The sequence below is a fragment of the Arthrobacter alpinus genome (assembly GCF_001445575.1).
Lineage (GTDB): Bacteria > Actinomycetota > Actinomycetes > Actinomycetales > Micrococcaceae > Specibacter > Specibacter alpinus_C.
Genome location: NZ_CP013200.1, coordinates 1,210,447 through 1,268,117, shown reverse-complemented (window position 1 = coordinate 1,268,117; position 57,671 = coordinate 1,210,447). Strand labels below are relative to the sequence as shown.

Here is a 57,671-nt window from a genome sequence, read left to right as displayed (position 1 = left end):
TGCCGGACAGCAGCCACCCAAATAGTGCCAGCGAGAGCGCCACCATGATGGCCACCTGCAAGATGAATTGCGGGACACCTTGAACGGCCACAACTCCCGCCGCGCCCATGAAGAATACGGCAGCGGTCTGCACAGCCATATAGAGCGATTCGAAGCCCAAAATGGAGGGTGTGATGATGCGGTTATTGGTAGCCGTCTGGAAACTGACGGTTGCCAGCGCCTGACAAATGGCCACAATAAGCATGACGCCAACGCTGGTGGCACGTAGTTCGGCAATGAGCCAGAATCCGGAGGATCCCACGGGCATCGGGTTGTCCCAGGCGAGCAGGCCGGCTCCAAAACCCAGTGCCAGAACAATCAGCAGGCTCAGGACAATCCAGTACCGGCGGCTGACACCTTTGGTGGGTAGGGGACCTGAGCTGCGGACCCGTGAGCTGATTTTCGGGGTCTTGCGGGCAACAGCGTTGGGTGCGGTATCAAGCATTTCGACGCTGCCTTAAGAGAAGTCCAATGAATACCACGGCGCCCACAATGCCCAGGATCAGCGAAACCGGCACCTCGAAGGGCATGATGATGGTGCGTCCAATTAAGTCGCAGACGGTCACAATCGCGATGCCGAGCAGGCATACCCATGGAAGGTTGCTGCGCAGGTCATCGCCTCGGAACATGGAGACAATGTTCGGAACAATCAACCCCAGGAACGGGAGATTGCCCACCACCACGGTAACTACGCCGGTGGCCACGGCGATCAGTGCTGTTCCGAGCAGCATGATCTGGTTGTAGTTCAAGCCCACGTTGGTGGCGACATCCTCGCCGAGACCGGCCACGGTAAACCTGTCGGCCACAATGAAGATCACCACAGCCACAATTGCCACGATCCACAACACCTCGTACTGCCCGCGCAGGACGGCGGTGAAGCTACCGGCAAACCAGATACCCAGGCTCTGCAGCATGTCGGTTTGCAGGGCGATAAACGTGGATATTGCCCCAACAACCGAGCCGAGCATGATGCCTACAATGGGCACTGTCAGCGATGCTTTCAGGGAGACCCGGCGCAGGAACAAAAAGAAGATCATGGTGCCAATGAAGGCGGCCGCAATGGCGCCTGACATTTTCGCCAGGATGCTGGCCGTGGGGAAGATGATCATGACCACCAGCAAGCCCAGCCCCGCCCATTCGGTTGTTCCGGTGGTACTGGGTGAAACAAAGCGGTTTTGAGTCAGCAACTGCATGACCAGCCCGGACATTGCCATGGCCGCACCAGCCAGCACCAGCCCTATGGTGCGTGGGATGCGGGTGATGGCAAACATTTCGCCGCCATCCTTGCCACCGAAGATGTCATACACACCGGTAAACAGGGAAATCACCAGCAGCAGGGCCACGATGGCAATGCCGATGATGAGTTTAGGGTCAAAGAGTTTGCCCTTGGAGGGGGCTCTGGTGGTTAAGGCCGTCATTCGTCCAGCCGTCCCTTTCAGATTGCTCACGGAAATCTACGCACTGCAAAATACGCAGTCAATTCACTTCAGAAAAAACACCACAGTGGCGGATCTGGCCAAAAGGGCCGGATCCGCCACCATAGGAGAAGAGCAGACGTTACTTGCCTTCGAAGGCGTCAGCAATGGAGTTGAAGAACTCCGTGTAGGTCTGGATGCCTTCGTTGGTGTAGGAATCGTTGGGCATGAAGACCACATTGCCCTGCTTGGAGGCGGTGACATTCTTCAGCGCCGCTGACTTGGTCAGCAGTTCCTTACCGGCAACGTACTTGGGGTCATCTGCACTGGTGGCAGCGTCGCGGTCCATGGCGATGATCCAGTCCGGGTTGGAGTCGGCAATGGCTTCAACAGAGATGTCATCGCCTTGGTGATCGGTGCTGGCATCCTTGACTTCCAGAGCCGGTGTCAGGCCCAGGATGTCAAAGACCGGGCCCAAGCTGCGGCCGTTTCCGGGGGCGGCGTAGTTAATGTTGCCACCTGAGGTGATCAGCGCCATGACGGTGGAGCCCTTGGGGTAGGCCTTCTTGGCACGGGCGATTGCCGCATCAAGGTCATTGTTGAGCTTCTTGGCTTCAGCCTGCTTGCCGAATACCTCGCCCAATACCGTGGTCTGGCGCTTCAATTCAGCGTCGTAGGACTCGCCATCGCGGGGGTCCAGTTCAAGAACCGTGGCCTTGGGTGCGAACTTGACCAGGTCATCGTGGAACTGGGCGTAGCGCTGGCCGTTGACAATCAGGTCAGGCTCCACAGCCACAACGGCTTCGAGATTCGGTTCACGGTGGCTGCCCAAGTCGATGATTGAGGTATCGGTCTTGTAGGCGCTGGTTTTCGGCATTAACGTCACTGCGCCAGCGGTGAGCTTCACACCCCAGTCGGAGAGGGTTTCAAAGGTGCGGTTGTCAGTGGCAACCACTGACTTCAGTGGGAGGTTGATGGTCTGTGAACCATTGTTGTCCTCGACCGTGACGGACGTGGGAGCGGCAGTGCTCTCCTCGCTGGCGCCTGACGGGGCCTCGGCGCCACAGGCAGTGAGTGCCAGCACGGCGGCAGTGGCGGCAAGCGTCAGTAGGTGCTTCTTCAGCATCTTAGTTCTCCAAGGGTAGATAAGCTTAGGCAATCCTTATAAGCAGTCCCCCCAAGCTATTGCATCTGAAAATAATTGCGCAAATTATTCCTGCCGTATTTACCGTGACTCTTATCACAGCACGTATTCCGGTTAGGCTTGCGTCATGTCCCTAGACGCAATTTCCCCGCTCCTGACCCTTGACGGCTGGGAACTTTTGTCATCCCTGGGCCCTTACAGCGAGGCAGACTCTCTCAAACTTAACGAAACTCTTCGTAAAGCTGGCCACTCCCCCGAGCTGGTCGTAGCCGCATTGACCCAGTCCCGGCTACGAGCCAAGGCCGAAGCCAAGTTTGGCGAGTTCGCGCATCAAATGCTGTTCACCCAGGCTGGGCTTGAACAAGCCACTCGATTGAGCATCGCTGCGCTGCACGCTCAAAGATTTACGACGGCGGGCATCACCGATGTGGCCGATCTTGGCTGCGGTCTCGGTGCGGATTCGTTGGCCATGGCGAGCCTGGATATCAATGTCACGGCTGTGGAAATGGATGAGATTACCGCCGCGTGCACCACTGTGAACCTGATGCCGTTCCCGCATGCAAAGGTGCTGTGCGCCAAGGCAGAAGACGTGGACCTTGAGGGAATTACGGGTGTGTGGCTGGATCCTGCCCGTCGCACCACCAGCACATCTGGGACTACCCGGCTCTTTGACCCCGAGGCTTTCTCACCACCGCTCTCCTTTGTGGAGTCACTCGCAGATCAGGGATTGGCCGTGGGCGTGAAGATGGGCCCAGGCATCCCCCATGAAGCTGTTCCGGACACCGCAGAAGCTCAGTGGATCTCCATCAATGGCGATGTGGTGGAGGCCGGTCTGTACTTCAACCAGCTAGCCCGGCCGGGCATTCGACGCTCCGCTCTGGTCATTGGCAAGCATGGAAGCTCAGAGCTGACCAGCACCGAAAAGTACCAGCCGCAGGAGCAGGACGCCCAGATCGGCCCCGTCGGTGGGTACCTGTACGAGCCCGACGGCGCCGTGATCCGTGCGGGTCTCGTGGCGGATTTGGCCAGGGTCATGGACGCCCATCTGCTCGATGAACACATTGCCTACCTGTCCTCCGATGAACCGATCGATACCCCGTTTGCCCGCAGCTACAAGGTCCTGGAGGTCAAGCCGTTCAACGTCAAGGCCCTCAAGGCTTGGGTTAAGGCCAACCGAATCGGCGTGCTGGACATCAAAAAACGCGGTGTTTCCACCACACCGGAAGAGCTCCGGCGCCAACTCCTCACCGGCTCCGGCAAGGGCCCCAACAAGGCAACTCTGGTACTGACCCGCATTGGTGAGGATCGGGTCGCCATTGTGGTGGAGCCCCACACCCCCTAACCACCCCCTCGACGCTTCCTCACCTTTCGGGGCTTTCCGGCAGACGCGTCCTCACGTTTCGGGGCTTTCCGGCAGACGCGTCCTCACGTTTCGGGGCATTCCGGCCGACGCGTCCTCACATCCTGTGCTTCGAGCCGTCCGGCTGACGCTCTCTCAGACAGTGGGCAGACGGTGGCTGTGGATAACTTCTGCAGACATCGAATTTTTGGGACACCATTTAACCATGGAGACCAACGACGAACTCCCCGTCCCCGGCAGCCCGTTCACGCTTTCTAAGGCCAGGGACCTCGGACTCGCGCCCGAGCAGCTAAGAGGCCGATCCTTTGCCCATGTCAGCCGTGGCTTGTACCGCCCGGCGCAGTGGGACTTCGACCTGCTCGAAGCTGCCCAGGCCCTTAGTGCCGCCACTCCGGGCGCCTGGATTTCGCATTCCACGGCTGCCCGGCTGCAGGGGCTCATCCTGCCTCCGTGGTTGTCCGATTCGGACGAGCTGCATTTGAGCAAGCCCCAGTTTCTGCCATCTGCAAGGAGGAAGGGCATCCACGGTCACGCCACAGTTGCCTTTCCGGATGAGGTGGAAACCGACAGGCAGCTGCGCATCAGCACCCGTGCCCGGACCTGGCTTGATCTGGCACGCATCCTGCCATTGCCAGAGTTGGTGTGCATCGGCGATCAACTGATCCGGGTGCCACGGCCTCAATTTGAAGAGCGGAGCGAACCGTACGCCACACGGGGATCCCTCCGGCGCATGGTCTTAAGGCATGGAAATTTGCAGGGCATTGTTTGTGCCCGGGAGGCTCTGGAGTTGATGAGGGTGGGCGCCGATTCCGGCCCGGAGACTCTCATGCGGCTGGCCATGGTCGACGCCGGACTGCCGGAGCCGGAGCTGCAAGTGAAACTTTGGGACACCCGAACAAGCCCTTCTGCCGATGCCGGGTACCGCGACAAGAAGATCGCCCTGCAGTACGACGGAGGGCATCATTTGGACGAGATACAACGCCAAAGCGATGTCCGCCGCGACAAGGCGTTCAGGTCAGCCGGTTGGCAGGTGCTAATTTTCACCGACGAAGACTTGGCAGATGGGTTCGACCAAGCCGTCAGAAACATCAAGCAAGCACTGCGGCAGGCATGGACAGCCCCATCGATTGCCTCGGGATTCGCCTCCGGAGGGTGACAGCGCCGCAGAAGCCACCAGCCAAAAGTGGCGGCTGAGGAAGCGTCAGCCTCCAAACCCCGAAAGCTGAGGAAGCGTCAGCCTCCAAACCCCGAAAGCTGAGGAAGCGTCAGCCTCCAGACCCCGAAAGCTGAGGAAGCGTCGGGGTCAGGAGCGGGAGAACTCGGACGCTTCGCGGACCAGTTCCGGGCTGGGGCGCACACCGGTGTACAGCACAAACTGCTCCTCCGCCTGAATGGCGATGACCTCGGCGCCGGTGATCACGTGCTTTCCTGCTGCCCGGGCGGCCTTGATCAATGGGGTTTCGGCGGGAAGCGCCACGACGTCGAACACCACCTGCGCGGCGTTCACCAGTGAGTCACTGAAGGACTGCACCAATTCGTCGGCGCCTGACATGCCCAACGGGGTGACGTTGATGAGCATGCCGGCATCGCTCGCATCGCTCACCTCGGCCAGCCACGAGAATCCATAAAGCGCGGCAAGTGCCCGGCCCCGCTCTTCGTTGCGAGCCACAATCGTGACGTGCGCAAATCCGGCGTCGTGCATGGCAGCGGCAACAGCCTTGGCCATACCACCGGAACCGCGCAACAAAACAGTGGTCGCGGGATCAATGGCGTTGGTGGCCAGCAGCCGGGCGATGGCGAGGTAGTCGGTATTGTAGGCGGTGAGCACGCCGTCGGTGTTCACGATGGTGTTGACGGAATCAATGGCGGTGGCGGAGGCATCCATGACATCGATGAGCGCAATGACGTCCTCTTTGTATGGCATGGAGACGGCGGCGCCACGAATGCCCAGGCCCCTGATGCCAGCGACGGCCTGTGCGAGGTCCACCGGGGCGAAGGCCTTGTAGACGAAGTTCAGTCCGAGGGCGTCGTAGAGATAATTATGAAAGCGCGTCCCAATATTGCTGGGGCGGGCCGCGAGGGAAATGCATAAGGTCATGTCTTTGTTCAGGATCGGCATGCATCCATTGTGCCGCAGATCCTGAACTACAATCAGATTGCAGCTGGTGCCGTACCGCGTTGCAGCCATAGTCCCAGCATTGCCAAGGAGGCATCGTACGTGAAGATTGATTTCGCCAAATCTGAGCAATCTACACTGGGTTTGGAGTGGGAAATTGCGCTCGTTGACTCCGAAACTGGGGATCTAGCAGCGCGCGCCAATGATGTTTTCGCCAACATTGAGGCCGCTGATCCTGACATCTGGGTCGATGGTGAGCACCCCCAAATCAAGGGCGAGATGCTGCAGAACACTGTGGAGTTGGTCACTGGCGTCAACCACACGGTTTCTGAAGGCCTGGAAGATTTACGCCGGAGCTTGTACACACTGCGTGAGGCAACAACTCCGCTGGGGCTGGACTTACTCAGCGCCGGAACGCACCCTTTCAGCGACCCCTTCGCCCAAGCCGTGACGGACAAAGAACGTTACGCCAAGCTGGTGGATCGAACCCAGTGGTGGGGCTCTCAGATGCTCATCTACGGCGTGCATGTCCACGTGGGCCTGGACCATGTTTCCAAGGCCATGCCGGTGCTGGATGGGTTGGTTAATCACTTCCCACATTTTCAGGCGCTTTCGGCGTCCTCCCCTTATTGGAATGGTCAGGACACCGGCTACGCCTCCCAACGGGCTCTGATGTTTCAGCAGCTACCCACCGCTGGCTTGCCGTTCCAATTCCCCGATTGGGCCGCGTACGAATCGTATGTACAGGACATGTTCACCACCGGTGTCATCGACGCGCACAATGAAATCCGCTGGGACATTCGCCCCGTGGCTGGCCTGGGCACCATTGAAATGCGTATCTGCGACGGCATGTCCACGCTGGCGGAAATCGGCGCCGTTGCTGCCCTGACTCAGTGTTTGGTCCAAGACTTTTCTGACACCCTTGACGACGGCGGCACCATCCCCACCATGCCGCCGTGGCACATCCAGGAAAACAAGTGGCGCGCGGCCAGATACGGCATGGACGCCATCATCATCCTCGATGCCGCAGGCAAGGAACAACTCGTCACCGAGCACTTGGTGGAACTGTTGAACAAGCTGGAACCCGTAGCCGCCAAGCTAGGCTGTGCCGACGAACTCGCAAGTGTGGAGAACATCATTGCCACGGGCGCTAGCTACCAGCGCCAGCGCCGAGTCGCTGCCGCCCACCAGGGTGAGCTGCGCGCCGTCGTGCGTGAACTCGTGGCAGAGATGGCCAGCAACTAGGCCCTTTACCCTCCCAAAGTACAGCCGGTCGGGTCCCTATTCGGGCAGGATCACCAATTCCAAGTAGTCACGCAGACAACCGGCCATGTCGATGCGCTCCGGGGCCATCATCCACTGGGTTTGAATGCCGTCCCACAGTGCGATCAAGCTTGCCGCGGCACGCTCGGGGTCGACGCCAGGGCGCAGCCGGCCTTCCTTGGCGAGCGCTGAGAACGCCCTCAGGTAGCTGCTGCGCAACCTTTCAAAACGTTCGGTGAAGAAATCCAGCCCGGGGTGATTGTCAGTGATCGATTCCGCGCACAAAACCGCGTAGAGCTCAATGACTCCGGGCACCGTTTCATTGAATCGTGCCTGGCGGACCACGGCATCCACCAATGATTCCTCCGGGTCCCGGGGCTGCCCGCCTCCCGTCACGCTGTCACGCCAATTCAGCACAGCCAACAGCAGATCACTCTTGGACGGGAAATAGTGCAGCAGGCTTGTCTGACTCATTCCCACCTTGTCGGCCACGTCCTGCAGCGATCCGCCCCGGTAGCCTCGTGCCGCAAAAACCTCGTGGGCGGCGGTCACAATGCTCTCCCGACGCTGCTTGGATTTGGCATAAGGACCGCGTTTGGCGGACGGGGCGGTTGGCGTGGTGGTCATGGAATGTCAGCTTAGTCCACATTCCCCAGTAACATAATTGAAATTCGAGTAGCCACTCGATAAATTTATTAAAATTCGAGTAAACACTCGAGATTTGTGGTAAATTTTCTCCCATCCCCAAAAAAAGGCGCTCCGGACCCGACGGCATTAGATTCACCCAGAGGGCTTACCGGGCCCACACAACGAAGTGAGAGAGCAGGCTATGCCCCCCATAACACGAAGGCAGCTGCTGCAAGGCGGCCTTGGCACAGCCGCGCTTGGGCTGTTGTCCGGTTGCGCCACGCCGGGAACCCGGTCCGTGAACGCAGCCCCCACCATTGCCTCGGCCTCCGGCCAAAAGATCACCCTTGAATACTGGTCCTGGCTCAAGAACCTGCAGCCGGTGGCGGACATCTGGAATGCCGCCAACCCCAATGTGCAGGTCAAGACGGTATGGATCCCCGGCGGCAACCAGGGCGGCTACCCGAAGCTGTACTCTGCGCTGGCAGCCGGGGCGGGCCCGACCTGGCCCATGTGGAGTACGGAGTCATCCCTTCCTTCATGATGGTGAACGGCCTGGTGGACCTCAACCGCTACGGTTCAGATGAGTTCGCCAACCGCTATGACAAGACCTTGTGGAACCAGACCAGCTACGCAGGCGGCGTCTACGGCATCCCCCAGGATTCGGGGCCCATGGCGACGTTCTACCAACCCGCTGTCCTGGACAAGGTAGGTGCCACGGCCCCAGCCACTTGGGATGAGTGGGCCGGGGTGGCCGCGGAGCTCCGCAAAGCCAAGACCTACATGGACTGCTTCCCGCTCGCAGAAGCCGGCTTCTTCACAGCCCTGGCCACACAGGCGGGTGCCCAGTGGTTCCGGGCCGACGAGGACGGCTGGGTCATCAACATGACCGACGACGCAACCCTGAAGGTCGCCCGGTTCTTCGACAAGGCCATCGACCAGGACCTTGTCCAGACCGACTTTGGCGCGTATTCGCCGGGCTGGTTTGCGGCCGCAGGCAAGGGAGAGATCGCCTCATTGACCTCGGCCAGCTGGGGTGACGCCCTCGTCCAGGGCATCAGCGGCGGTGCCGGCCAGTGGAAGGTGGCTGCCATGCCCCGTTGGGATTCGGCCGGCTTTGGTTCCAGCTACCTGGGCGGCTCCGCCGTGTCCGTCCTGGCCAACAGCAAGCACCCGCGCGAATCCCTGGAATTCGCGGCTTGGCTGACCTCCACCCAGCAAGGCATCGACGCCGAAATCGAGCACTGCGGCATCGGCTGGTCCCCCGTCCCGGACGTTATTGGCACCACGCGCCAACAGCCTTCGGACTTCTTCAGCGGCCAAAACTACAACCAGGACGTCTTCGCCCCGGCGGCGCTGGAGCAAAATACCCAGTGGTCCTGGTGGCCCTCACAACAGCAGTCATTCAACATCCTCAGCGACGGATTCCGGCTCAAATCATCAGGAACCAGCCTCGTGGATTCAGTGGCTGACGCGGAACAGAAAATCATGACCGTCTTCAAGAACAGCGGCCTGAGCATCAGGAAGGAATCGGCATGACCACCACTCCCCCAAGGACCGAGCCGGCCGGCGCAACAGCCGGCGGCCGGGCACCCTCCCCCAGCCGGCGGAACAGCGGAGGGCGGGCATCCGCCGTAGGACGCGCCCCCTGGCTGCTGCTGGCGCCGTTCCTTGCCCTCTTTGTCCTGACATTCATCCTGCCCATCCTTGCTGCCGTGCTCTCCAGCTTCACCAAGGTCACGCGTGGCGGCCTGTTTGGCGAGGCCGGCATTACGAGCACCTTTGCCGGATTGTCCAACTACGCCCAGGCACTGGCCGATGGAAACTTCATCGCTTCCATGGGCCGGATGCTCCTTTTTGGGGTGGTCCAGGTCCCGGTCATGATCATCATGGCGACCATTTTGGCGCTGCTGCTGGAATCTGCCTCGGCACGGTGGCCCGGCTTCTTCCGGGCAGCCTTTTTCCTGCCCTACGGTGTGCCCGGGGTGATCGCCACGATCCTCTGGTCCTTCATGTATGTGCCCGGTTTGAGTCCCTTGATCGATATTGCCGGCTGGTTCGGCCTGTCCCCCGATTTCCTGGGGCCGAACACCGTGTTGTGGTCGATCGCCAACATTGTCACGTGGAGCTACACCGGCTACAACATGCTCATCATCATCGCGCAGCTCAAGGCCATACCCACCGAGGTGTATGAGGCTGCCAAAATGGACGGCGCATCCCCGGTCCGGGTGGCGCTGTCCATCCAGCTGCCCCTGATCAAGCCGGCCCTGGTGCTGACCACCATCTTCTCCATCATCGGCACCCTGCAATTGTTCGCCGAGCCGCAGGTCCTCAAAACAGTGTCCCCGGCGATTGACAGCCAGTACACGCCAAACCTGAGCGCCTACACCACAGCCTTTGCGTACAACGACTACAACGTGGCCGCCGCCCAGGCCGTACTCATCGCCTTAGTCGCTTTTGCGCTCTCCTTCGCCTTCCTGGCGTTCACGAATAGGAAGTCATCATGACAGCACAGCTGAGCAACACGCCCTTGAAATCCGTCTCAAAGACGAATACACGGACGAAAGCACCGGGACGCAACAAGGGCACCACCATCCTTGTCACCGGCATTCTCGTAGTGGCTGCCCTGTACTTTCTGGCACCCGTTTACTGGGTAGTGGTCGCATCAACCAAGTCCACCGCGGATTTGTTCGCCACCAACGGTTTTGCCTTCGCCGCCGAATTCAACCTGTGGAACAACCTGTCCCAGGTGCTCAGCTACGACGGCGGCATCTTCGTCCGCTGGTTCGGCAACTCGGTGCTCTATGCCGGCATCGGCGCTGTGCTGGCCACCTACATTGCCGCGGCCGGAGGTTACGCCCTGGCCAAATACCAGTTCAAAGGCAACAACCTGGTCTTCGGCATCATCTTGGGCGGCGTGCTGGTGCCCGGCACGGCCACGGCCTTGCCTCTGTTCCTGCTCTTCAGCCAGATGGGGTTGGCCAACACCTATTGGAGTGTCCTGCTGCCGTCGATGGTCTCCCCATTTGGGCTGTTCCTGTGCCGCATCTACGCTCAGGCCACTGTTGATCCCGCCCTGCTCGAAGCGGCCCGCCTCGATGGTGCCGGCGAGATCCGGATCTTCCACACTGTGGGGCTGCGCATGCTCACCCCGGCGCTGGTCACCGTGTTCCTGTTCCAGCTGGTGGGCGTCTGGAACAACTATTTCCTGCCGCTGGTCATGCTCTCCGACACCAAGCTGTACCCCATTACGCTGGGATTGAACAACTGGCTGACCCAGGTCAACCGCCTGCCCGAGTTCTACCAGCTCACCACCGGCGGCGTGCTCCTGTCCATCATTCCCCTCGCCATCGCAATGGTCGTGCTGCAGCGCTTCTGGCGCGGCGGCCTTACAGAAGGATCCGTAAAATAGTGACCCCCGCAGACGTTTCGTACATCACCGACCAGGGCCCCGGCTCCGGCCTGCGTGTGCCGGCCCGTTCCTGGCTGAATTCCGACGCCCCCTCGCTCTCACTGAACGGGGACTGGCGCTTTCGGCTCCTTCCGGCCGCCCCCGGAACCCCGGGCGCCGGATCCGTGCTGCCCGACGGGGAATCCGTGGAAGGTGTGGCTGCCGAATCCTTCGACGACTCCGCCTGGGACACCCTGCCCGTCCCGTCCCACTGGGTGCTGCATGGAGAGGGCAAATATGGCCGCCCGATCTACACTAACGTGCAATACCCCTTCCCCGTCGATCCGCCCTTCGTCCCCGACGCCAACCCCACAGGAGACTACCGCCGCAGCTTTGACGTCCCCGCCGCCTGGTTTGAAAGTACGACGGCGGCACTCACCCTGCGCTTTGACGGCGTCGAATCGCGCTACAAGGTTTGGGTGAACGGGCAGGAAATCGGGGTGGGCTCGGGCAGCCGACTCGCCCAGGAGTTCGATGTCACCGCGGCGCTGCGCCCCGGCTCCAACCTTCTTGTGGTGCGCGTCCACCAATGGTCGGCCGCCAGCTACCTGGAAGACCAGGACCAGTGGTGGCTGCCGGGCATCTTCCGCGACGTCACACTGGCGGCCCGCCCCGCCGGCGGCATCACCGACGTCTGGCTGCGCACCGGATGGACGGCTGACACCGGCGCGGGGCAGGGATCCGGCACCGGCACCCTCGATCCGGAAATCATTGCCGAGGCGGACGCCTACCCGGTGACCCTCACGGTGCCCGCGCTGGGAGTTGCGGTGCGCTGGGACTCGCCGGCCGACGTCGTCCCCTTCACAGTGGACAACGTGGAGCCCTGGTCCGCCGAACTCCCCCGGCTCTACGAGGCCACGGTGTCCAGCGCGGCGGAGAGCATCACGCTCCGCCTGGGTTTCCGCACCGTGGAGATCGTGGGTGACCAGTTCCTGGTCAACGGCCGCCGCGTCGTGTTCCACGGCGTCAACCGGCATGAGACCAACCCGGACCGCGGACGCGTCTTTGATGAAGCCGACGCCCGCGAGGACCTGGCGCTCATGAAGCGTTTCAACGTCAACGCCATCCGGACCAGCCACTACCCGCCGCACCCGCGCCTGCTGGACCTGGCCGACGAGATGGGCTTCTGGGTCATTTTGGAATCCGACCTGGAAACCCACGGCTTCCACCGGCAGGGCTGGGTGGATAACCCCAGCGACGTCCCCGCGTGGCGCGATGCCTTCGTTGACCGGATGGAACGCACCGTGGAGCGGGACAAGAACCATGCCTCCATCGTCATGTGGTCCCTGGGCAATGAATCCGGCACGGGCGCAAACCTGGCAGCTATGGCAGCCTGGACCCACGCCCGTGACGCCTCCCGTCCCGTCCACTATGAGGGCGACTACACGGGAGCCTATACGGATGTGTACTCCCGCATGTACTCCTCCATCCCGGAGACCGATTCCATTGGCCGCAACGACTCTCATGCGCTGCTCCTTGGCTGCGACGCGGCCGAATCGGCCCGGCAGCGCACCCGGCCGTTCATCCTGTGCGAGTACGTGCACGCCATGGGCAACGGCCCCGGCGCCATGGACCAGTACGAGGAACTTGTGGACAAATACCCGCGCCTGCACGGCGGTTTTGTGTGGGAGTGGCGCGATCACGGCATCCGCGCCAATACCGCCGACGGCACGGAATTCTTTGCCTACGGCGGCGACTTTGGCGAGGTGATCCACGATTCCAACTTCGTCATGGACGGCATGGTCCTCTCCGATTCCACGCCCACCCCCGGCTTGCATGAGTACAAGCAGATCGTCTCCCCCATCCGCCTGTCGCTGGCCCTGGACGACGGCGGTGCGCCGCGGCTCACTGTCGCGAACCTGCGGCACACGGCTGACGCGTCCGACGTCGTGCTTCGCTGGCGGGTGGAGCACAACGGCGCCGTCGCCGCCTCAGGGGAGCTGGCTGTCGACAGCGCAGACGGTCCGCTGCGGGCTGGCGAATCCGTCACGCTCACACTGCCGCCCGTCGCTGCCGCGGCGGAAGGCGAGACGTGGTTGACGATGGAAGTCGTGCTGCGCGACGCCACGGAGTGGGCCCCGGCCGGGCATCCGCTGGCCGCAACCCAGCTGGACCTCTCGGCGCCGCAATCCGCACCGCGCGCGCCCCGTCCGGCCGCGCCCGTCAGCGGCGCGGCTCCCGTTGAGCTGGGCCATGCCATGTTCGACGCCGGAGCGCTCGTTGCGCTGGCAGGCCTGCCGGTGTCCGGTCCCCGGCTTGAGCTGTGGCGGGCACCGACCGACAATGACAGGGGCAAGGGATTTGGCGCCTATGGCCCGGAAGATCCTTGGCTCAACAACGGGAAAGGTGTTCCGGCACCGTCGTCGGAGGCCGTGTGGAAGCAGGCCGGACTTGACCGGCTGACGCGCCGCGTCGAGGACGTTGCCGCGCTGCCGGACGGACTGCGGGTCCGGACCCGCTACGCTGCCGCGAACAGTGCCGCCAGCGTAGCGGTAGAGGAGAACTGGCAGCTGGCGGGCGAGGAACTGTGGCTGCGCCTGGACATCATGCCCAGCGCGGGCTGGGACCTGGTGTTCCCCCGGATCGGCGTGCGGCTGGACTTGCCCACGGACGTTGACGGTGCCTCATGGTTCGGCGCCGGCCCACGGGAATCCTACGCGGACAGCATGCATGCAACAGTTGTGGGACGGCACAGCGGCTCCATTGATGAGCTGAATGTCCCCTACGCCCGGCCGCAGGAAACCGGGCACCGCAGCGATGTGCGCTCACTGGAGCTCTCCCGCAACGGGGCTCCGTGGCTTCGCATTGAGGCCGATCCGGATGCACTGGGGCGCCGTCCCGGGTTCTCGCTGGCCCGGCACACGGCACAGCAGGTCACCGCGGCCGGGCACCCGCACGAGCTTCCGGCGTCAAGCCACAGCTACCTGTATCTTGATGCGGCGCAGCACGGCCTGGGCTCGCGGGCCTGCGGACCGGATGTGTGGCCCGACTTTGCCCTGCGCCCCGAGGCAAGGACGCTGGTACTGCGCTTCTCCGCACTGTAACCCAATGCCGCCAAACGCGGCAGCATCTAATGGGCACTTTTCGCCAACGCGGCAGCACTCATTGCTGCCGCGTTGGCGAAAACACGCCATTTGGTGATGCGGCGTTGCGGGCGGCGGGGAATTCTTAGAAATTTCTTAGACGGTGCGCGGGACAGTGGAGGAAGAGCTTCACTCTCCACTTTGAAAGGCGCCCGCCATGGCTTCCCCGCCCCCATCCATGCACGACGCCGGCGCCCCCTTACGCACCCGGCTGGCGGTGCTGCCCCTCCCACGGTTTTGGGGCCTGTGGGTCACCGTCCTGTCCGTGGCAGTCTTGGCCCTTGGGTTCTTCGCCGTTGCCACGCCGAGATTCACGGCCAGCGAGTTCGGTGTTGACCAGGACCTGAGCCGGAACCATGTGGGCGTGCTGACAGCCCTCGCCATGACACTGGACAAGGCGTTTTCCCCGGTCGGCGGAGTGGCCATCATCGCCCTGGTGTGCCTGTTCTTGCTGCTGGTCCGCAAAGCGCCCGTCAATGCCCTTGCCTTTGGCGGCGTCGCTGCCTCGGGGTGGCTGGCCAGCCAATTCTTCAAGGTCATTGTTGACCGGCAGCGGCCCAACCCGGCGCTGCTCCTTGACCCGCTGGCACCGGAGACGGGTTCCAACAGCTTCCCGAGCGGACATGTCGCACTCGCGGTGGGCCTGGCCTGGGCGTTCTGGTTCCTCCTGCGAAAGACCCGATGGGCACGCCCGGCCGTGCTCCTGGGCGTTCTGGTTCCGGTGGTGGTTGCATGGTCCCGACTCTACGTGGGCGTGCATTACCCCACCGATGTCGCCGCCTCGTTCCTGGCTGCGAGCGCGGCCGTGTTCTTCTTTGCGGGTGTGTGGAATGCGGCCGTGGCCTGGGCGATGTCCCGGATGAACCCCGTTCCCGGCGGGTCTACCCTTAACAGTGGGAGCAATACTTCTTCACCCACCCGAATTCACGATTGAGGCTTGCCTTGCTGCACACCATTGCTTTATCCCTTCCCCACGCCGTCCCTGCGGGTTTGCTGTCAGTCATGGATCCTGCTGCGCTGCTGAGCGGCCTGGGCCCGGCCACCTTGGCCGTCGTCGCCTTGATTGTCTTCATTGAATCGGGGCTCCTGTTCCCGTTCCTGCCCGGTGATTCGCTCCTCTTCACGGCAGGCCTGCTGCACAACCAACTGAACCTCTCCCTCCCGGTGCTGATCGGTGTGGTGGTGCTGGCCGCCGTGACAGGCGATCAGGTGGGCTACCTGCTGGGCCGCAAATTTGGCCGCCGCTGGTTCAAGGACGACGCCCGCATCCTGAAAACCAAATACCTCACCGAGACCGAAGAATTCTTTGCCAAGCGCGGCGGCTGGGCCATTGTGCTCGCCCGCTTTGTCCCCATCGTGCGCACCTACGCGCCGCTCGTGGCGGGCGTGGCCAACTACGACCACAAGAAGTTCACGCTGTGGAACATTGCCGGCGCCCTGGGCTGGGCCGGTTCCATCACCTTGCTGGGCACCTGGCTGGGCCACTACGAAATTGTTTCCAAGAACATTGACGTGATCGCCGTCGCGCTTGTCCTTGTTTCCGTGCTGCCGGGCGTCATCAGCTTCCTACTCAAGCGCCGCGCTGCAGCTTCCGGAACGCTGCTTTCCGCACCGGAAGGCGAGTCGGCGGGGGACAATAATGAGCATGCACACCCCTGAGCTCCCGCGACTGCTGCTGGTGGAGGACGACCCCGTCCTTGGCCCCCTGATCGCCGAACTCCTCGCCGATGACTATGATGTCCACCTCGCCGCGGACGGCCAAAAGGGCCTGCACCTTGGCCTCACCGAACAGTGGGACGCCATGGTCATTGACCGCGGTCTGCCCGTCATGGACGGCCTCGAGCTGGTGGCCGCGCTGCGCCGCAAGGGTGTGGCCACCCCCGCCATCATCCTGACGGCGCTGGGCGCCACCGCGGACAAAATAGCAGGGCTCGACGCCGGAGCGAACGACTACATGTCCAAACCCTTTGATGCCGGTGAGCTGAGGGCGCGGCTGCGTGCCATGACCCGCAGTTTTGTGCCTGCGGCTTCGCTGGTGGACGTGGGCGGCTGGCTTTTTGATCCCGCCAACCGTTCGCTGCGCTCACCCTATGGGGAGTTGGTGGGGCTGACGGCCAAGGAGAGCGAGCTGCTGGCGCTGCTGGCGGCCAGCCCGGAGAAGGTGTTCACCCGGGAGGAACTGCTGGCGGGTCTGTGCCACCCAGACGACTCCCAAAGCGTCATTGACACCTACGTGCACTACCTGCGCAAGAAGGTCTCCAAATCGCTGGTCCGCACCGTGCATGGGCTGGGCTACCAGATCGGGGACGGCGCATGACCGCCATGCGGGGACGGCCTGCCACTGCACAGTCGGCTGACTCCCCCGCCCTGAGGCGTGCCGCCCTCACAGTGGGAATCAGGATTGCCGCGGCCATCGCCCTCATGGTGGTGGCGGTCATCATCGCCGCTGCGGCCTACATACTGTACCTCTCCCACCAACCGGATGTGGCCGCCTCAAACACCTCCGCCCGCGTCTATGTTGAATCGAATGACATGCTCAAGGCCATGGTCCTGGCCGGATTCGCCGGGATTCTTGCCGCCGGGGCCATTGGCTGGCTCAGCGCCCGCAGCGCCATCCGGCCCCTGGGCCGGGCCCTTGAGCTGCAGCGCCGCTTTGTCCAGGAGGCCAGCCACGAACTGCGCACGCCGCTGACCATCCTCGACGCCCGCATCCAGCTGGCCGAGGCCAAGGTGCAGCCCGGCAGCGATGCCGCCCGCATCCTGGGACAGGTCCGCCAGGACACGGCCGCCCTTAGCGCCACGGTCCAGGAGCTCCTGCTCGCCGCCACGGCCGGGACGGAGGCCTCCGCCGACCCCATCTCCATTTCCCCCGTGGTGCAGGAGGCGGCCGCGAGCCTGAGAGACGTTGCAGTTTCCCGCGGCGTGCAGCTGGAAACCACGCACGACGGCGGCCCCCGGGTCCGTATCCAGGCCAACAGTTTGCGCCGGGCTGTCCTGGGCCTGGTCGACAACGCACTGAACCACACCCCGGAAGGCGGGCGCATCACGGTGGCCGTGGCACAGTCCGGGCGGAGCGTGGCCATCACCGTGCACGACACCGGCGGCGGCATCACCGGCATTGAGCCGTCCCGGGTGTTTGACCGCTTCGCCCACAGCACCGACCCCGCTGCCGGTGGCCGGCGCAGCTACGGATTGGGGCTGGCCCTGGTCCGTGAGATCGCGGTTGCCGCCGGCGGAACCATTGAAGTCGCCGCAACCGGCCCCGGCGGCACCACCATGGTCCTCACCCTCCCCGCCGCCTGACCACCCCAACCAAAAAACGCGCTCGCAGCAATGGCCAACTTTTCCCGGACGCGCTCGCAGTGGGTGCGATAGCGTTTGCGAAAATGCTGCCATTGCTGCGATAGCGCTTGTTTACCGCAGGTTCATGTGCAGGGGATAGCGTGGACCGCTGACACAGTGGGAGAGCTGATGAGCATGAGCAACACCCCGGGCCTGGCCCGCAAGCTAGGCACTTTCGACGCCGTGGTCATTGGCCTGGGCTCGATGATCGGTGCCGGCGTGTTTGCCGCGTTCACCCCCGCGGCTCAGGCGGCCGGTTCCGGCTTGCTCATTGCTTTGCTCGTGGCCGCCTTCGTGGCCTATTGCAATGCGACCTCCTCCGCCCAACTCGCCGCGGCCTATCCCACCTCCGGCGGCACGTACATCTACGGCCGCGAGCGGCTGGGGCCGTGGTCCGGCTTCCTCGCCGGGTGGGGTTTCGTGGTGGGCAAGGTGGCCAGCGCCGCCGCCATGGCCATGACCTTTGCCGCCTACGCCGCGCCCGCGGGGTGGGAGCGCCCGGTGGCGGTGGCCGCCGTCGTGCTTCTGGTTGCGGTGAATTACCGGGGCGTGACCCGGACGGCGGCTCTGGCCCGGATCATTGTGGTGGCGGTCCTGGCAGCATTAGCCATTGCGGTTGCGGCCGCGTGGGCGGGTAGCCCGGGCACAGGCGGCAGTACTTTTCTCGGCGATGGCCTGCTCTCGCACGGGTGGTACGGGATTCTGCAATCGGCCGGGCTGCTGTTTTTTGCGTTTGCCGGCTATGCCCGGATCGCCACCCTTGGCGAGGAAGTTCGCGCGCCCCGCCGCACCATTCCCCGCGCCATTTTGCTGGCGTTGGGCATTGCCGCCGTCATCTACGCCGCTATAGGCGTCAGTCTGCTCGCCATTTTAGGGCCCGACGGCGTTGCCGCCACTGCCTCTCCGCTCGCCGATGCGGTGGCTGCCGGGGGCTGGAATTGGGCGGCGCCCCTAGTACGAGTGGGTGCCGCTTTGGCCTCGCTAGGTGCACTGCTTGCTTTGGTGGCCGGGTTGGGACGGACCTCGTTAGCCATGGCACGGGAAGGCGATCTCCCACGCTACTTTGCCGCCGTCCACCCCCGATTCCAGGTACCGCACCGGGCTGAACTCGCCTTGGGCGCCGTGATCTGCATGATCGTCGTCTTCGCTGATCTGCGCGGCGCCATCGGGTTCTCGTCCTTTGGCGTACTGGTCTACTACTTGGTCGCTAACGTTGCCGCCTTCACCCAGAGCGGGGCCGACCGCCGCTATCCAAAGTTCTTGCAAGTGCTCGGTGCCGCGGCCTGCGTGGCCTTGGTGGCCACACTGCCGCTCAGCTCAGTGCTGGCTGGTTTGGTGATGTTCGCCCTAGGGATTGGCTATCGCCTGCTCCGGCTACGGATCCCGGGCGCTCCAACTCCCCTCGATGTGAATTAAAGGCTGATGCTGGTCACGGGCATGGAGGAATCGGGTGCGAAGGACAGGTCACTCGGAGCCACGCCGTTCATCACCAGCTGCGCACCTAGGGCCGCAACCATGGCCCCGTTATCGGTACACAGCGAGAGCTTCGGAACCAGGAGCGTGATCCCGGCGGATGCGCACCGCTGCCCGGCCAGTTCCCGCAACCGTGAATTGGCCGCTACTCCGCCGCCCAACAACAGCGTGGTGATGCCCTGTTCGCGGCACGCCAGCACTGCTTTAGCGGTGATGACATCCAGTACGGCTTCCTGGAACGACGCGGCAATGTCGGCCACGGGGACCGCCTCACCGCGCGCCTCATAACCCTCAACACAGCGGGCCACGGCGGTTTTGAGCCCGGAGAAGGAGAAATCGTAGCGGTGCGGGCCGGGGGCCTCGGCCGTGCCCATGTACTTGGGCATGGTCAGCCCGCGAGGGAAGCGCACGGCCTTGGCGTTGCCTTCCTTAGCCAAGCGGTCAATGGCCGGCCCCCCTGGGTAGTTCAGCCCCAACAGCCGGGCCACCTTGTCAAAGGCCTCCCCCGCGGCGTCGTCAATGGTGGCCCCGAGCAGCTGAACATCGGAGGCGATGCTGCGCACCCGCAGGATCTCGGTATGACCGCCGGAGACCAAAAGCGCACCCAGATTCTCAGGGAGGGCCCCGCCGTCGTACACGGCCGCGATGGACTCATCCAATAAGCCCACACCCACGTGTGCCACCAAGTGGTTGATGGCGTACAGCGGTTTGCCGGTGGCCAGCGCGAGCGCCTTGGCTGCGCTGACGCCGACCATGAGCGCACCAGCTAGCCCGGGACCGCTCGTGACGGCGATTGCATCCACGTCCTCGAGGCTCACGCCAGCATCGGCGAGCGCGGCGGCCAGGGTTGGCACAAACGCGTCGAGGTGCGCTCGGGAGGCAATTTCCGGGATGACGCCGCCGAAGCGAACGTGCTCCTCCATGGACGAGGAAACAGTATTGGTCAACAGCTCGGTACCCCGGACCAGTCCCACACCGGTTTCATCGCAGGAGGATTCAATCCCCAGGATTAGCGGGTTGCTCTGGTTCATGAGGGGTCCTTCGAAGTGGTGGAAACGGGAGGTTGCAGACGCATGATGAGCCCGTCCGAGCCGTCGCGGTAATACTTGCGCCGCGTGTGAATATGTTCAAAACCGTAGCGCTGGTAGAGCCGCTGCGCCCTCGGATTGGTGGAGCTAACTTCCAGCATGATGTTCTGCGCACCGCGCCGGATCGCCTCAGCAATGAGATCATCCAGCATGGCCCGAGCAATGCCGCGCCCTTCAAATTCTGGCAGCACACCAATGGTTTGAATGTCGCCGATGGGCGGCACACACATCAGTCCAGCGTAGCCAGCCACAGTTTTTCCCTGACCTTCACGGTCTTGATGTTCGACGCCGGATGGCAGCTCTGCGATGATGTACCGCCGGGTTTCTGGCTGGGCCAGCTCGTCCACGAACATGGTCCGGGGCCAGGAGTCGATTCCAAAAAGCTGGCGATCCAGTGCCGTGATGAAGTCAATGTCAGCGGCCACCATGTCGCGCAGCACTGCGGGCTGGTGCGTTCCCCCGGGGTGCTTGCCTCCTGCTGTCCCGCTGGGGAGTTTCCCTGCGGGGTGCTTCCCGCTGGGGACTTTCCCGCTGACATCTAGAGTGCCCGCTTTCGGGGGCCGGGAACCTTGGCGTCGGACTCGCGTAGATAGAGAGGAGTCGAATCCAATAGTCCGGCGTTCTCTAGGGAGCCTGCCGCGGCGATCTTGCGTGCGGCAGCGCGGCCCAGTTCAAGGGCTGTTGGCTGGGCGTCGGCAAAGAGTGGATAGACGCTGCAACCGTTGGCAGCAAGAACCTCTTCGTAGAGTCCAGCCCCAGCACCGAACACTTGAACTCCGCTAATTTCCTCGGCTGGGCCAACATGGGGCCCATCCAGCAGTTGGGCCCCGGCACTGTACCGCGCCCAGTAAACTTCCTTGCGCCGTGCGTCAGTAGCCACCACAAAGTCACGCATAGCCAGCGGACCCACAGCACGCCCGTCACGGTAAGCAGGGGCATCAAAAACCTGATGCGCCAACGCGTCCAGACTCATCATCCCGTACAAAGGGACACTCCACGTGAAGCTGAGTGTGCGGGCCATGGTAATTCCGGAACGCAGACCCGTGAACGGACCTGGGCCCGTGCCCACCACAATGGCATCCAAGGCCGGACCCTCCGTCACGGGGTCGGTGAACAGTGACTGCACGCCAGGGGCCAGTACTTCGGCATGGCTGCGGGTATCGGTGGTGGCAAAATTGGCCACCAGTTCCGCCGTTCGGACCGGGTCCAGGGGGTCAAAGTCGAGCAACGCGGCGCTGGCGATAGCGGAGGTGTCAATAGTCAGGATTCGCACTTTTTACATCTATTCTGTTGTGTTCACAAGCTGGCCCAGCGCCGAAAAGTCGGTGCCTTCCCAGCGCGGCCCCACTGCGTGCAAGCGCAAGGTGCGGGGTTCGTCGTCGTCTTCGTCGGTGAAGTCAAAGGTGCCCTCGAGCGCATCGGTACCCTCGACGTCGGAGGCACCCGTTCCACCCGTGCCAGCTGCGGGCGTGCCAGCTGCTGGAGTGTCGCCACCCACCGCGCGCACCAGCTCGATTTCCAGCCGGCTGGCGGCCAGATGCTCCACCCGTTCGGCACCCCACTCCACCACTGTCACGGAGCTGTCCATGGTGTTTTCCAGGTCAATGTCATCAATTTCGCCGGGCGAACCCAAGCGGTAGGCGTCAACGTGGACCAGATCGGGGCCGCCCGGGTTGGGCCCGTCAGGCAAATTGGGGTGGATGCGCACCAACACAAAGGTGGGCGAAATGATGCCTTCGCGCACGCCAAGGCTCCGGCCGAGGCCTTGGGTGAACGTGGTTTTTCCGGCACCCAGTTCTCCGCTGAGGATGATCAGATCGCCTGCCTGCAGCAGCCTGGCCAGGTTCTCGGCCAACTGCTGGGTTTGCGCAGCAGTGCTGGTGGAAAATTCCCAGGCCATCACGCAGCGCCACCTGCCTGCACTGCGCCACCGGTCTCGGCCCCGCCAACATAGCGCCGCGGTACCCGCTGGCTGATCCGGGTCACGATCTCATAGTTGATGCTCCCGGCAGCCGCCGCCCACTGCTCAACGAGGGGTCCGCCGTCGTGCCCGTTGCCAAACAGCTCAGCGGTGGCGCCCAAAGCAGAGCCCGGAACAGCGGCCTGGGCAAAGCCATCGCGGCCGTGCGGACCCAGGTCAATCACCATCTGGTCCATGGCAATCCGCCCCACCACGGGGTAGGTGATGCCGTTGACACGGACGGGGCCTCCGCTGGCGACGCGCGGAATACCATCGGCATAGCCCAGCGGAACAAGACCCAGCGTGGTGGGTTCTGTGGTGCTGTAGTTGAGCCCGTAAGAGATGCCCTGGCCGGCGGACACGTCCTTGCAGTTGGCAATTTGGGTTTGCAATGTCATGGCCGGGACCAAGCTCAGCTGCGCGGAGGTGCGGTCGGCAAAGGGTGACAGGCCGTAGATGCCCAGCCCCACGCGGACAAGATCAAAGTGCGAATCGGGCCGGGACATGGCGGCGGGTGAGTTGGCAATATGGCGAACTTCCAGCCAGGCCCCGGCTTGTTCGGCAATGGCCACGGCCTCACGGAAACGGGCCAATTGTTCATCCGTCTCGGTACGTTCGGGCTCGTCGGCCACGGCGAGGTGGCTGAAAACGCCAACAACGCGCAGCAACCCCTCCGCCTGGTAGGCCACGGCCGCGGCAACCAGCGCCGGCCAGTCTTCTTGAGTGCTGCCGTTACGGCCCAGGCCCGTATCAATTTTCAGGTGCACACGGGCGGGGTGCTGCCGGGCCCGGACCGCCGCCACAATATGTTCCAGCTCCCAGCCGGAGCACCCCAGATCAATGTCAGCGGCCACAGCGGCTTCGAAGTCCGTGTCTGGGGTGTGCAGCCACGAAAGCACGGGCACGTCAATGCCCGCGGCGCGGAGGGCCAAGCCCTCACTGACGTGGGCCGTGCCCAGCCACCCTGCCCCGGCAGCAACAGCCGTGCGGGCCACCTCGATCATGCCGTGCCCGTAGGCGTCGGCCTTCACCACGGCCATGAACTTCGCCGGGGCGACGATTTCACGGAGGTGGCGGATGTTGTTGGCGATTGCGGACAGGTCAATGATGGCTTGCCGTTCAGGGCCTGTAGCAGGCGCGGGAACCGGCACAACTAAGTGGCTCACCCATCCATTTTAGCCCTCTCAGCAGGCCAGCTGCGCAATCTTGGGGCCGCACTGCCACCTCGGCTAGCTTGGAGCTGCTGGCAGTGGCAAGATTGATTCAGTTATTGACACACTGAACGTCCCGGACCAGTAGTGTTCGGCAGGGTTCGCCACAGTTCAGTAGGAGAGGAACGCCATGCATCAGATTCGGCGCGTCGCCATGCTTTCCCTCCACACCTCACCGCTGGATCAGCCCGGTGGCGGTGACGCTGGCGGCATGAACGTCTACGTTCGGGCGCTGGCACTGGAACTCGCGGCAACGGGCGTGGCGGTGGACATTTACACCCGCCGCACCTCGCCCGATCAGCCTGAAACCGTTGCGCTGGACTCCCTGGTATCGGTCCACCATATTGTGGCGGGTCCCTTCGGCAAGGTGTCCAAGGAAGCTCTCCCTGAGCTGATCACGGAAATGGCCGACGCCGTCGCCGATCACGTCAGTGCCCTGCCGGGGGAACCCGTTCGGGTCATCCACTCCCACTATTGGGTTTCTGGGATGGCCGGAATCCTGGCAGCCAAACGCCTGGATCTCCCGCTCGTCCACACCATGCACACCATGGCGCGGGTGAAGAATCAGCACCTGCCTCAGGGTCAGAGCGCCGAACCCGGTGTGCGCGAGGACGGCGAACAGCACATTGTGGCCGCGGCAACGCGGCTGATCGCCAACACTACAGCCGAGGCCGCTGAGCTGGAGCGCCACTACGATGGCTGTGAACAACGCATCGATGTGGTCTCTCCCGGTGTGGACTTGAAAATATTCAAGCCGGCCTTCCGGGACCGATCGCGGCAGGATCTGGGCATTGCCCCCGGACGCTTCCACGTTGTCTTCGCTGGGCGGTTGCAACGCCTCAAGGGTCCCCACGTTTTAGTCAAGGCCGCCGCCATCTTGCGGGCGCAACGCCCCGACATTGACCTGCAGCTTTCCTTTCTGGGCTCTCGCAGCGGCTCTGACAAATATGATCTTCAAGCACTCATCGAAGAGTGTGGCCTGCAGGATTCCGCCACCATCTACCCTCCCGTGGAGGCCAGTAAACTAGCCGATTGGTACCGCAGTGCCAGCGTTGTGGCCGTGCCCTCTTCGAGTGAATCCTTCGGCTTGGTCGCCTTGGAAGCCCAGGCCTGCGGCACCCCGGTGATTGCCACGAATGTTGGAGGTCTCCCCCGCGCAGTCAGCGATGGACGCACCGGCTTGCTGGTCGAGGGCAGGTCCCCGCAGCTCTGGGCCGAGGCGATCGCCTCCCTGCATGACTTCAGCGAAACTCGCATCGATATGGGCCGCGCCGCCTCTGTTTTTGCCGGCCAATTTGGCTGGGAACAAACCGCCGCGCACACGGTGTTGAGCTATGACTTGGCCTTGACCTACCAATACATCGCCCCGCCAGGCTGCTAGAGCCGTCACGTCGATTAGGACCGTTAATTCGATTAATCCTGTCAAGAGCTAGGCAGGCGCTTGATCCATTCGGCTGCACTTCTATGCCAAAAGACAGTGCTTGCCCTAGCTTTACGGCTAGTTCCTTGATTTGCGGCTGTGTTAGGGGTCACAAGCAGGCTACCGATCGGTAGCCTTTTCCCGTTGGCTTCGTCGGCTCACAGCGCTTTGGGCACTCGTTCATCACTTGTCAAAGTTGTCTGCCGTCTTGCCATGTTGCACCCGTGAGGCAAGAGGCCGCACGGAGATCCTGTTGAAAGGTTCACCGCACCATGACCATGAAACGAACGGGAAGAACTCTCTTTCGAAGCTCAGGACTGCGGAAGGTCGTGGCGATTGGCGCCGGCCTGCCGTTGCTACTGGCCACAGTGGGGGCACTGCCAGCATCGGCCAACCCCAGCCAGCTGAGCATGCCCAGTATCACTCAAACAAATGTTGACCCTTTGAGCTTCCCCGCCGGACGCTACATTGTTGTCTTCGCCGAGCAGCCCATCGCCATGTACGACGGCGGCACGGCTGGCCTTCCTGCCACGAAGCCACAGTCGGGGCAAAAGCTTGATTCGACGCGCGCCGAGGTTAAGAAGTACAAGAAGCACCTTGAATCCAAGCAGGCTGCCGTTGCCAAGACGGAAAACGTCAAGGTAAAGCGGACCTTCACCGCCGCCCTCAATGGCTTTTCCGCGGATCTCTCCGCTGACCAGGCCTTGGCGTTGGCCAAGGACCCAAGCGTCTTGACCGTTGCCCCGGACACGGAGAACGCCCCTGACTACTCCAGCACCGATTTCCTTGGCCTGAGCGGCAAGAACGGCAGCTGGAACAAGAACTTCGGCGGGCAGAGCAAGGCAGGCGAGGGCGTTGTGGTGGGTATCATCGATACCGGATACACGCCGTCGAGCCCCTTCTTTGCCGGTGACGAGGTCCTTCCACTGACGGGGGACCCGGTGGTCGGCGTCCCGTATCGCACTGATGACGGCAACATTGCCATGCTCAAGGCCAATGGTGACACCTTCTCCGGGGAATGCCAGAAGGGTGTGGAATCGGGAGCCGATTTCGACGGCAGTGCCTGTAACTCCAAGGTACTGAGCGCACATTACTTTGCCGATGATTTCCTGAACTATGTGGCCCCTGAGGATCGGGCACCGCAAGAAGTGCTCTCCCCCGTGGACGTTGCCAGCCATGGCACGCACACCGGAAGCACGGCCGCCGGTAACGCCAATGTCGAGGCAAAAATTGGTGACCGTGCCATGGGCATCACCAGCGGTGTTGCTCCTGCGGCCAAGCTCTCCATCTACAAGATTTGCTGGGAAGACACCGATCCGGACACGGGCGGTTGCTACTCTTCCTCGGCTGTTGCAGCCATCAACCAGGCCATTTTGGACGGTGTGGATGTCTTGAACTACTCCATCTCGGGCAGCACTACCTCAACAACCGATCCGGTGTCCTTGGCCTTCCTCTCAGCCACCTCGGCAGGCATCTTTGTGGCTGCCTCGGCTGGCAACTCGGGCCCCACGGCAGGCACTGTCAACCACGGCGCCCCGTGGCTGACCACCGTCGCTGCCACCTCCTTTTCCTCCGAGCTTCAGGGCACGGCGGAATTCGCTGATGGCAGCAAGTTCCGTGGCGCCAGCATGATGGGTCAGGGCGTTCCTGCCAGCCACGTCATCCTTGCCACCACGGCAGCTGCCGCCGGTGCGGCCAACCCGGAGCTTTGTGGCCCCAATACCTTGGACGGCAGCAAAGTTGCCGGCAAGATCGTGGTGTGTGACCGCGGTGTGATTGACCGTACGGCCAAGAGCGCCGAGGTCAAGCGCGCAGGAGGCGCGGGCATGATCCTGACCAATGTCACCCCGTCCTCAGAGGATGTGGACCTGCACGCCGTACCTACTGTTCATGTGAACCCGCCGGCTACACAGCTCATCAAGGACAAGATCGCGGCCAACCCGGACATTTTGGTGGCTTTGGTTGACCATGACACCACGGGACTGCCGGTAACACCGCAGCCGCAGGTGGCAGGCTTCTCCTCCCGCGGCCCGCTGGAAGCAGTCGGCTCTGATCTGCTCAAGCCCGATGTTGCAGCTCCCGGCGTCGCCGTTCTGGCTGGGGTCTCCCCCATTGCCACCGGTGGGGACCAGTTTGGCATGATGTCCGGAACCTCCATGGCTGCACCACATGTTGCCGGTTTCGCGGCACTGGTCATGGCCAAGAACCCTACGTGGTCACCGGCCGCGGTCAAGTCAGCCATGATGACAACGGCCACGAATGTGGTCAATGCCGATGGCAGCAAGAACACCGATCTCTTTGCAACAGGTGCCGGTCAGACAGCCGTGGTCAAGGCGCTGACGCCGGGGCTCGTGTATGACGCCGGTGACACCGAATACCTGAAGTTCATTCAGGGCACCGGCATTGATCTGGGCATGCCCGGGCTCGGCAGTACCGCGCCGCGTGACATGAATGTGGCATCCTTCGCGGTGGGCTCTTTGGCCGGCAAGGTCACAGTCACCCGCACCGTCACGGCGTTGACTCCGGGCTTGTACCGGGCCACCGCCAACGTCCCCGGCGTCAATGTCAAGGTCACCCCGTCGGTGCTGAACTTCTCTCAGGCCGGCCAGCAGCGCACCTTCAAGGTCACCTTCGAGAACAACAAGGCAGCCCTGGGCGCGTTTGCCATGGGCAGCCTGACCTGGCAGGGCGCCGGAGCTACGGTAACCTCCCCGGTTGCTGTCCGTCCGTTGGCCGCTTTGGTGCAGCCGGAGATCAGCTTCAGCACCAATAACGGCAACAGCAGTGGCAAGATTCCGGTAGTTTCCGGTACCAACGCTCCTGTGGCCTTGAGCCTCAATGGCCTGTCCAAGGCTGACTCCAGCGCTATTGAGCTGGTTCCCGGTCCGCTCGCTGTGGGCAACAACGCCTCAAACTTCTTGAAGCAGGTGGTTGTTCCGGAGGGAACCGAGCTGGCCAAGTTCCAGGTCATTTCCGCGGATGAGGGTGCCGATTACGACATGATCGTCTTCAACCCGAAGGGGCAGTACAGCGATGTGCGGACGGCGTCCTCGAGTGAGACACTGACCTTGACCAATCCGGCCCCCGGGACCTATCAGGTGCTGGCTAATCTGTATTCCAGCGCTGATGGCGGGGCCGTGAAGGCCACGGTGGATGCTGCGATCCTCGGAGCAGATGCCGGCAACGCCAAGGTTTCACCGAACCCGCTCAAGTTGGCTAACGGCAAGTCCGGCAACGTCACGTTGAGCTGGACCGGGCTGGCACCGGGCAACTATCTGGGCCGGGTCTCCTTTGGCGACGCGGGCACGCAGACGTTTGTCTCCGTGATTGTCACCCCCGGTGGCACCGCCGTGGTTCCGGATGAGGACAATAGCGGTCCCGTCAAGGACAAGAAGGGCAAGGACAAGCCCAAGAAGGGTAAGAAGGGGCACTCGGAATTCTCCGTTGAACAAGCTCCCACGGACCTGCTGCTCTAGGGTCCAGTACCTCTAGCAAAAGCAGCACCTCTAGAAAAGTAGTTATTCCACGCACGACGGCGGCCATCCAGTTGAACTGGATGGCCGCCGTCGTGCGTGGCTGGCTTGGGCTGCTCCTCGCCCGGTTTAGATGTTGCCGGTTCCGCCGCCGAGTGCGCCAAAGAGTGGAGCCAGAGCCTGCCATTGGCTAATTTCACAGCCATCGGTGCGTTTGAAGGTGGCGTTGACTTCCTTGCCGTGGAACCAGCCGGTCACCTGGGCAATTTCCGGGCCACCATATTGCTGAGTGCACACCTTGTTGGGGTCCGGGACGGGGAAGAACATTTTCTCGCCGTACTTTTCCACCGCGGCCAGTGCCGCGGCAGGATCGGGCAAGGTGGATTCCGGTGCGGGTGTGGCGCCTTCGGCCACAAGACGGAACGTTCGCGCCGTGGCTTGGGGCGATTCCGTGAGGGTGATGGTGAGGTCCAGGCCGCTGGCGGAGGGGGTGGCGCTGGCAGATGGGGCCGCAGTAGCTGATGAGTCAGTGGATGCAGAGGGGGAAGCCGTGGCAGGGGTGATCTGCCCGTCTGTGCTGGGCGAGCCTGCGTCGGGGCCCTGCTGCGCGCAACCGGTAATCACTGCCACGACGGAGAGCAACAAAAGCGTGGCGGTTAGCCGTGAGGAAACTCTACTCATTGCATGTACCGCTTTCGCTGTGCCGCTGAGACGATGCGTTCTTGGCATGGTGACGCCTTCCTCGAGGTTCTGCCATGCTAACGCACCATGCTGGCAGCCTACAGAGTATGAATGCTGGCCAATACACGCTAGCGAATGAATGCTTGGGCCTGAATAGCCACGGCTGCTGCGCCACGGGCCCATTCGGTGAAATCGGCCGACGCCACCCGTACCTTCACCGGCGCCGCTTCCGGGTCCCGCCCCGCCGTCAAGGCAGCCAGCACGGTGGCTTCTTTTGCCGCGTAGAGGGCCACGCCTTCACCGCCTAGCACAACTGTGTTAACCATGGTCAGGTTTGTGGCGGCGGCGATCAGGATCCCCAAGGACTTTGCTGCCGCCTCCAGGACTGCCGCGGCGGCGCGGTTGCCTTCTGCGGCAAGGTTCAGCGCCTGACCATAGTCCACCGGACGGCCCAAGGCTGCTGAAATTTGCAGGCAAATGCTGGGGATGGACAGCATGGCAGTGGAACAGCCTCGGTGCCCTTCGGCACACAACGGACCGTTGGGATCCAACGGGAAGTGCCCGCCCAGCCCCAATCCTGTATCCACGGTTCGGATCACATGGTTGCGAATAGTGAGTCCGTAGCCAACGCCTGCGCCCACGGTAATCACGGCAAAATCGGGCACCTCGCGGCCCGCTCCAAACCATTGCTCGGCGGACACAAGTGCTGTCACATCATTTTCCACCACCACCGGGAGTCCCAGCCGGTCCTGCAGCAGGCTCTGCAGGGGCACGTTTTTCCAGTCCAGAAACGGTGCGCGGTGGACCACGCCATCCGGGCGCACCTGCCCACCCAGGGAAACGCCAACCCCCCTGACGGTGACGCCTGCTTGCGCCTCCAGCTGCGCAGTGAGCTGGGCAGTGCCCGCCACCACGGCAGCGGCCGATTTCTCAGGGAGAGGAAGCACAGCTTCCGCCAGGATCGTGGCACGAATGTCCGTGACCACGGCCTGCAGCCTTTCTCCTGTCACTTTCACGCCCACAAACCACGCGGCATCGTTGGGAACATCGAGCAAGCGCACGGGGCGTCCCACGGTGCCGTCAGCAACCAGAGGGCCTTCAATGAGCAAGCCCGAATCGAGCAGTGGTTTGCCCAAGCGGGTGAGGCTGGCAACGCTCAACTTCATTTCCCTAGCCAATTCCCCGCGGGAAATGGGGCCGCGGACAAGCACCAGCCGGGCCAGCTCAAGAGCTGACTCCGCGAGTGCTTCCGGCTGTCCGCGGTTCTCGCCAGGGCGGCTCGGAGCAGGCAGGATCGGTGTGGAGGCAACGGTGTTCATGACAACAAGTTTATTGCACTTCAAACATAATTCCATTCTGAAATCAAGTATTTCGCCGTAATTATGCAATCAGGATGACCCTTGACACAGCAATTACTTTCGCTGTAAAACTATTCCATGAGCACAATAACTTCTTCACGTCCCGCCCAGCTCCAGCTGCATCGCGGCGGCACCTCGGTCATCGTGGACCTGGACTCGGCAGGCACACCCACGATCATTCATTGGGGACCGACCACCGGCGCCCTCTCCCCCTCCGAGCTGGCCTCGCTCGCAGTTGCTGCCCGTCCGCAGCGGGTCTCCGGCGGCATTGACGTACCCGCCCGCCTGAGCATCCTGCCGCAGGAGACGTTCGGCTGGCAGGGCACCCCCGCACTGCTCGGCCAGCGCGCTGCCGGTGGGTGGGCCAGCGCCCTAAGCACCACGGCAGCACACGCCGATGACTCCTCCCTCACGGTCACTGCCGAGGACCCGGCCGGAGGGCTGCATCTGGTGACGGAGCTGGAGTTGAGCGCCACCGGGGTGCTGCGCCAGCGGCACACCCTGAGCAACACCGGGGACAGCGACTACCTGCTGCACCGGCTCATGACAGTGTTCCCCTTGCCGGCGAGCGCCACCACGGTCCAGGACTTCACGGGCCGCCATTTGAAGGAACGCACCTCCCAGCGCCGCCCGCTGACGGTGGGCGCCCATGTTCGCGAAAGCCGCCGCGGACGCCCCGGCGCGGATGCCACACTGCTCATGTTGGCGGGTCAGGACAGCTTTGGTTTCCGCAGCGGCTTGGTCCACGGCGTGCATACGGCATGGAGCGGCAATCACAGCCTGTCGGCCGAACGCACCATTACCAGTGACAGCTTCCTGAGCGCCGGGGAGCTGCTGCTGCCGGGGGAAGTGGTTTTGGCACCCGGGGACTCGCACACCACCCCGTGGGCGCTGGGTTCCTGGGGCCACGGTCTGGATCAGCTCTCGGCCCGATTCCACGAGGACCTTCGTGCCCGCCCCCAACACCCAAGCCGGCCACGGCCCGTCACCCTCAACACTTGGGAAGCGGTGTATTTCGATCACGAGCTGACCACACTCAAAAGCTTGGCCGAGAAGGCTGCCGTGGTCGGCGTCGAACGTTTTGTCCTTGATGACGGCTGGTTCCTGGGCCGCCGCGATGACACTGCCGGGCTCGGCGACTGGTTTGTGGACACTACCGTGTGGCCGGACGGCCTGGGCCCCATCATTGAGCATGTGCGCGGCCTGGGCATGGAATTTGGGCTGTGGTTCGAGCCGGAAATGGTGAACCCAAACAGTGAGTTGGCCCGCAAGCATCCGGACTGGATCCTGCACACCGACGGACGCTGGCCGGTCTCCGCACGCCAGCAGCAGGTGCTGAACCTGGCCAACCCGGAGTGCTTCGGCTACCTCTTGGGCCGCCTTGATGCCATCCTGTCCGAATACCCCATTAGCTACATCAAGTGGGATCACAACCGTGACCTGCTCGATGCCGCCGATCCCCGCACGGGCAACCCCAGCGTGCGGGAGTCCACGCTGGCCCTCTACCGGCTGCTCGCGGAGCTCAAACACCGCCACCCCGGTGTGGAAATTGAAAGCTGCGCCTCGGGTGGCGCCCGCGTAGATCTGGGCATCCTGGACTACACGGACAGGATTTGGACCAGCGATTGCATCGATCCGCTCGAACGCCTCGACAACCAGGCCAACACCGGGCTCCTAGTGCCCTACGAGCTCATGGGAGCCCACATTGGCGGGCCACAATCGCACTCCACAGGCCGCCAACACAGCCTGGGGTTCATGGCCCGCACCGCCATCTTCGGCCACTTCGGGATTGAATGGGACATCTCAACCATCTCTGACGCACAGACGGCGGAACTCGCCGGCTGGATCTCGTTCCACAAGGAGAACCGGGAGCTGTTCCACACCGGTACCAGCGTCCACGCGGACCTGCCCGATCCCGCACTGGATGTCCGCGGCGTAGTCGCCGCGGACGGTAGCCGCGCCGTCTACTCCCTCACTCAACGCACAGCGTCCACCACCTACCCGTCCGGGCGCATCACGCTGCCGGGCCTGCTGCCGGACATGCGCTACCGGGTACAGCTCTCACAACCCCTCAATGACCAGGTCGGCAACGGCCAATCACCCCTTGACTGGACCGTAGCCGAAACCATCCTCTCCGGAGGTCTTCTGGCCGCCACCGGCCTGGCGTCCCCCGTACTTTTCCCCGAACAAGCCGTTTTGATCACTGTTGATCAGGCCAACTAAGGAGTTCCCATGAACCATGAGCAAGAATCCGGCCCGCCTGCGCTGCTGCGCCAGCTGGCCAGGAAACCACAGCCCGGACGGCGCAATTTCCGCCGCAGGCTGATGGCCGCCGGAACTACCGCCGCACTGGCACTGACGCTGGTGCTGACCGGCTGTTCCGCGAACGACGACGGCCGTGTCACCTTGGACTTTTTCCAGTTCAAGCCCGAGGCGGTGGCCCAGTTCACCCAAATCGTGAAGGATTTTGAGGCCAAGAACCCCAACATCCATGTGGTCATCAACAACTCCCCGGATCCGGACACCGCCATTAGGACACTGCTGGTCAAGAACAGGACCCCGGATGTGCTGACGCTCAATGGCAACGGCAACTTCGGAGATCTGGCCAAGGCCTGCGTGTTTGCCGATCTGTCTAGCATGCCGGCGGCCTCACGTGTCCAGCCAGCTGTTCAGGACATTCTGAACGGTTTGGGCACCTGCCACGGCAACCAAAGCAACGGTCTGCCGTTCGCCAACAACGCCAGCGGCATCTTGTACAACCCGGAGATTTTTGCTGCCAACGGGGTAGCTGTCCCACAAACCTGGGATCAGCTCATCGCAGCCGCGGATACCTTCAAGGCCAACGGCGTCAACCCGTTCTACATGACCCTCAAGGACGCCTGGACGGTCCTGCCCTCCTTCGTCAACCTGGCAGGAAACCTCATGCCGGCGGACTTCTTTGACAGTGTCGGAACCTCCGGCTGGACGCCGGCAACCGGTGCGTCCAGTTTCACCAAAGACGGCACGGAGGTCTCCACGAAATTATTGAAACTCTTCAGTTACGCCCAACCCGGTGCCCAAAGCGCAGGCTACAACGACGGCAACGCCGCCTTCGGAGCCGGCAAATCAGCCATGTACCTGCAAGGCAGCTTCGCGATCCCGGCCATCCGCGCGTCGAACCCGGATGCGAGCATCGCTTCCTTCCCGTACCCCACCACCAACGACCCCGCCAAGAACGTCCTGGTCTCCGGGGTGGATGTCACCCTAGCCATCGGCAAGGACACCAAGCACCCGGAGGAGGCCAAGAAGTTTGTGGAATACCTCATGTCCCCTTCGGTGCTGGACTACTATGCCAAGGCCCAATCGTCCCTGACGCCGGTGAAAGACGCGGCACCCAGCACCGATCCGGCATTGGCAGGCATGCAGGGCTTCTTCAATGACGGCCGCGTCATCGGTTACTTCGACCACCACGTCCCTGCGAGCATCCCCTTTGACGCGATCTTGCAGCAGTTCGTGCTGGATAAGAAGCAGCCGGCATTTCTAGCCCGCATGGACCACGAATTTGAAAAGGTTGCCGCCCGCACCATCACCAAGAAAGGGGACTAGATCATGACCACCACGGCCAATAAGCCCCGCACTACAGCCGGGCTGCAACGCCGGCGCCCGTCCCGGGCCAACAAAACCTTCTACTGGATGGTTGTTCCGGCCCTGGTCTTGTTCGTCATCTTGCACACCGTCCCCACCGTGACGGGCATGTTCTACAGTTTCACCGACTACGCCGGCTACGGCGAATGGGATTTTGTGGGACTGTCCAACTACGTGAACCTGTTCAAAGATGACAGGATCATGGCGTCCTACGGATTCACCTTCCTCTTTGCCATCACCACCACCATCGTGGTCAATGTTGGGGCGCTCTTCATTGCCATCTTGCTGAACTCCAAGATCAAGTATCAGACGGCATTTCGCGGAATCTTCTTCATCCCCAACATCTTGTCCGTCCTGATTGTGGGCTACGTCTTCAACTACCTGCTCTCCAACAACCTGCCTCTGATCGGCCAAGCGCTGGGCATTGATTGGCTCTCCACGTCCATCCTGGCCAACCCTGATTTGGCGTGGTTGGGCATCGTGGGTGTCACGGCGTGGCAGTCCATCGCCTTCAGCGTCATTATCTATCTGGCTGGCCTGCAAACCGTCCCCGAGGAATTGTATGAGGCCGCTGGCCTGGACGGGGCGTCCCCGTGGCGCCAGTTCCGCTCCATCACGTTCCCCATGATCGCCGGCTACTTCACCATCAATATGGTTCTGGCCCTCAAGGGCCTGCTGCAGGCGTTCGATCAGATCGTGGCCCTGACCAACGGTGGCCCCGGAACCTCCACCGAATCAGTGGCCATGGTCATTTACCGCGGCGGTTTCCAAGGCGGGGAATACGGCTACCAGATGGCCAACTCCGTGGTGTATCTGGTGGTCATCGTTGTCCTGTCGCTGCTGCAAATGCGCTTCCTCTCACGCAAGGAGTCTGAGCTTCAATGAGTCTGCTTATCGAAAAGCCGGAGGCCGGCACCCCAGCCACGCGCCGCCGTCGTTCCTCAGTGAACATTCCACTGACGCTCCTGGCCGCCGTGCTGTCCCTGACGGTGCTGATCCCGTTGTACTTCACCATTGTCACAGCCTTGAAATCCTCCGATCAACTGGGCGGCAACGGGCTGGCGTTGCCCACCAGCATCCATCTGGAGAACTTTTCCAACGCCTGGAAGCTGACCAATTTCCCCAACGCGCTGCTGATTTCAGGCATCGTGACGGTCGCGGCGGTCATCCTGACAATCCTGACCAACTCGTTAGTGGCCTATGCCATTGCCCGCAACATGCACCGACCGTTTTTCAAGGCGCTGTATTACTTCTTCATCGCAGCGCTGTTTGTGCCGTTCCCCATCATCATGCTGCCGGTGACGAAGGAGATGGCGGTGTTGGGGCTGGATAATCCGGTGGGACTGTTCCTGCTGTACACGGTGTATGGGCTTAGCTTCAATGTTCTTGTCTACACGGCGTTCATCAAATCCATCCCCGCCGAGCTTGAAGAGGCCTCGGTCATGGACGGCGCCAGCACCTGGACCACGTTTTGGAAGGTCATCTTCCCCATCCTGACCCCCATCAACGCTACCGTTGGCATCCTGACTTGTTTGTGGGCGTGGAATGATTTCCTGCTGCCGCTGGTGATCCTTTCGGACCCCACTACCCGCACCCTCCCCCTGGTGCAGTACGTCTTCCAGGGACAATTCAATACCGATTACACAACGGCCTTTGCCTCGTACCTGATGGCCATGGCACCGCTGCTGTTGATTTACATTTTCGCCCAACGCTGGGTCATTTCCGGCGTCATGAGAGGATCCATCAAATAATGACCGCATCACTTTCTGATTCTGTTTCTGGTTCTGTTTCTGTTTCGCCGTCTCCGTGGTGGCGTCAGGCGGCCGTCTATCAGATTTACCCGCGCAGTTTTGCCGATTCCAACGGCGATGGCATGGGGGACCTGCCCGGTGTCACGGCCCGCATGGGCTACCTCTCCGAGCTGGGTATTGACGCGATCTGGCTCAGCCCGTTCTACCCCTCCGCGCTGGCCGACGGCGGGTACGACGTCGATGATTACCGCAACGTTGATCCCCGGTTGGGCTCGCTGACGGATTTCGATGCCATGGTTGCAGCCGCGCACGCAGCCGGCATCCGAGTGATTGTGGACGTGGTGCCCAATCACAGCTCCAACCGGCACACCTGGTTTAAGGCAGCTCTTGCTGCTGCACCAGGTTCCGCGGAGCGTGCCCGGTACCATTTCCTAGATGGACTAGGGAACGACGGCGAGCTGCCGCCCTCGGATTGGCCCTCCCACTTTGGTGGAGCTGCTTGGACGCGGGTGGTGGAAGCGGCCGGACCAAACGCTGGCTCGCTGGGCCAGTGGTACCTGCACCTGTTCGCCACCGAACAGCCCGATTTCAACTGGGACAATCCAGAGGTGCGGGAGGACTTCCACACCACCTTGCGTTTCTGGTCTGACCGCGGCGTGGATGGCTTCCGCATCGATGTGGCGCACGCACTCGTCAAGGACATGTCCCTGCCGCTGCGTTCCAAGCCGGACCTGGAAATCCTCGTCGATGACGGCAGCGATCCCCTCTTTGACCGCGACGCCGTGCATGAAGTCTTTGAGGGTTGGCGCTCAGTTCTCAATGAATACGATCCACCCAAGGCTGCCGTGGCCGAGGCCTGGGTACCGTTCACCGACCGTCGTTTGAAGTACGCGCGCCCCACAGAGTTGGGCCAGGCGTTCAACTTCGATCTGCTGCAGGCGCCGTTTCTTGCCACGGAATTCCGTGCCATTGCGCAGAAGTGCCTCTCGGAGGCTGCTTCCTCCGGCGCGTCGTCCACCTGGGTATTCTCCAACCACGATGTGGTTCGCCACCCATCCCGCTACGGTCTGCCCGACGGCAGCACCCGCGAAGACCTGGAAGCGTGGCTACTGGCCGACGGCGCTACCCCGGCACTCGATTCGGCGCGCGGTTTGCGCCGGGCCCGGGCCGCAACGCTATTCATGCTGGGGCTCCCGGGTTCCGCCTATCTCTACCAGGGCGAGGAACTAGGACTATTCGAAGCCGCGGAGCTACCAGCTTCGGTGTTGCAGGATCCAACCTGGTTCCGCACGCTCCATAAGGTCAAAGGCCGCGACGGTTGCCGGGTTCCGCTGCCATGGTCAGCCAGCGAAGCAGACTTCGGTTTTGGTGGCATACCGTGGCTGCCACAGCCGGAGTGGTTTGGCGAGTTCGCCGCCGACGCCCAGGCCGGGGTTGCCGGTTCAACGCTGGAAATGTACCGGGCGGCCCTGAAGCTGCGCCGCGAATTGCAGGCTGAAGAGTCGCTTGAGTGGCTCAGCTCCCCCGAGTCGGAGGTGATTCACTACCGGCGCCCCAACGGCTGGGAGGTGATTACCAACTTTGCGGCGGTGCCCGCAGTGCTGCCATCCGGCGTCGACCTGTCCAGGGTAGTCCTCACTTCCGGCACAGCAACGGAAGCAGCGGACGGCGCAGGGAGCGAACAGGCAGGAACAATCCCTCCCGAAACTACCCTCTGGCTCGCCCCCTAATAGCAACGCCGCATCACCTTCCGGCGGTTTTTCGCACACGCCGCATCACCTTCCGGCCTCCACACTTTTGTGGGGGCCGGTTGGCGTTCCTACCTGTGGATAACTTCTGCGGCAGGCGTCCGCGCTGGGCCACAATTAAGAGATGGAACCCAGCGACGCGTTCTCTCTCACCCAGGTGCCCTTTACATACCGTGAAGCACTCGCCTCGGGTCTGACCCCGGACCAGCTCAAGAACCGCCAGCACATCAACGTTAGCCATGGGATTTACCGGCCGCATGGCTGGGACTTTGACCTCCGGGATGCCGCCCGGGTGCTCTCGGCAGCATCGCCCGGCGCCTGGATATCGCATTCCACGGCCGCGCGGCTTCACGAGCTAATTCTGCCGCCGTGGCTGGCAGATTCAGATGAGCTTCACCTCAGTAAGCCCCGCCAGCTCCCGCAGTTGCGCCGAAAAGGCATCGTCAGCCACAATGTGACAGCGCTGCGCGGCGAGATCGAATCCGTAGACGGGATGCAGCTGAGCACTCGTTCGCGCACCTGGCTCGATCTGGCCCGCGTGCTTCCCTTGCCTGATCTCGTCTGCATGGGAGACCAGCTTATTCGCCTACCCCGAGCCGAATTCGAGGGCCGCAGTGAACCCTACGCGACCGTCACATCCCTGCGCGAGATGGCGAGCCGACACCGCAATCTCCAAGGTATTGTGCGGGCCCGCGACGCCCTGAACCTTATGCGCGTCGGGGCAGATTCTGCTCCCGAAACCCTTTTGCGTCTGGCCATAGCCGACGCCGGACTGCCTGAGCCAGAACTTCAGCTCAACCTTTGGAGCCGAAATGACGGGCCGTCTGCTGATGCCGGCTATCGCGCCCGGCGCATCGCCATGCAGTACGACGGCGCCCATCACCTGGACGAGTTGCAGCAGTTCAGCGATAGGAGACGGGACAAGGCCTTCGAAAATGCTGGCTGGGCTGTGCTGATCTTTACACAGAAGGATCTGGCGGACGGTTTTCAGGACGCGGTGAAGCGCATTCGAAAGGCCCTGTATCAAGCGTGGCGAGATCCTAAGCTGGCATCCGGCTTCGAGGGCAAGCGGTAGATGAGTACCAACTGATTAAAAGCAATGGGACGCGCCCTCAAAGAGGGAGCGTCCCATATTTATCGCCCTAAAGTGATGCGGCGTCGGCAGAAAACCGCCGGAAAGTGATGCCGCGTCGGGACAGGGGGGTTAGGCGTCGCCGCGGATGAAGGCTTCTACCTTTTCAAAGGCGATGTCATCGTTGTACTGCTCCGGCGGGGACTTCATGAAGTAGCTGGAAGCCGAGAGGATGGGTCCACCGATGCCGCGGTCCAAAGCAATCTTGGCTGCGCGGATGGCGTCGATGATGACACCGGCCGAGTTGGGTGAATCCCAAACTTCAAGCTTGTATTCCAAGGAAACCGGAGCGTCACCGAAGTTACGGCCTTCAAGGCGGACAAAGGCCCACTTGCGGTCATCGAGCCAGGCAACGTAATCCGACGGGCCAATGTGCACGTCGTCAGCGGACAACACGGCTGAGGTGTTGGAGGTGACGGCCTGAGTCTTGGAGATCTTCTTGGATTCCAGGCGATCGCGCTCGAGCATGTTCTTGAAGTCCATGTTGCCACCAACGTTGAGCTGGTAGGTGCGGTCCAAGATCACGCCGCGGTCTTCGAACAACTTAGCCATGACGCGGTGCGTGATGGTTGCACCGATCTGGGACTTGATGTCATCGCCAACGATCGGCACACCGGCTGCGGTGAACTTGTCGGCCCATTCCTTGGTCCCGGCAATGAAGACGGGGAGGGCGTTGACGAAGGCAACACCGGCGTCGATGGCGCACTGTGCGTAGAACTTAGCAGCAGCGTCGGAGCCAACGGGCAGGTAGCAAACCATGACGTCAACCTTGGCGGCTTTCAGCGTTGCAACAATGTCAACGGCTTCGGCGTCGGACTCGACGATGGTCTCGCGGTAGTACTTGCCCAGACCATCAAGGGTGTGTCCACGCAGCACGGGAACGTTGAGGTTCGGCACGTCTGCAAGCTTGATGGTGTTGTTCTCGCTGGCGCCAATGGCCTCAGAGAGATCCAGGCCGACCTTCTTGCTATCAACGTCGAATGCAGCAACAAACTGCACGTCGTTCACGTGGTACTTGCCGAACTCAACATGCATCAGGCCCGGAACCTTCACGGTCGGGTCTGCATCGTGGTAGTACTGGACGCCTTGAACCAGCGATGAGGCACAGTTGCCTACACCGACGATGGCGACCCGAATAGGATGATTGGACACGGAACTCCTTCATAAAACTCACACGGATCCGGCGCACACACTACGGTGATGGGTCGACGCACTGCTTCACGGTAACCATAAAGACACGACGCACGGCTACTTGGCCGGATCTGACGCCCCTACGGCGCCTTAACCATTCTAGACAACTCTTGGCGTCCCGATTTTGTTCCTTCAGGACGCCAAAATCTCACTTATTTGTTACGAACACTTGCATTTACGTGCAAAAGCTGTGTTACAGGTTACTTCGGCTTCCACCGGTTGATGTCAGATTCGACGGCGAACTCATCAATCGCGCTGAGCTCACCGTCGCTGAACTCGAGGTTGTTGATGGCGGCCACGTTATTTTCCAACTGAGTGACGCTGGAGGCGCCCACGAGCGCCGAGGTCACAGGGGTGCCCTTGATCTGATCGCGCAGGATCCAGGCAATGGCCATCTGCGCCAGTGACTGCTCACGCGCGGCAGCAATATCGTTGAGTCCGCGAACCCGCGCCATTTTTTCTTCCGTCAGGTCATTCTCTGACAGGAAGTGCTCCTTAGCGGCGCGTGAATCCGCCGGCACACCCTTGAGGTACCTATCCGTCAGCACACCCTGGGCAAGAGGTGAGAAGGCAATGGAACCGGCCCCGACGGCGTCGAGCGTTTCATAAAGGTTCGGTTCCCCGTCCTCGGTCCAGCGGTTGAGCATGGAGTAGGAAGGCTGGTGGATAAGTAGCGGGGTGCCCATTTCCTTCAGGATCCGGGCAGCTTCCAGCGTCTGGGCCGGCGTGTAAGAGGAAATGCCCGCGTACAGCGCCTTTCCGGAGCGGACCGCGTGATCCAGCGCCCCCATGGTTTCTTCCATGGGGGTGTCCGGGTCGGGGCGGTGGCTGTAGAAGATATCCACATAATCCAGGCCCATGCGTGTCAGCGAGCTGTCCAAGCTGCCTAGCAAGCTCTTGCGTGAGCCCCATTCGCCGTACGGGCCAGGCCACATGGCGTAGCCGGCCTTGGTGGAAATGATCAGTTCGTTGCGGTGCGCGGCAAAGTCGTCTTTGAAGTGGCGGCCAAAGTTGGTCTCCGCACTTCCAGCGGGCGGGCCGTAGTTGTTGGCCAGATCAAAGTGCGTCACGCCCAGGTCGAAGGCGCGACGCAGAATGTCGCGCTGCACCTCGAAAGACTTGTCGTCCCCAAAGTTGTGCCACAAACCCAGCGAGATGGCAGGCAGCTTCAGGCCGCTACGGCCGACTCGTCGGTAGGGCATGGTTTCATAGCGGTTCTCCGCGGCGTGAAAGGTCATACCTTCCATCTTGCCACGATTGGACTGTGATTTGCGTCTAGTTGCGCTCCGGGGCGCGCAGAACCAACACCGAGTGCGCCGCAACGCCCACCACGGCTCCGGCCGAGAACTCGCTGGCGCTCACACCATTGGTGTGGATTTCTACCACCCACCGCGTGGAGTAGTCCTCGGCCGGGAGCGTGAAGTCCACTGGGCCATCGCCGCCGTTGAACAGCATCAGGAAGCAGTCATCCACCACTGGCTGACCTTTTGTATCACAGTCCGGAATGCCCCCACCGTTAAGGAAAACCCCAATGCTGCGCCCAAATCCGTTGTCCCAATCGGCAGGGGCCATGGCCGCCGCGTCGGGCCGCAGCCACACAATGTCCGGCAGTGCGCCGTCGTCCCCGCGTTCCACGGGCCGCCCGTCAAAGAACCTACGACGCCGGAACACGGGGTGCGCTTTTCGCAAGGCTCCCAGCGCGGAGACAAAGTCGATGAGGGCGGAATCGGCATGCTCCCAATCAATCCACGTGAGCGCCGAATCCTGCGCATAGCCGTTGTTGTTGCCCTGTTGGCTGCGCCCCAGTTCATCGCCGTGCAACAACATTGGCACGCCCTGGGAAAGCAGGAGGGTGGTGAGGAAGTTACGCTGGCCGCGCGCACGGAGCTCGAGCACAGCCGGATCAGAGGTAGGCCCCTCCACCCCGTGATTCCAGGAGCGGTTATGGGATTCACCATCACGGTTTTCTTCCCCGTTGGCCTCATTGTGCTTGTCGTTGTAGCTCACCAGATCCGCCAGCGTGAAGCCATCGTGGGCCGTGACAAAGTTGATCGAGGCCACGGGGCGCCGCCCGGAATGCCCGTAAAGATCCGATGAGCCTGTCAGCCGGGCAGCAAACTCACCCAGCGTTGAGGGTTCGCCGCGCCAAAAATCCCGGACAGTGTCCCGGAATTTTCCGTTCCATTCGGTCCACTGCGGCGGGAAGTTGCCCACCTGATAGCCGCCGGGTCCCAAATCCCACGGCTCGGCAATGAGCTTGACCCGCGAGACGATGGGGTCCTGCTGCACCATGTCGAAGAAGGAGGAGAGCTTGTCGACGTCGTAAAATTCCCTGGCCAGCGTGGCGGCGAGATCAAAACGGAACCCGTCCACATGCATCTCACTCACCCAGTAGCGCAGCGAGTCCATGATGAGCTGGAGGGAGTGCGGCGACCTGACGTTGAGCGAATTTCCTGTGCCCGTGTAGTCCAAATACTGTTCCTTGTTCTCCTCCTGCAGGCGGTAGTATGCGGCATTGTCAATGCCCCGGAATGACAACGTGGGGCCCAGATGATTGCCCTCCGCCGTGTGGTTGTAGACAACATCGAGGATCACCTCCAGCCCATTGCGGTGCAGTTCCTTGACCATGGTTTTGAATTCCCGGACGTGATCGCAGGGATCCGCGGTGGCGGCGTACTCATTGTGCGGGGCGAAAAAGCCAATGGTGTTGTACCCCCAGTAATTGCGCAATCCCTGCTCCAGGAGCCGCTCATCCTGCACAAACTGATGCACGGGCATAAGTTCGACGGCGGTCACGCCCAACTTTTTGAGGTGGGCCACCACGGCCGGGTGGGCCACAGCGGCATAACTGCCACGCAGCTCCTCTGGGACGTCCGGGTGCAACTGCGTCAATCCCTTGACGTGGGCCTCGTAAATGACGCTCTGGTGGTACGGGATATCCGGGCCGCGATCAGGCGTCCCGTCAGCGCTGTTCCAATCGAAGGCATCATCCACCACCACTCCCCGGTAGCTGTGGGCCGCCGAATCCGCATCGTTGCGCAGTAGCGGTTCCCCCAATTGGTAGGCAAAGACTTCCTGCCCCCACTCCACGGCACCCTCGACCCCTTTCGCGTAGGGATCCAGCAGCAACTTGGCCCTGTTGAACCGGAGGCCATTGGCTGGCTCCCACGGTCCGTCAACTCTGAACCCGTACCGCTGCCCCTGCCCGGCGCCAGGAACGTAGCCGTGCCACACATAGCCGTCCACTTCGGTCAGTGACAGCTGCGACTCGGCTCCGTCCGCATCAAAGAGACACAACGTCACTGCCGTGGCGTCTTCGCTGAACAAGGCAAAGTTGGTCCCGTCCCGATCCACACTTGCGCCCAACGGATGGTTTTTACCCGGCCAAATTTCCATAGCTTCGTCTCCTCGAAAAGTGCTGTCAACCCTGCGGTCTTATTTGGCACAATTGTGCCCAAACGTGAGGGATGCGCCCCGCCAGCTCTCCGGCGTTCAGCGGGGCGTCCATGTCAGTTCTGGACAGCTCACCATGCAGCGCGGCTGCGAGCGCAGCAGTACGCGCAAGATCGTGGGGCACCAACGGCTGTTCAGCCGCAGCCATGGCCAACAGGGCGACAAGAATCCCGGCCAAGGTGTCACCGCTCCCGGCAGTGCCCAGCCGCGCGGTACCGTTGGCCTGAGTGAACACCCGGCCGCCTGGCGCGGCCACCACAGTGGTGGCTCCCTTTAGCAGGACCACAGCACCGAATAGTTCCGCGGCCGCGCGCGCCGCAGCGAGCGGTTCGGCCTCGACGCTTGCCCGGTCCCGCCGGATCCCGGCACGGGCCATCATGGCTGCCAGCTCCCCTGCGTGTGGTGTGAGAATCAACTGCGCATTGTCAGTCTGCTGCGCCGGAGTTTGCTGTGCCAGATCAGTCCCCGCCGGATTATTTTGTGACGGGGTAACTAGCTCCAGGGCTCCGGCGTCAACCACCGTGGGGAGCCCCGAGGCAATCGCTGCAACGGCCCTTTCACGCTGTTCGTTGTCGCCGTCAATCCCCGGCCCCACCAGCCACGCTTGCACGCGCAGTTCTGCAGGTGAATCCTCGGAACAGACCACCTCCGGATTGCGGCCATGAATGGCGGACGCCACGGCGGCCGCACCCACGTAACGCACCATGCCTGGCCCGCACGCCGACGCCGCAGAAACCGCCAGCAGCCCAGCCCCAGGGTATTGCCGCGAACCTGCCACGACCCCTACCACTCCCCGCGTGTATTTGTGCCCCGCAGCAGCCGGTTGCGGGAGCAGCGTTCCCAGATCGGCAGGCTCGAGCCGGAACACCGCGGCCTCCCCCAGGAAGCCCGCAATTCCAATGTCGATGAGTTCCACAGCGCCACAGAATTGTTCTCCCGGGGCCGCGAGCAGCCCGCTTTTATGGGCACCAAAGGTGACTGTCTTATCGGCGCGCAGCACCGGCCCGTGGACCGCTCCCGTGGTGGCGTCCACACCACTGGGCAGATCGCAGGCCACCATGGCTGGCCGGGCGCTCCCTTCGAGCGCCTGCAGCCGGGCCACAAACTCGGCAGCAGCACCGCGCAAACCACCGCGCCCGCCTGTACCCAAGAGCCCGTCAAGCACTGCGTCGGCCCGCACCGCCTCGTCCCATAACGCCGCTTGGGCTGCGCTCCCCCGGGCTGCGTCAGCTTGGGCTGCGCTCCCCCGGGCAGCGCTCTCCCGGGTCGCACAGTCTCGCACTGCGCTCTCTTCGGGAGTGTCAGCCCGGGCAGCACCGTCTGCCGCCGCGCTCTCTTGGGGAGCGTCAGCAAGTCTCACGCAGCGCCCACCTGCGCGACGAAAAGCAGCCAGCGCCTCCGGATGGTTCCGCGCTCCGGTGAGTACCGCCGTCGTGCGTGCACCACGGGCGGCCAAGTAGGCACCAGTGTAGAGCGCATCGGCGCCGTTGTTGCCCGATCCGGCCAGCACCAGTACCCGCGAGCCGTAAATGCCGCAGCCGCGTGAACGCAAGATTTTCACTACGCCCAGGGCCAGCCCGTGAGATGCCCGGAGCATGAGTTCCGCTCCGCGGCCGTCGCGCAACAGTGGCTCCTCGGCGGCGCGGACGGCCGCGGCGGTGTGGGCGCTGATCATGTCAGCTTTCGGCAATCACCATGGCAGTGGAAATCCCGCCGTCGTGGCTCATGGAAAGATGCCAGTGCTTGATGCCTTTGGATTTCGCCACAGCCGCAACGGTGCCCTTCACATTGATGGTGGGCCCGTTTTCGTCCAGACCAATCCAGCAATCCTGCCAATTCATGCCGGCGGGAGCACCCAGAGCCTTGGCCACGGACTCCTTGGCAGCGAAGCGCGCAGCCAGTGACCGAGTATTCAGGCCACGCTCGGCCGGCACAAACAGGCGTTCACGGAGCCCGGGCGTCCGCTCCAACTGGCGGCCAAATCGCTCAATATCAACAACATCCACACCTATGCCAATAATCATGGCTCCACCCTATCCCTCGCTGCGCCCCGTGCAGGCAAGCACGCCGGGGACCGGCTGCACAGGGCTCGGCGCTCACCCGCCAACGCCGGGTCTGACAACTGTGGACCCACTTATAAAGGCGGGTCCACAATTGTCAGTGACTAGCCGAGGTTGCTAGTTTCGAACCTTGCTTATTCGACGGTGACAGACTTAGCCAGGTTGCGGGGCTGGTCCACGTCAAAGCCCTTGGCGGTAGCCAGCGCGCAGGCAAAGATCTGCAGCGGCACGGTGGTGAGCAAGGGAGCCAGCAGGGTGCTGGTCTCGGGGATGTAGAAGACGTGCTCGGCGTGCTCGCGCACGGACTCGTCGCCCTCTTCAGCAATCACGATTGTCATGGCGCCACGGGCCCGGACCTCTTGAATGTTGGAGACTACCTTGGAGTGCAGGGAATCGCGGCCACGCGGGGACGGCACCACGATGATGACGGCCTGGCCCTCTTCGATCAAGGCGATGGGGCCGTGCTTGAGCTCGCCGGCAGCAAACCCTTCTGCGTGGATGTATGCCAGCTCCTTGAGCTTCAAAGCGCCTTCCATGGCCACCGGGTAGCCGACGTGGCGGCCCAGGAACAGCACGGTGCGGGTGTCGGCCATGCTCTTGGCAAGATCTTCGATCTGCTTCGCGTTGCTGAGGACTTCGGCGATCTTGGCAGGAGTCTTGGCCAGTTCAGCCAGAATATCCTTGATCTGACCCTGAAACAGGTTTCCGCGCAGCTGTGCCAAATAAAGGCCCAGCAGGTAAGCGGCCGTAATCTGAGCCAGGAATGCCTTCGTGGAGGCCACGGCGATTTCAGGACCGGCATGCGTGTAGAGCACGGCATCGGATTCACGCGGAATCGTGGAGCCGTTCGTGTTACAGATGGCAACAGTCTTGGCGCCCTGTTCCCGGGCGTAACGCACGGCCATCAGAGTGTCCATGGTTTCACCAGACTGAGAGAGTGAAACGATCAGTGTCCGCTCGTCCACGATCGGATCCCGGTAACGGAACTCGTGGGACAGCTCCACCTCGGTGGGGATGCGGCACCAGTGCTCAATCGCATACCGTGCCACCTGTCCGGCGTAGGCGGATGTGCCACAAGCCAGCACAATGATGCGGTCAATGCTCTTGAGCACAGCCGGATCAACACGGATTTCATCAAGCGTCAGGTTGCCGGCTTCATCGCTGCGGCCCAAGAGTGTTTGTGCAACAGCGTCCGGCTGATCGTGAATTTCCTTCTCCATGAAGGAGGGGAAGCCGCCCTTCTCCGCTGCAGCAGCGTCCCAGTCCACCAGGTACTCGCGGCCTTCGGCGGGTACGCCGTGGAAATCGGTGATCAGGACAGTGTCAGCGGTAATGGTGACAACCTGATCTTGGCCCAGCTCGACGGCCCGGCGGGTGTAATCGATGAATCCGGAAACATCGGAGCCAAGGAAGTTCTCGCCCTCACCAAGACCAACAACCAGCGGGGAGTTGCGCCGTGCAGCGACAACAACGCCAGGCGCGTCTGCATGGGTGGCGAGCAAGGTGAAGGCGCCTTCCAACTGCTGCGCCACCTGGCGCATGGCAATAGTGAGGCGGTCTCCAGCTGACACGGCGGGATCGAGGCTCTTAGCAAGACCGGTGTATATCTCGGCAAGCAGCGTGGCAGCAACTTCGCTGTCGGTCTGAGAGGCAAAGGTGTGCCCGCGCTCAAGCAGTTCGGCCTTCAGGACCGAGTAGTTTTCAATGATGCCGTTGTGGACCACGGCCAAATTTCCGTTGTCGACAACGTGCGGATGGGCGTTGGCATCGGTGGGTCCACCGTGCGTAGCCCAGCGGGTGTGACCAATGCCAGCGCTTGCAGCGGGCATCGGGTTGCGTTCCAGCTCATCGAGGAGCTTGACGAGCTTGCCGCTCTTCTTGCGCATGGCGATACCTTCGGAACCAACCACGGCAACTCCAGCCGAGTCATAGCCGCGATATTCCAAGCGACGCAGACCTTCAACCATGACCTCAAGGGCGCGTTGCCCGGCCGACGAATCAGTACCTTGAGCCGGGGCGGTACCGGCGTATCCCACAATTCCACACATGAAAAACAATCATAAGCCCTAAAGAATTGAGAGGACGTTCTACCTCTTCCGAGGCAAGCGTCGCGAAAAAGTGTCACCTCCCGCCTCGCCTCCTTGGCGTCATTATGCAAGCCTCGTTTCCCACCGCACCCCAAACAAGGCAGAATTGCAGGTGTGACAGCGCAAAGAACCGAGCCAAACAACGGCGTCAGCACCTCTCCTTTTGTGGAGCTGGACCGCCAGACGTGGTCGCGCCTTGCCAACAAGATTGAGCAACCCCTAGACGAATCAGACGTCCAGCGGCTCCGCGGACTTGGTGATCAACTCAATATGCGTGAGATCCACGACGTCTATCTGCCGCTCTCCCGCCTCCTAAATCTCTACGTCGGTGCAGCCGAACATCTGCACAGTGCAACCACCACTTTTCTGGGTGAACGCGGCTCCCGCACCCCCTTCGTTATTGGTGTTGCCGGCTCCGTTGCTGTGGGCAAATCCACAACGGCCCGCGTGCTGAAAGAAATGTTGTGCCGCTGGCCGGACACTCCCAATGTGGAACTGGTGACCACCGACGGCTTCCTCTACCCCAATGCCGAGCTGGAACGTCGCGGCCTCATGGGCCGCAAAGGCTTCCCGGAGTCCTACGACCGCCGGGCCCTACTCCGCTTCGTCAGTTCAATCAAAAGTGGCGCTGAAGAAGTCCGCGCTCCCATGTACTCCCACCTGAGCTATGACATCTTGCCGGGCAAGGAAGTAGTGGTCCGGCGCCCCGACGTTCTGATCGTCGAAGGCCTGAACGTGCTGGCCGCCGCCCGTCCCCGCAGTGATGGACGCTCCGGCCTGGCCGTGAGCGACTTCTTCGACTTCTCCATCTACGTGGACGCCAAAACAAGCAATATTGAGCAGTGGTACATCGACCGCTTCCGGTCCCTGCGCAGCGGCGCGTTTGCGGATCCCGAGTCTTACTTCCGACGCTACGCGGAGCTCTCCGATGTCGAGGCGACCGCCACGGCGTCGAAGATCTGGAAGAGCATCAACGAGCCAAACTTGCTCCAGAACGTGCTGCCCACCCGTGGCCGCGCGCAGTTGGTGCTCACCAAGGACGCCGACCATTCCATCAGGCGCATGCTGCTGAGGAAGGTCTAGTGCCCGTGGTGGGGTTTCATCAGACCCGCCGCCCACGCCAAACCACGGGTGCCCGCCTGCGCCGCGAACTATCCTGGCCTCGGCCGGCAGGCGTACTGATCTCGCTGATCGGCGCGGCCCTGGTCTTCAATGGCGCCTTGGCCCTGGCAGACTCCACGGACGCGCCGGTAACTTCTGATGCCACCTCGTCACCTTCTTTAAGCACGACGCCGGTTACCTCCCAGGCGCTTGTCACACCTGCCGATCCGGCCAGCACAGCTCCTGCCTCCGCTGCCACTGCCACCGCCACCGCGACTGTTTCCCCGGACCTCACGGTGTCCGGGGTGACTGCCGCCCCCATCGCACCAGTAACCACGCCGCCAGTGCTCCTGGTCAAAGGTTCGGCTGCTGGGGCCCCCGTCCAAGAATTGTTCGCCTCCAGAACAGCTACTGCTGCGGCGGGCGACAAAACCCTGCTGGACGTCTTCAACCCCAAGAGCACCCTGGTGCTCGTCAACAAACGCAACGCGCTCAAGCCGCTGGCGTACGCCCCGGCTGATCTGGTGACCCCTGCGGTGCCCGTGGGCTCCGGGGAACCGGGCCGGCTTCGTGCCGAGGCAGCCAGCGCTGCTGAGCGCATGTTTGGCGCAGCTGCCGCGCAAGGTGTGAATATCACCCTCATGAGCAGCTACCGCTCTTATGACACCCAAGTGGGCCTCTACAACGGCTACGCGGCAGAAAAGGGCGCGGAGGCTGCCGACACAACATCGGCCCATCCTGGATTCTCCGAGCATCAAACCGGCCTCGCCATCGACATTGGCGATGGCAAAGCCGGGAACGCCTGCGATTTCAGATCCTGCTTTGCAGAGACAGCCGCTGCACAGTGGGTAGCGGCCCACGGCGCCAACTACGGCTTCCTGGTGCGTTACCTGCCCGGCTCAGAGTCCGTCACAGGATATTGGGCCGAGCCGTGGCATTTGCGGTACGTGGGGGTTGAGGTGGCACAGGATGTTGTGGCACTTGGAATTCCAACGTACGAGGAATACTTGGGCCTGCCGGGCGCTCCCGGCTACAAATAGCACTACAGAATTTTCCTTAAATACACCAAAAAGCCACCCGAAATCATTCGAAGTGCGGTACTTTGGGGGCATGTTAAAGGGATTCAGAGATTTCATAATGAAAGGCAACGTCGTAGACCTTGCCGTCGCAGTTGTCATCGGTACAGCCTTCGGGGCAGTTGTAAACTCCCTCGTTGAGAACATCCTGATGCCGCTTATCGCAGCAATATTTGGTTCCGCCGACTTCGATAGTTTCGCACTACTGACCATCAATGGTGTTGATATCAAGTTCGGTGTCTTCCTCACCGTCTTGGTCAACTTCATCATTGTTGCCGGCGCCATCTACTTCATGGTTGTCGTACCGATGAACCACATCATCGCCCGCCGCAACGCCAAGTTGGGCATCAAGGAAGAGGAGCCGGCAGTCGATCCTCAGATTGAGCTGCTCACCGAAATCCGCGATGCACTCAAGGCCACGCCCGGTGGCGGACTTCACTAACTACTCCAACTACTCCTAAGTACTGACATGGAGAAGGCGGCTACCCTGCAGGGGTAGCCGCCTTCTCCATGTCTTCATGTGTTCGTGTCTGGTTTTACTTCTGACTTACTTGGAGCGAGAGCTCCGACCTGACCACGGCGACGAGCTCGTTGCAAATGCGCTCCGCGGTTTCTACGTCCGCAGCCTCAACCATGACACGAACCAGCGCCTCGGTCCCTGAGGGACGCAGCAAGACACGCCCGGTAGCGCCCAGCTCGGCCTCGGCCTTGGCAATCGCAGAGTTGATGGCTGGCATGGAGGATGCCCGGCTCTTGTCAACGTTCTTGACGTTGATCATGATCTGCGGCAGTTTGGTCATGGCGCTTGCCAGTTCCTTGAGGCTCTTACCTGTCTTGGCGACCTGAGCAGCGAGTTGCAGACCCGTCAGGAGACCATCACCGGTGGTGGCGTACTTGGAGAAGATGACGTGACCGGACTGTTCCCCGCCCAACGTGTAATCTCCACGCCGCATCTCTTCGAGGACGTAGCGATCTCCCACACCTGTTTCGTGGATGGTAATGCCAGCGTTGCGCAAGGCAATCTTCAACCCGAGGTTACTCATGACGGTTGCCACCAGAACATCGTCCTTGAGCTCGCCTGCAGCCTTCTGAGCGAGGGCCAGGACAGCCATGATCTGATCGCCGTCAATGATGTTGCCCTCATGGTCCACAGCCAAGCAGCGGTCGGCATCGCCGTCATGGGCAATGCCCAGATCTGAACCGGTAGCAAGGACAGTTTCCTGCAGGAGTTCCAAATGTGTGGAGCCAACGCCGTCGTTGATGTTCAAGCCGTCAGGATCGGCACCGATGACAGTGATCTGGGCCCCGGCATCGGTGAATACCTGAGGTGAGCATCCGCTGGCCGCGCCATGAGCGCAGTCCAAGACAATCTTGAGGCCGTCAAGGCGGTGCGGCAGGGTGCCGAGCAGGTGCACGATGTAACGGTCCTCAGCGTCTGAGAAGCGCTGGATCCGGCCCACATCCACCCCGATCGGGCGGAAGGCGTTCTGCTGCAGCTGGGCCTCAATGGCGTCCTCTACATCGTCGGGAAGCTTTGTGCCGCCCCTAGCAAAGAATTTAATGCCGTTATCCGGTGCAGGGTTATGGGAGGCGGAGATCATGACGCCAAAGTCAGCACCCAGATCCGCAATCAAAAACGCCGCCGCCGGGGTGGGGAGCACGCCTGCGTCGTATACGTCGACGCCGGCACTCGCCAGCCCTGCCTCCACGGCAGCAGCAATGAACTCCCCACTGGCTCGTGGGTCGCGGGCAATCACCGCACGGGGGCGCTTACCCTCGCTCATTTGCTCGTGACCTAGCACTACAGCTGCAGCCTGGGCAAGGGAAAGGGCCAATTCAGCCGTCAGCAGGCCATTGGCCAAACCGCGGACACCGTCTGTTCCAAATAATCTTGACATCACGTTCAGTCTAAATCATCGGGCGGAGAAATCCGTTCCATACCCGCCATGCCATCTGACACACTCCCCCGCCCGCCGGCTCCTGCTCGCTGAGAAACCGCTGCCGTTTGACGTTTCCGCCACAGTTTGAACCCTAGCGAAAACGTCAAACGGCAGCGGTTTCCACCAAACTGGGTCTGGGACACAAAAAATCCCCGGTTCGCAGAAGCGAACCGGGGATTTTTGAAAGCGCAATAAATTTAGCGCTTGTGGAGCCGAGAGCTAAGACAAGCCTAGGGGCCCGTGCCGAGGCACGAGGTCCGGGGAGGCTTGGATTAGCGCTTGGAGTACTGCGAAGCCTTACGAGCCTTCTTGAGACCAGCCTTCTTACGCTCGATGACGCGAGCGTCACGAGTCAAGAAGCCAGCCTTCTTCAGGATGGCGCGGTTGTTCTCGGTGTCGATCTCGTTCAAGGAACGAGCAACGCCAAGACGCAAAGCACCGGCCTGGCCTGAGGGGCCACCACCGTGGATGCGGGCCCAAACATCGTAGGCACCGTCCAGGTCCAGGAGGCGGAACGGATCGTTGACTTCCTGCTGGTGCAGCTTGTTCGGGAAGTAGTTGGACAGCTCGCGGCCGTTAACAACCCACTTGCCGGTGCCGGGTACGACGCGAACGCGGGCAATTGCCTGCTTGCGACGGCCAACAGCTGCGCCTGAGACGGTCAGTGCCGGGCGTTCCTTCTTGGGTGCTGCATCTGCTGCAGCTGAGCTTTCGCTCGTGTAGCTAGTCAAAACTTCTTCCTCGGCCACAACGGCCTCGGTGTTCAGCTCTTCAGTGTTCTGAGCCACGATTCTCCTTGGTAAATGATTTAGGCGGTGGCCAGGACTACTGGGCGACCTGGGTAATTTCGAAAGTCTGAGGCTGCTGTGCTGCATGGGGGTGCTCGGCGCCGCGGTAGACCTTCAGCTTGCTGATCTGAGCGTTGCCCAGCTTGGTCTTCGGGAGCATGCCAGCGATGGCCTTCTCCACTGCGCGAACCGGGTTCTTCTCCAGCAGTTCTGCATAGTTGACGCTTGACAGGCCGCCCGGGAAACCCGAGTGGCGGTAAGCGCGCTTCTGTTCGAGCTTGGCGCCGGTCAGGGCAACCTTCTCGGCGTTGATGATGATGACGAAATCGCCCATATCCATATGGGGAGCGAAGGTCGGCTTGTGCTTTCCACGCAGCAGTGTTGCGGTCTGGCTGGCAAGACGGCCCAAGACAACGTCGTTGGCATCAATGATGTGCCACTGACGGGAGATATCGCCGGGCTTCGGGGTATACGTACGCACGGTTTTTGCCTTCGTTTCTTGTTCTTAGGTGGTGTCACAGATGGTTGACACCTGCTATCTATGCGTTTACCGGAACAGAGGTGAGGGCTCTAACACCAGTCATCCTTACACTTCCCGATGACGCCCGTTCAGTGGTAGTCCTGCAACCGGACCTGTAACGGGCGCGTGGTATCGGGATAGGACACGCACAACGACTACCAACGATACCTTTAATAATGGGGCTGGGTCAAAGCGGGGATCCGTGAAACTCAGCAATCCTTCACAGAACGGGCTCAGGAACGGCCCGGCGGGTTCGTGTGAGCACGGCTCTTTCATGCATTGCGGTCTCGTGCGGGTAGTGAACTTCCTCCAGGATCAGCGGGTGCGGAGCTGCCAAAACTGACTTTGCGTCGCGGATTCCCGCGATTAATCGCTCATACATCCATTCCGGAGACTCTTGCCCCTCGCCGATCCGCAGGGCGGCCCCGAGGAGTGCTCGGACCATGTTGTGGCAGAAGGCATCAGCCTGAATGTTGAGGTTAATCACACCATCAGGATCCTGCTGGAAATCAAAGCGCTGGAGGGTTCGCACGGTGGTTGAACCTTCCCGCGGCTTGGCGAAGGCCGCAAAGTCCTGCAGCCCTAGCAAGGGTGCCGCGGCTTGATTCATCAACGCCACGTCCAGATCCTGCTCATGCCACAACGTCAGTGCCCGTTGCAAGGGGTCTTTATGGGTGGAGCCGTCGGCAATGCGATAGCTGTAACGACGCCAGAGAGCAGAGAATCGCGCATCGAAGCCCTGGGGCGCCCGTGAGGCGTCCACGATCTGCACGGTCCCGCGGAGCTCGCGCAGAACGCTGCCGAGCGCGCCGTTGAGCCGCCTCTTGAGCGATTCCTCCGGGGCGGTATCGTGTCCCCTCCGGAGCCCGTCCCACTCTTCGGGGGTCACATCGAAATGCGCCACCTGCCCGCGAGCGTGAACACCAGCGTCCGTACGCCCGGCCACAGTCAACCGCACGGAGCGGCGAATGATCAGGGCCAAGGCTTCTTCAATTACTCCCTGGACTGTGCGCTCGACCGTTTGAATGCCCCACCCACTGTAGGGTCCGCCGTCGTACGCAATGTCCAAGCGTGCCCGAATCAGGCCTCGGTATTCAGGGGTCATTTTCGGATTGTGCATGGAAACAATTCTACCGGCCACACACCTTGCAGAGACGCAGAAGGACCCGTCACCCCTAGGGGCGACGGGTCCTTCTTAGCAAAATCTAAGCTCTCGCTTAGTCCCTACTTGGACTCTTCAGCAGCAGCTTCGTCAGCTACAACTTCGGTCTCTACAACTTCTTCGCTCGGTGCTTCTTCAACCGGAGCAGCCTTGACGGCGGCAGCGGTAGCTTCCTTCACAACGGCCTGCTTAGCGCTGACCGGCTCCAGAACGAGCTCGATGACAGCCATGGGAGCGTTGTCGCCCTTACGGTTGCCGATCTTGGTGATGCGGGTGTAGCCGCCATCGCGGTTTTCTACAGCCTTGGCGATGTCGGTGAACAGCTCATGGACAATGCCCTTGTCGCTGATCAGGCCGAGAACGCGGCGGCGTGACGACAAGTCTCCACGCTTTGCGAAAGTTACCAGTCGCTCTGCGTAGGGGCTCAGGCGCTTAGCCTTGGTCAAGGTGGTGGTGATCCGCTTGTGCTCGAACAGAGCAGCGGACAGGTTCGCGAGCATCAGGCGCTCGTGAGCCGCTCCGCCTCCGAGGCGGGGACCCTTAGCGGGTGTAGGCATGGTGTTTCTCCTCAAGTGTCAGCCGAACCGTGGCGGATGTGTCAGGCACATCCGCCCGGCCGACTAAAAAATTGTTGTTCGAACTTTAGAGTTCGTCGTCGCCGAAAGCGTCGTCGTTCTCATCAAGGGCTGCGGCACGGGCGGCGAGATCAAATCCTGGAGGGGAATCCTTCAGGGAGAGACCGAGCTCAACCAGCTTTGCCTTTACCTCGTCGATGGACTTCGCACCGAAGTTACGAATGTCCATCAGGTCAGCCTCGGAGCGAGCAACGAGTTCACCCACGGAGTGGATGCCCTCACGCTTGAGGCAGTTGTAGGAACGAACCGTCAGGTCCAGATCCTCGATCGGCAGGGCCATGTCTGCGGCAAGAGCGGCATCCGTCGGGGACGGACCAATCTCAATACCTTCAGCGGCAGTGTTCAGCTCGCGAGCCAAACCGAACAATTCAACCAGCGTGGTGCCGGCAGAGGCAATGGCATCTCGCGGGGAGATGGCCTGCTTGGTCTCTACATCAACAATCAGCTTGTCAAAGTCGGTGCGCTGTTCAACACGGGTAGCCTCCACGCGGAAGGTCACCTTCAAAACGGGTGAGTAGATGGAGTCAACCGGGATACGGCCAATTTCCTGATCTACGTTCTTGTTCTGAGCTGCTGAAACGTAGCCGCGACCGCGCTCGATGGTCAGTTCGAGTTCGAACTTGCCCTTCGAGTTCAGCGTGGCAATATGCATGTCAGGGTTGTGGAATTCCACACCGGCCGGAGGAGCAATGTCGGCAGCCGTAACAACGCCAGGACCCTGCTTGCGCAGGTAGGCGACGACAGGCTCGTCATGCTCCGAAGACACGGAGAGGCCCTTAATGTTCAGGATGATCTCAGTGACATCTTCCTTAACACCGGGAACCGTGGTGAACTCATGCAGAACGCCATCGAGGCGGATGCTGGTGACAGCAGCGCCAGGGATGGAGGACAGCAGGGTCCGACGCAGTGAATTTCCCAAGGTGTAACCGAAGCCGGGCTCCAGCGGTTCAATGATGAACCGTGAGCGATTCTCGGAAACTACCTCTTCAGATAGGGTGGGGCGCTGTGCAATGAGCACTGGGTTTTCCTTTCAGCGAGCATCCGCTATATGACGCAACACAGGTAGTGGAAATGGCGACTGACGAGAGTTAACGGCGGCGGAATTGGCCCCCACCGCAGTGGAGGCCAACTCTGTTGCTTTAATTCTCGTTATACGCGACGGCGCTTGGGCGGACGGCAACCGTTGTGGGCGCTGGGCGTTACGTCCGAGATGGACCCAACTTCAAGACCAGCAGCCTGCAACGAACGGATAGCCGTTTCGCGGCCCGAGCCCGGACCCTTTACGAAAACGTCAACCTTGCGAAGGCCATGCTCCTGTGCGCGCTTGGCAGCTGCTTCAGCAGCCATCTGTGCAGCGTACGGAGTTGACTTACGCGAGCCCTTGAAACCAACTTCACCGGCAGAAGCCCATGAAATGACAGCACCGTTCGGATCCGTGATGGAAACGATGGTGTTGTTAAAGGTGCTCTTAATGTGCGCCTGGCCCAGCGCAATATTCTTTTTATCCTTGCGACGCGGCTTACGAACCGCGCCCCGAGTCTTTGGGGGCATTTTATTCTCCTACTAAAGTTTAATGAGGGGTCGGCATAGGCTAAAGCCCACGCTTGCCAGGATCCTGAGCAGCTGCTGATGCAACTTTTCAAGCCGGCTAGCGGGATTTACCTGCCGGCCTTCTTCTTGCCAGCGACGGTACGCTTCGGACCCTTGCGGGTACGTGCGTTGGTCTTCGTGCGCTGACCGTGCACGGGCATGCCACGACGGTGGCGGATACCCTGGTAGCTGCCGATTTCAACCTTGCGGCGGATATCAGCTGCTACTTCGCGGCGAAGGTCACCCTCAACCTTGTAGTTACCCTCGATGTTGTCACGCAACTGAACGAGTTCAGCGTCAGAAAGGTCCTTGACACGGACGTCCGGGGAAATACCCGTTTCGGCCAGGACATTCTTTGCACGGGTCTTGCCCACGCCGTAGATGTATGTAAGCGCTACTTCCAGCCGCTTTTCGCGGGGAAGGTCTACGCCAGCGAGACGTGCCATATTTGGCTGCTCCTATGTGTAAACCGGAGGTCGTAGGCAGTACACCCGCACATTTTGTGAATGCGGCCCTGGCCTCCGACCAGGGGTCCATTGTCCGGTTGCGAACCTAGGTTCGCCTTCGTCCAACTTGTGCTGCCTTATTAATTTACTTGCGTGAGCATGAGCCCGGGGTTTCCTTCAAAAGAAGGAAATTAGCCCTGGCGCTGCTTGTGGCGCGGGTTCTCGCAGATCACCATGACTCGACCGTTACGGCGAATCACCTTGCACTTATCGCAGATCTGCTTGACGCTCGGCTTGACCTTCATGGCATTCCTTTGCGTGATTGCAGTTGTGGTTACTTGTAGCGGTAGACGATACGACCTCGTGTAAGGTCGTACGGGCTCAGCTCCACCACAACTCGGTCCTCAGGAAGGATACGAATGTAGTGCTGGCGCATTTTTCCTGAAATATGGGCAAGAACGATGTGCTTGTTCGTCAGCTCAACACGAAACATCGCGTTGGGCAGCGCTTCCGTCACAACGCCCTCGATTTCAATGACCCCGTCTTTCTTGGCCATATCCTCCGCTAACTTTGTTGCGCCGTCTTTGGCAGCTCCTTGAGGAACTGGTTTGGTACGGCGTTCGATTTGCTACTGATTATTGTTCGCCCATGCACATCCCATTGATGGGCAGGCACAGACAACCAACAACCTACTCTAGTGCAATTAAGCAAATAAGTTAAATTGACCCCTACAGCGGCCCTCCTGGGAACGGTAACAGGGTCCCCGCCGGGGTTTGCACAGCCTCCGCACAGGCCACACCATCCAAGATGGCCAGCCGCACTGCCTCGGCCGCTGCCGATTGCAGCTCAATCAGCGATGCCAC

Annotated in this window: 51 protein-coding genes and 1 pseudogene (2 of these 52 only partly in view); 23 read left to right on the top strand and 29 right to left on the bottom strand. The window is 61.8% G+C overall.

Annotation, left to right across the window (positions count from 1 at the left end):
• The 3 genes from AS189_RS05625 to AS189_RS05615 form a co-directional block, all read right to left on the bottom strand.
• Positions 1-484, bottom strand: partial view of an iron chelate uptake ABC transporter family permease subunit gene (locus AS189_RS05625; protein WP_062286690.1) — the 5' end (the start) only. 575 nt of this gene lie to the left of the window's left edge; the window shows 484 of its 1,059 coding nt (coding positions 1-484); its start codon is at positions 482-484; its stop codon lies off the left edge, out of view.
• Complete coding sequence (locus AS189_RS05620; RefSeq protein WP_062286689.1) at positions 477-1,457, bottom strand: ABC transporter permease; 981 nt, start codon at positions 1,455-1,457, stop codon at positions 477-479. Before AS189_RS05620 ends, AS189_RS05625 begins: the two co-directional genes overlap by 8 nt.
• Before the next feature lie 139 nt (positions 1,458-1,596).
• Positions 1,597-2,580, bottom strand: a complete 984-nt coding sequence (locus tag AS189_RS05615; RefSeq protein WP_062286688.1) for a siderophore ABC transporter substrate-binding protein — start codon at positions 2,578-2,580, stop codon at positions 1,597-1,599.
• Positions 2,581-2,725: 145 nt separating this feature from the next.
• Between AS189_RS05615 and AS189_RS05610 the strand changes: the two genes are divergently transcribed.
• Both AS189_RS05610 and AS189_RS05605 read left to right on the top strand, forming a co-directional pair.
• Positions 2,726-3,940 carry a class I SAM-dependent methyltransferase gene (locus tag AS189_RS05610; protein ID WP_062286687.1) on the top strand — a complete coding sequence of 405 codons (1,215 nt, stop codon included), beginning with the start codon at positions 2,726-2,728 and terminating at the stop codon, positions 3,938-3,940.
• A 223-nt stretch (positions 3,941-4,163) separates the two neighbouring features.
• The gene (locus AS189_RS05605; protein WP_062286686.1) at positions 4,164-5,114 is read left to right on the top strand and encodes a DUF559 domain-containing protein; all 951 of its coding nucleotides are present in this window, start codon (positions 4,164-4,166) and stop codon (positions 5,112-5,114) included.
• A 147-nt stretch (positions 5,115-5,261) separates the two neighbouring features.
• On the opposite strand, the gene AS189_RS05600 is transcribed toward AS189_RS05605, so the two are convergent.
• A complete protein-coding gene (locus AS189_RS05600) occupies positions 5,262-6,077 on the bottom strand; it encodes a shikimate 5-dehydrogenase (protein ID WP_082634097.1) in 816 nt (271 codons plus the stop codon).
• A 99-nt stretch (positions 6,078-6,176) separates the two neighbouring features.
• On the opposite strand from AS189_RS05600, the gene AS189_RS05595 reads away from it, so the two are divergent.
• The gene (locus tag AS189_RS05595; RefSeq protein WP_062293033.1) at positions 6,177-7,319 is read left to right on the top strand and encodes a glutamate--cysteine ligase; all 1,143 of its coding nucleotides are present in this window, start codon (positions 6,177-6,179) and stop codon (positions 7,317-7,319) included.
• 36 nt (positions 7,320-7,355) lie between these two features.
• Here the strand turns inward: AS189_RS05595 and AS189_RS05590 are convergent, their stop codons facing one another.
• Complete coding sequence (locus tag AS189_RS05590) at positions 7,356-7,964, bottom strand: TetR/AcrR family transcriptional regulator (protein ID WP_062286685.1); 609 nt, start codon at positions 7,962-7,964, stop codon at positions 7,356-7,358.
• Positions 7,965-8,166: 202 nt separating this feature from the next.
• Between AS189_RS05590 and AS189_RS05585 the strand changes: the two are divergent.
• From AS189_RS05585 to AS189_RS05545, 9 genes and pseudogenes are all read left to right on the top strand, one after another.
• Positions 8,167-9,503: pseudogene (locus AS189_RS05585) on the top strand (ABC transporter substrate-binding protein).
• On the top strand, positions 9,500-10,471 hold the full coding sequence (locus tag AS189_RS05580; protein ID WP_062286684.1) for a carbohydrate ABC transporter permease: 972 nt from the start codon (positions 9,500-9,502) through the stop codon (positions 10,469-10,471). Before AS189_RS05585 ends, AS189_RS05580 begins: the two are co-directional and overlap by 4 nt.
• A complete protein-coding gene (locus tag AS189_RS05575) occupies positions 10,468-11,376 on the top strand; it encodes a carbohydrate ABC transporter permease (protein WP_062286683.1) in 909 nt (302 codons plus the stop codon). Before AS189_RS05580 ends, AS189_RS05575 begins: the two co-directional genes overlap by 4 nt.
• Positions 11,373-14,459 (top strand): glycoside hydrolase family 2 TIM barrel-domain containing protein, encoded by a 3,087-nt coding sequence (locus tag AS189_RS05570; RefSeq protein ID WP_424581534.1) that lies wholly within the window; start codon positions 11,373-11,375, stop codon positions 14,457-14,459. Before AS189_RS05575 ends, AS189_RS05570 begins: the two co-directional genes overlap by 4 nt.
• Positions 14,460-14,655: 196 nt before the next feature.
• Positions 14,656-15,432 (top strand): phosphatase PAP2 family protein, encoded by a 777-nt coding sequence (locus AS189_RS05565; RefSeq protein ID WP_129587164.1) that lies wholly within the window; start codon positions 14,656-14,658, stop codon positions 15,430-15,432.
• 8 nt (positions 15,433-15,440) lie between these two features.
• The gene (locus AS189_RS05560; RefSeq protein ID WP_062286682.1) at positions 15,441-16,157 is read left to right on the top strand and encodes a VTT domain-containing protein; all 717 of its coding nucleotides are present in this window, start codon (positions 15,441-15,443) and stop codon (positions 16,155-16,157) included.
• Positions 16,144-16,815: a response regulator transcription factor gene (locus AS189_RS05555; protein WP_062286681.1), complete on the top strand. Its 672-nt coding sequence runs from the start codon at positions 16,144-16,146 to the stop codon at positions 16,813-16,815. Before AS189_RS05560 ends, AS189_RS05555 begins: the two co-directional genes overlap by 14 nt.
• Entirely contained in the window at positions 16,812-17,801 is a 990-nt protein-coding gene (locus tag AS189_RS05550; RefSeq protein ID WP_237759975.1) for a sensor histidine kinase, read from the top strand. Before AS189_RS05555 ends, AS189_RS05550 begins: the two co-directional genes overlap by 4 nt.
• 174 nt (positions 17,802-17,975) lie before the next feature.
• Positions 17,976-19,256, top strand: a complete 1,281-nt coding sequence (locus AS189_RS05545) for an APC family permease (protein ID WP_062293024.1) — start codon at positions 17,976-17,978, stop codon at positions 19,254-19,256.
• Here the strand turns inward: AS189_RS05545 and tsaD are convergent.
• The 5 genes from tsaD to alr form a co-directional block, all read right to left on the bottom strand.
• The gene (gene tsaD / locus AS189_RS05540; RefSeq protein ID WP_062286680.1) at positions 19,253-20,344 is read right to left on the bottom strand and encodes a tRNA (adenosine(37)-N6)-threonylcarbamoyltransferase complex transferase subunit TsaD; all 1,092 of its coding nucleotides are present in this window, start codon (positions 20,342-20,344) and stop codon (positions 19,253-19,255) included. The genes AS189_RS05545 and tsaD overlap by 4 nt on opposite strands.
• Positions 20,341-20,841, bottom strand: a complete 501-nt coding sequence (rimI, locus tag AS189_RS05535; protein ID WP_424581264.1) for a ribosomal protein S18-alanine N-acetyltransferase — start codon at positions 20,839-20,841, stop codon at positions 20,341-20,343. The genes tsaD and rimI overlap by 4 nt, the downstream gene beginning before the upstream one ends.
• Positions 20,842-20,939: 98 nt before the next feature.
• Positions 20,940-21,674, bottom strand: a complete 735-nt coding sequence (gene tsaB / locus AS189_RS05530) for a tRNA (adenosine(37)-N6)-threonylcarbamoyltransferase complex dimerization subunit type 1 TsaB (RefSeq protein ID WP_062286679.1) — start codon at positions 21,672-21,674, stop codon at positions 20,940-20,942.
• Between the two features lie 9 nt (positions 21,675-21,683).
• The gene (tsaE, locus tag AS189_RS05525; RefSeq protein WP_062286678.1) at positions 21,684-22,301 is read right to left on the bottom strand and encodes a tRNA (adenosine(37)-N6)-threonylcarbamoyltransferase complex ATPase subunit type 1 TsaE; all 618 of its coding nucleotides are present in this window, start codon (positions 22,299-22,301) and stop codon (positions 21,684-21,686) included.
• Positions 22,301-23,527, bottom strand: coding sequence for an alanine racemase (alr, locus tag AS189_RS05520; protein WP_062286677.1), 1,227 nt, complete (start codon positions 23,525-23,527; stop codon positions 22,301-22,303). Before alr ends, tsaE begins: the two co-directional genes overlap by 1 nt.
• Positions 23,528-23,702: 175 nt before the next feature.
• Between alr and mshA the strand changes: the two genes are divergently transcribed.
• Together mshA and AS189_RS05510 are read left to right on the top strand one after the other, a co-directional pair.
• The gene (gene mshA / locus AS189_RS05515) at positions 23,703-24,953 is read left to right on the top strand and encodes a D-inositol-3-phosphate glycosyltransferase (protein WP_062286676.1); all 1,251 of its coding nucleotides are present in this window, start codon (positions 23,703-23,705) and stop codon (positions 24,951-24,953) included.
• A 311-nt stretch (positions 24,954-25,264) separates the two neighbouring features.
• The gene (locus AS189_RS05510; RefSeq protein ID WP_082634095.1) at positions 25,265-28,468 is read left to right on the top strand and encodes a S8 family serine peptidase; all 3,204 of its coding nucleotides are present in this window, start codon (positions 25,265-25,267) and stop codon (positions 28,466-28,468) included.
• A gap of 126 nt (positions 28,469-28,594) precedes the next feature.
• Here AS189_RS05510 and AS189_RS21060 read toward each other — a convergent pair whose 3' ends face one another.
• Both AS189_RS21060 and AS189_RS05500 read right to left on the bottom strand, forming a co-directional pair.
• On the bottom strand, positions 28,595-29,194 hold the full coding sequence (locus AS189_RS21060; RefSeq protein ID WP_337589205.1) for a hypothetical protein: 600 nt from the start codon (positions 29,192-29,194) through the stop codon (positions 28,595-28,597).
• Between the two features lie 80 nt (positions 29,195-29,274).
• Positions 29,275-30,465: an ROK family protein gene (locus tag AS189_RS05500; protein ID WP_082634094.1), complete on the bottom strand. Its 1,191-nt coding sequence runs from the start codon at positions 30,463-30,465 to the stop codon at positions 29,275-29,277.
• 117 nt (positions 30,466-30,582) lie between these two features.
• On the opposite strand from AS189_RS05500, the gene AS189_RS05495 reads away from it, so the two are divergent.
• The 6 genes from AS189_RS05495 to AS189_RS05470 all read left to right on the top strand — a co-directional run bounded on the left by AS189_RS05495 (position 30,583) and on the right by AS189_RS05470 (position 38,702).
• The gene (locus AS189_RS05495) at positions 30,583-32,727 is read left to right on the top strand and encodes an alpha-galactosidase (RefSeq protein ID WP_062286675.1); all 2,145 of its coding nucleotides are present in this window, start codon (positions 30,583-30,585) and stop codon (positions 32,725-32,727) included.
• A 9-nt stretch (positions 32,728-32,736) separates the two neighbouring features.
• The gene (locus AS189_RS05490; protein WP_062286674.1) at positions 32,737-34,089 is read left to right on the top strand and encodes an ABC transporter substrate-binding protein; all 1,353 of its coding nucleotides are present in this window, start codon (positions 32,737-32,739) and stop codon (positions 34,087-34,089) included.
• 3 nt (positions 34,090-34,092) lie between these two features.
• Positions 34,093-35,013: a carbohydrate ABC transporter permease gene (locus AS189_RS05485; protein WP_062286673.1), complete on the top strand. Its 921-nt coding sequence runs from the start codon at positions 34,093-34,095 to the stop codon at positions 35,011-35,013.
• A complete protein-coding gene (locus tag AS189_RS05480) occupies positions 35,010-35,879 on the top strand; it encodes a carbohydrate ABC transporter permease (RefSeq protein WP_062286672.1) in 870 nt (289 codons plus the stop codon). Before AS189_RS05485 ends, AS189_RS05480 begins: the two co-directional genes overlap by 4 nt.
• Positions 35,879-37,609, top strand: coding sequence for a glycoside hydrolase family 13 protein (locus AS189_RS05475; protein WP_062286671.1), 1,731 nt, complete (start codon positions 35,879-35,881; stop codon positions 37,607-37,609). The genes AS189_RS05480 and AS189_RS05475 overlap by 1 nt, the downstream gene beginning before the upstream one ends.
• Before the next feature lie 142 nt (positions 37,610-37,751).
• Positions 37,752-38,702 (top strand): DUF559 domain-containing protein, encoded by a 951-nt coding sequence (locus AS189_RS05470; protein WP_062286670.1) that lies wholly within the window; start codon positions 37,752-37,754, stop codon positions 38,700-38,702.
• Between the two features lie 129 nt (positions 38,703-38,831).
• Here the strand turns inward: AS189_RS05470 and AS189_RS05465 are convergent, their stop codons facing one another.
• The 6 genes from AS189_RS05465 to glmS all read right to left on the bottom strand — a co-directional run bounded on the left by AS189_RS05465 (position 38,832) and on the right by glmS (position 47,511).
• A complete protein-coding gene (locus AS189_RS05465) occupies positions 38,832-39,911 on the bottom strand; it encodes an inositol-3-phosphate synthase (RefSeq protein ID WP_062286669.1) in 1,080 nt (359 codons plus the stop codon).
• Between the two features lie 239 nt (positions 39,912-40,150).
• Positions 40,151-41,188: an L-glyceraldehyde 3-phosphate reductase gene (mgrA, locus tag AS189_RS05460; RefSeq protein WP_062286668.1), complete on the bottom strand. Its 1,038-nt coding sequence runs from the start codon at positions 41,186-41,188 to the stop codon at positions 40,151-40,153.
• Between the two features lie 37 nt (positions 41,189-41,225).
• Complete coding sequence (gene glgX, locus AS189_RS05455; RefSeq protein WP_062286667.1) at positions 41,226-43,346, bottom strand: glycogen debranching protein GlgX; 2,121 nt, start codon at positions 43,344-43,346, stop codon at positions 41,226-41,228.
• Positions 43,347-43,371: 25 nt separating this feature from the next.
• Positions 43,372-45,078, bottom strand: coding sequence for an NAD(P)H-hydrate dehydratase (locus AS189_RS05450; RefSeq protein WP_062286666.1), 1,707 nt, complete (start codon positions 45,076-45,078; stop codon positions 43,372-43,374).
• Position 45,079: 1 nt separating this feature from the next.
• A complete protein-coding gene (locus tag AS189_RS05445; RefSeq protein WP_062286665.1) occupies positions 45,080-45,427 on the bottom strand; it encodes a holo-ACP synthase in 348 nt (115 codons plus the stop codon).
• Between the two features lie 170 nt (positions 45,428-45,597).
• On the bottom strand, positions 45,598-47,511 hold the full coding sequence (glmS, locus tag AS189_RS05440) for a glutamine--fructose-6-phosphate transaminase (isomerizing) (protein ID WP_062286664.1): 1,914 nt from the start codon (positions 47,509-47,511) through the stop codon (positions 45,598-45,600).
• Positions 47,512-47,664: 153 nt separating this feature from the next.
• On the opposite strand from glmS, the gene coaA reads away from it, so the two are divergent.
• From coaA to mscL, 3 genes are all read left to right on the top strand, one after another.
• Positions 47,665-48,633 carry a type I pantothenate kinase gene (gene coaA / locus AS189_RS05435; protein WP_062286663.1) on the top strand — a complete coding sequence of 323 codons (969 nt, stop codon included), beginning with the start codon at positions 47,665-47,667 and terminating at the stop codon, positions 48,631-48,633.
• Positions 48,634-48,638: 5 nt separating this feature from the next.
• Positions 48,639-49,691: a M15 family metallopeptidase gene (locus AS189_RS20605; RefSeq protein WP_237759974.1), complete on the top strand. Its 1,053-nt coding sequence runs from the start codon at positions 48,639-48,641 to the stop codon at positions 49,689-49,691.
• Between the two features lie 70 nt (positions 49,692-49,761).
• Complete coding sequence (gene mscL / locus AS189_RS05425) at positions 49,762-50,169, top strand: large conductance mechanosensitive channel protein MscL (protein WP_082634093.1); 408 nt, start codon at positions 49,762-49,764, stop codon at positions 50,167-50,169.
• 94 nt (positions 50,170-50,263) lie between these two features.
• Here mscL and glmM read toward each other — a convergent pair whose 3' ends face one another.
• The 11 genes from glmM to AS189_RS05370 all read right to left on the bottom strand — a co-directional run.
• Entirely contained in the window at positions 50,264-51,625 is a 1,362-nt protein-coding gene (gene glmM, locus AS189_RS05420; RefSeq protein ID WP_062286661.1) for a phosphoglucosamine mutase, read from the bottom strand.
• Between the two features lie 314 nt (positions 51,626-51,939).
• Positions 51,940-52,455 (bottom strand): 30S ribosomal protein S9, encoded by a 516-nt coding sequence (rpsI, locus tag AS189_RS05415; protein WP_082634092.1) that lies wholly within the window; start codon positions 52,453-52,455, stop codon positions 51,940-51,942.
• Positions 52,456-52,492: 37 nt separating this feature from the next.
• Positions 52,493-52,936: a 50S ribosomal protein L13 gene (gene rplM, locus AS189_RS05410; protein WP_062286660.1), complete on the bottom strand. Its 444-nt coding sequence runs from the start codon at positions 52,934-52,936 to the stop codon at positions 52,493-52,495.
• A gap of 259 nt (positions 52,937-53,195) precedes the next feature.
• On the bottom strand, positions 53,196-54,095 hold the full coding sequence (gene truA / locus AS189_RS05405) for a tRNA pseudouridine(38-40) synthase TruA (RefSeq protein WP_062286659.1): 900 nt from the start codon (positions 54,093-54,095) through the stop codon (positions 53,196-53,198).
• A gap of 104 nt (positions 54,096-54,199) precedes the next feature.
• A complete protein-coding gene (rplQ, locus tag AS189_RS05400) occupies positions 54,200-54,694 on the bottom strand; it encodes a 50S ribosomal protein L17 (RefSeq protein ID WP_062286658.1) in 495 nt (164 codons plus the stop codon).
• Positions 54,695-54,779: 85 nt separating this feature from the next.
• Positions 54,780-55,790 (bottom strand): DNA-directed RNA polymerase subunit alpha, encoded by a 1,011-nt coding sequence (locus AS189_RS05395; protein ID WP_062286657.1) that lies wholly within the window; start codon positions 55,788-55,790, stop codon positions 54,780-54,782.
• Positions 55,791-55,921: 131 nt separating this feature from the next.
• A complete protein-coding gene (rpsK, locus tag AS189_RS05390) occupies positions 55,922-56,323 on the bottom strand; it encodes a 30S ribosomal protein S11 (protein WP_038464649.1) in 402 nt (133 codons plus the stop codon).
• Positions 56,324-56,430: 107 nt separating this feature from the next.
• Positions 56,431-56,808, bottom strand: coding sequence for a 30S ribosomal protein S13 (gene rpsM, locus AS189_RS05385; protein WP_062286656.1), 378 nt, complete (start codon positions 56,806-56,808; stop codon positions 56,431-56,433).
• 191 nt (positions 56,809-56,999) lie between these two features.
• Positions 57,000-57,113 carry a 50S ribosomal protein L36 gene (rpmJ, locus tag AS189_RS05380; protein ID WP_011775570.1) on the bottom strand — a complete coding sequence of 38 codons (114 nt, stop codon included), beginning with the start codon at positions 57,111-57,113 and terminating at the stop codon, positions 57,000-57,002.
• Between the two features lie 29 nt (positions 57,114-57,142).
• Positions 57,143-57,364 carry a translation initiation factor IF-1 gene (gene infA, locus AS189_RS05375; RefSeq protein ID WP_009358723.1) on the bottom strand — a complete coding sequence of 74 codons (222 nt, stop codon included), beginning with the start codon at positions 57,362-57,364 and terminating at the stop codon, positions 57,143-57,145.
• A gap of 172 nt (positions 57,365-57,536) precedes the next feature.
• On the bottom strand, positions 57,537-57,671 hold the end of the coding sequence (locus AS189_RS05370) for a P1 family peptidase (RefSeq protein ID WP_062286655.1). The gene runs 858 nt beyond the window's last position; only the last 135 of its 993 coding nucleotides appear in the window; its start codon lies off the right edge, out of view; the stop codon is at positions 57,537-57,539.

Coding starts and splice junctions, on each gene's coding strand:
- AS189_RS05445 (WP_062286665.1), bottom strand. CDS start 45,427: ATGATTATTGGCATAGGTGTGGATGTTGTTGATATTGAGCGATTTGGC.
- AS189_RS05490 (WP_062286674.1), top strand. CDS start 32,737: ATGAACCATGAGCAAGAATCCGGCCCGCCTGCGCTGCTGCGCCAGCTG.
- glgX (WP_062286667.1), bottom strand. CDS start 43,346: ATGGAAATTTGGCCGGGTAAAAACCATCCGTTGGGCGCAAGTGTGGAT.
- tsaE (WP_062286678.1), bottom strand. CDS start 22,301: ATGGCCTGGGAATTTTCCACCAGCACTGCTGCGCAAACCCAGCAGTTG.
- AS189_RS05600 (WP_082634097.1), bottom strand. CDS start 6,077: ATGCCGATCCTGAACAAAGACATGACCTTATGCATTTCCCTCGCGGCC.
- rpmJ (WP_011775570.1), bottom strand. CDS start 57,113: ATGAAGGTCAAGCCGAGCGTCAAGCAGATCTGCGATAAGTGCAAGGTG.
- AS189_RS05475 (WP_062286671.1), top strand. CDS start 35,879: ATGACCGCATCACTTTCTGATTCTGTTTCTGGTTCTGTTTCTGTTTCG.
- AS189_RS05510 (WP_082634095.1), top strand. CDS start 25,265: ATGACCATGAAACGAACGGGAAGAACTCTCTTTCGAAGCTCAGGACTG.
- rplQ (WP_062286658.1), bottom strand. CDS start 54,694: ATGCCTACACCCGCTAAGGGTCCCCGCCTCGGAGGCGGAGCGGCTCAC.
- glmM (WP_062286661.1), bottom strand. CDS start 51,625: ATGTCAAGATTATTTGGAACAGACGGTGTCCGCGGTTTGGCCAATGGC.
- AS189_RS05500 (WP_082634094.1), bottom strand. CDS start 30,465: ATGAACACCGTTGCCTCCACACCGATCCTGCCTGCTCCGAGCCGCCCT.
- AS189_RS21060 (WP_337589205.1), bottom strand. CDS start 29,194: ATGCCAAGAACGCATCGTCTCAGCGGCACAGCGAAAGCGGTACATGCA.
- AS189_RS05485 (WP_062286673.1), top strand. CDS start 34,093: ATGACCACCACGGCCAATAAGCCCCGCACTACAGCCGGGCTGCAACGC.
- AS189_RS05545 (WP_062293024.1), top strand. CDS start 17,976: ATGAGCAACACCCCGGGCCTGGCCCGCAAGCTAGGCACTTTCGACGCC.
- mscL (WP_082634093.1), top strand. CDS start 49,762: ATGTTAAAGGGATTCAGAGATTTCATAATGAAAGGCAACGTCGTAGAC.
- AS189_RS05590 (WP_062286685.1), bottom strand. CDS start 7,964: ATGACCACCACGCCAACCGCCCCGTCCGCCAAACGCGGTCCTTATGCC.
- AS189_RS05470 (WP_062286670.1), top strand. CDS start 37,752: ATGGAACCCAGCGACGCGTTCTCTCTCACCCAGGTGCCCTTTACATAC.
- infA (WP_009358723.1), bottom strand. CDS start 57,364: ATGGCCAAGAAAGACGGGGTCATTGAAATCGAGGGCGTTGTGACGGAA.
- glmS (WP_062286664.1), bottom strand. CDS start 47,511: ATGTGTGGAATTGTGGGATACGCCGGTACCGCCCCGGCTCAAGGTACT.
- AS189_RS05575 (WP_062286683.1), top strand. CDS start 10,468: ATGACAGCACAGCTGAGCAACACGCCCTTGAAATCCGTCTCAAAGACG.
- truA (WP_062286659.1), bottom strand. CDS start 54,095: ATGCACAATCCGAAAATGACCCCTGAATACCGAGGCCTGATTCGGGCA.
- AS189_RS05615 (WP_062286688.1), bottom strand. CDS start 2,580: ATGCTGAAGAAGCACCTACTGACGCTTGCCGCCACTGCCGCCGTGCTG.
- AS189_RS05610 (WP_062286687.1), top strand. CDS start 2,726: ATGTCCCTAGACGCAATTTCCCCGCTCCTGACCCTTGACGGCTGGGAA.
- AS189_RS05550 (WP_237759975.1), top strand. CDS start 16,812: ATGACCGCCATGCGGGGACGGCCTGCCACTGCACAGTCGGCTGACTCC.
- AS189_RS05565 (WP_129587164.1), top strand. CDS start 14,656: ATGGCTTCCCCGCCCCCATCCATGCACGACGCCGGCGCCCCCTTACGC.
- mshA (WP_062286676.1), top strand. CDS start 23,703: ATGCATCAGATTCGGCGCGTCGCCATGCTTTCCCTCCACACCTCACCG.
- rpsM (WP_062286656.1), bottom strand. CDS start 56,808: ATGGCACGTCTCGCTGGCGTAGACCTTCCCCGCGAAAAGCGGCTGGAA.
- AS189_RS05620 (WP_062286689.1), bottom strand. CDS start 1,457: ATGACGGCCTTAACCACCAGAGCCCCCTCCAAGGGCAAACTCTTTGAC.
- AS189_RS05450 (WP_062286666.1), bottom strand. CDS start 45,078: ATGATCAGCGCCCACACCGCCGCGGCCGTCCGCGCCGCCGAGGAGCCA.
- AS189_RS05555 (WP_062286681.1), top strand. CDS start 16,144: ATGCACACCCCTGAGCTCCCGCGACTGCTGCTGGTGGAGGACGACCCC.
- tsaD (WP_062286680.1), bottom strand. CDS start 20,344: ATGAACCAGAGCAACCCGCTAATCCTGGGGATTGAATCCTCCTGCGAT.
- mgrA (WP_062286668.1), bottom strand. CDS start 41,188: ATGACCTTTCACGCCGCGGAGAACCGCTATGAAACCATGCCCTACCGA.
- AS189_RS05605 (WP_062286686.1), top strand. CDS start 4,164: ATGGAGACCAACGACGAACTCCCCGTCCCCGGCAGCCCGTTCACGCTT.
- AS189_RS05580 (WP_062286684.1), top strand. CDS start 9,500: ATGACCACCACTCCCCCAAGGACCGAGCCGGCCGGCGCAACAGCCGGC.
- AS189_RS05480 (WP_062286672.1), top strand. CDS start 35,010: ATGAGTCTGCTTATCGAAAAGCCGGAGGCCGGCACCCCAGCCACGCGC.
- AS189_RS05495 (WP_062286675.1), top strand. CDS start 30,583: ATGAGCACAATAACTTCTTCACGTCCCGCCCAGCTCCAGCTGCATCGC.
- rpsK (WP_038464649.1), bottom strand. CDS start 56,323: ATGCCCCCAAAGACTCGGGGCGCGGTTCGTAAGCCGCGTCGCAAGGAT.